Source organism: Mesorhizobium sangaii, assembly GCF_014207355.1.
Classification (GTDB): Bacteria; Pseudomonadota; Alphaproteobacteria; order Rhizobiales; family Rhizobiaceae; genus Mesorhizobium; species Mesorhizobium sangaii.
In genome coordinates this window covers 1-56,873 of record NZ_JACHEF010000006.1, presented here as the reverse complement: position 1 = coordinate 56,873, position 56,873 = coordinate 1, and the positions used below count along the sequence as shown (strand labels likewise).

The following is a 56,873-nucleotide window of genomic DNA, read 5'->3' as shown; positions in this document are numbered from 1 at the left end:
GCTTTGCCGCGGCGGTCGCCAGCGGCCATCGGCGCAGCCTGCTTGCGGCGAGCCCCATCGACATCGTCTCGTCCGACCGCCACACGGTGAAGCCGTGGCTAGATGCTCGGATCGGCGTATCGCCGCCGGCGCCGGACCTCGCACAGGATGGCTATGCACTGATCGGTGGCCGGGTCGAGGTGATCGCCGACCGGCCGGTGCCGGCGCTGGTCTACCGCCACCGAGAGCATCTGATCACATTGGTCGCCGAACCGCAGCAGGGCGGCGGAACCACAGCACCTGACGATCTCTCGTCAGGCGGCTTCTCGCTGGTGCACTGGAGCGACGGCGCCTTCTCCTATTGGGCGATCTCCGACATGGAGCGGCCCGAACTCGACGACTTCGTCGCCCACTTCCGCAAGGCGGCGGTGTGAGGACAGCCCCTGTCCACTGAAACCACGCCTGACACGCTCTCCGCCCTATGGTGCCAGCGCATTGCGCGGCGGACTAGATTGCTGCTCGGCCAATTCTCGCAGGCCCTCAAAAAAACAATAACTTTACAAATATTTGTGTCTATGTGAAGTTATGAACGTTGAAGGGTCGATCATGACAGCCAATCGTTTCGCCACGCGCCTGAATTCCTTTGCCTCGCGGCCACAGGCCGAATGGCCTCACCTCACCGGCAAACCGTCGCTCATGCAGATGGCCGCGCGTGCCGCCAAGGTTGCCGGGTTGACCGACCTCGATTTGAATTTCCCCGACCATGTCAGCGAGAGGCCGGCTGGAATCGCGCGGAACCTTGGCAACCTTGGCCTTTCCATCAATGGCTTCGCCATGCGCTATTACTCCAACCCGGCCTTCAAGCTCGGCGCGTTCACCAATCCGGATCCGGCGGTACGCCGTGAAGCCATCGACCTGACCAAGGTCGGCATCGACGCCGCGCGCGAGGCCGGCGCCAATCTAATGACGCTGTGGCTCGGACAGGACGGATTCGATTACGCCTTCCAGGCCGACTATGCGACGCTCTGGCAGCACGAAATCGACGGTATTCGTGAAGTTACGGCGCATGACCCCGGCTGCCAGATCAGCCTCGAGTACAAGCCCAACGAGCCGCGCTCATACAGCCTTATGCCGGACGCTGCGACAACCTTGTTGGCGATCCGCGATGTCGGCCTGCCCAATCTCGGCGTCACGCTCGATTTCGCCCATGTGCTCTATGCAGACGAGCAGCCGGCCTTCGCCGCCGCCCTGGTGGCACGCCACAGCAAGCTGCTCGGCGTACATCTCAATGACGGCTACGCAAAACGCGACGACGGCCTGATGGTCGGCGCCGTGCATACGCTGCAGACCATCGAACTGCTCCAGCAGATCCGCAGGGACGGCTACGCCGGCGCCATCTATTTCGATACCTTCCCCGACATGACAGGTCTCGATCCGGTGCATGAGTGCGAGGTCAATATTGCCACCGTCAAGCGCATGCTGCGGGTCGTCGACCGGATCGACCAGGATAACCGGCTGTCGGCCGCCATCGGGCGCCAGGACGCCGTGACGTCGCAGGCCATCATCCAGGAAATCATGCTCGGGCCTGACTTATGACGAGGGGGCTTGGATGACCTTGAGCGGGCTGGACCTGAAGGCGGTGGGACCGCGCATCCGCATGATGATGCCGCATCTCACACCGCTGGAGGCGAAGGTGGTGGAAACGGTCTTTGGCCGGCGCGGCTTCGACGAGAGCATTCCGCTGAAGCAGATCGCCGAAGAATCCGGCGTGTCGGAAGCGATGGTCGTCAAGATCGCCAAGAAGCTCGGCTTCTCCGGCTATCGCGACTTCCGTACCGCCGTCTATGAATACAGCCGGCTGCCTACCGCCGAGATGCACCAGGAACTGTCGTCGGACGACAGTTCGGCCGAGATCGTGCAGAAGGTGTTCCGCACCTCCATCCAGGCGCTGGAGGAGACGCTGGCCATCCTCGATATCGAGGATTTCGACCGCGCCGCCGACCTACTGTACCGCGCCGGGACTCGTGACTTCTACGGCGTCGGCGGTTCGGCGCAGATCGCGCGCGACGTCTCGCACAAATTCCTGCGCATCGGCATCCGCACGAATGTCTTTGACGATTCGCACATGATGCTGATGTCCGCCTCGCTGCTCGGCCCAGACGACATCGCCGTCGGCTTCTCGCACTCCGGCAATACTTCGGCTGTCATCGACGCCATCCAGCTTGCCCGCAAGAGCGGTGCACGCACGCTTGCCATCACCAACTACAACAATTCGCCTTTGGCCCAGGTCGCCGACGTTGTGCTGTGCTCCACCGCGCAGGGCTCGCCGCTTATGGGGGAGAACGCGGCGGCGCGCATCGCTCAGCTCAATATCCTCGACGCGTTGTTCGTGGCGGTGGCGCAGCGCGACTACCAGGCGGCGGAACACAATCTCGGCCGCACCATGTCGGCGGTGGCATCGAAGCGAAAAGACCGCGGCTCATGACTCTGCCGACAACGCCGCTGGTCACCGTGTTCGGCAGCCTGCACTATGACATCATGGTCGATGCCCCCGACCGCCCGCGCAAGGGCGAGACGGTGACCGGCCATGCCTGGCACCCGAAATGCGGCGGCAAGGGCGGCAACCAGGCGGTCTCGGTGGCAAGGGCCGGTATGCGCGCGGCGATGATCGGCGCCGTCGGCGATGATGATTTCGGCACCGCGCTACTGGCCAATCTCGATCGTGCCTGCGTCGACCGTCGCTTCGTTCGGGTGGCGCCGGGCGCCGGCTCCGGCATGAGCGTGGCCATCTTCGACGAAAGCGGCGACTACGGCGCGGTGATCGTTTCGGGCAGCAATCTCACGGTCGGCGACAGGGACATCGCGGCCGCCTCCGAGGTGGTGGCACAAACGTCCGTGCTGCTTTTGCAGAACGAGGTGCCGGAAGCCGCCAACATTGCCACCGCACGCGCGGTGAAGAGACATGGCGGCCGCGTCCTGCTCAATGCCGCCCCCGCGCGCGAACTCTCCAGCGAACTGAGCGCCCTCGTCGACGTCCTGGTGGTCAACGCCATCGAGGCGGAATTCCTGACCGGCCTGGCGGCGGTCGAAACACTGGAAGGGGCCGCGCAAGCCGCGCGACTTCTGGTCGATCTCTGCCCAACCGCAATCGTCACGGCGGGCGGCGAAGGCGTCGCTAGTTGCGACCGGAGCGGTGCGACCTTCTCGTTGCCGGCCATCCCGGTCAAGGTCGTCAGCACGCATGGCGCGGGCGATGAGTTCGTTGGTGCGCTGGCCGCGGCACTTGCCCGTGGCGAGGCGATGCGGGCCGCCGTCACCGCGGCCAACGCCGCTTCGGCCCTGCTGGTCTCGACACCGGAGGCCGACCGCGGCATCTGATATCTCGGCTCCAGAGAAGCACTTTTTCGTCTTGCCGAACAACAGCGCCCGCCACGTATCCTTGCGGCACCGCCCGAATTCCGCTAAGGCGCGCCTTTGTCGCCGGGGAGCAAGGACTTGGACGATCAACGTGCCGATGTCGCCATCATCATGGGCAGCCAGTCCGACTGGACGACCATGCGCCATGCGGCTGAAACGCTGGAGGCGCTCGGCATCCCGCACAAGCGGCTGATCGTCTCCGCCCATCGCACACCCGACCGTCTCTATGAATTCGCCAAGGGCGCCAAGGCTGCCGGTTACAAGGTGATCATTGCCGGTGCCGGCGGCGCGGCGCACCTGCCCGGCATGACCGCTGCGATGACACCGCTGCCGGTGTTCGGCGTGCCGGTGGAATCGAAAGCCCTCTCGGGGCAGGATTCGCTGCTCTCCATCGTCCAGATGCCGGCCGGCATTCCCGTCGGAACGCTGGCCATCGGCAAGGCCGGCGCGGCTAACGCGGCACTTCTGGCGGCCGCCGTGCTAGCGCTCTACGACGACTCGCTTGCCACGCGGCTGGATGCCTGGCGCGCCGCGCAGACCGCCAAGGTCGCGGCCGAACCGACGGATGCGCCGTGAGCCTGCCCACCGGATCGACCATCGGCATCATTGGCGGCGGCCAGCTCGGCCGCATGCTGGCAATGGCCGCCGCTCGCCTTGGCTACCGCACGGTTGTCCTGGAGCCGCAAGCGGATTGCCCGGCAGCCCAACTTGCCAACCGGCAGATAACGGCGGCCTATGACGACCCGGCCGCTCTTGCCGAACTGGCTGCGGCAAGCTCTGTCATCACCTACGAGTTCGAGAACGTGCCGGTCGCGGCCGCCAGCGCACTGGCCGCCAAGGTTCCGGTCTATCCGCCGGCGCGCGCCCTTGAAGTGGCGCAGGACCGGGTGAGCGAGAAGACATTCCTCAATCGCATTGGCATTGCCACTGCGGATTTCCGCCCGGTCGACAATGACAGCGAACTGACGGCGGCGCTGAAAGGGTTCGGCGGCAGCGGCATCCTGAAGACGCGGCGCATGGGCTATGACGGCAAGGGCCAGCGCGTCTTCCGCAATATGGAAGCCGGCGGTTTCGCCGGCACCTGTGAGGCGATGGGCAATGTACCACTGATCCTGGAGAGCTTCGTGCCGTTCGAGCGCGAGATTTCGGTGATCGCGGCGCGTGGGCTGGACGGCGCCGTCGCCGCCTATGATCCGGCCGAAAATGTCCACCGCAACGGCATTCTCCACACATCGACCTTGCCGGCCGCCATCAAGCCCGAGACGGCCGCCGCGGCACAGGCTGCAGCTTCGAAGATATTGTCGGCGCTCGACTATGTCGGCGTCATCGGCGTCGAGTTCTTTGAGCTGGCCGACGGTTCGCTGCTGGCCAACGAGATCGCGCCGCGCGTGCACAATTCCGGCCATTGGACGGAAGCGGCCTGCATCGTCTCGCAGTTCGAGCAGCACATCCGCGCCGTCGCCGGCCTGCCGCTCGGAGACCCGAAACGCCATTTTGACTGCGTGATGGAAAACCTGATCGGTGACGATGTGCTGCGCGTCGCCGACTTGCTCGGCGAGCCCGACCTGATGCTGCATCTCTATGGCAAGGCCGAGGCCCGGCCCGGCCGCAAGATGGGCCATTTCACGCGGGTCAGCCTTCGCGCCTGACTTCACAACGCGCTTTTATTGCACGTCGTCCTCGTCAGAACTGGCGCAACTCGCGTCACCTTCCTCGCAATTGGCCGCGGCAGCGAGCTGCTTGGTGCGGTCGTTGGTCAGCCTGGTCAGGCATTGCGAAACTTCCATCGAATGGATCGAGCCGCCCTCGCTGGCCGCGGTGGAGTGAGCGCATTCGGCATCGCGGAAGGCGATCCAGGCGCGTTGCGCCGCCTGCAGCAATTTCCTGCTGTCGGCATCGTCCGAGTTGATGAGGTCCTGGTAGGTCTTGTTGAGCCTGGCGTCGGCGGCCTGGTAGTCCTCTCCGGCACAGATGTTCATCATCTGCTGGCTGTCGTCGCTGCGGTCGCAATCCTGCGCCCGGGCAGCCGAAGCTCCCGCCAGCAAGACAAGGCAGGCGGACAGGAAAGTTCGGCGCATATTCATCCCCAAATCACTAAACGGCGGCCGCATCATCCCAGCCGGCCGGAGGGCGCGCAATGCCGCCAGGCCGACATGGCGGATATTTGATGATATGGCGAGGTAGAGCACGCTTGCGGTTGACACGGACAAGGCTCCTCGTTTATGAGCCACCCACAGTTCAAAGGCGCGTCTTCTGGCGCGCCTTAAAATTTCGACCCGGACCGGGTCCACACCGACAGGCAAGACCATGAAGATCAAGAATTCGCTCAAGGCGCTGAAGGCGCGTCATCGCGACAACCAGCTGGTTCGCCGCAAGGGCCGCGTCTACATCATCAACAAGACCGCCCCGCGCTACAAGGCACGCCAGGGCTGAGCTTTCGGCCGGAGGCTTCGTGCCTCCGCCAATTGATGCGTGTCGTCGGTCCTCCGACCTTCTCACGGTAAAATCACTTTGATGTTCCGCCGCCCGGGATTAGAGTCGGGCGATGCGGATTCTTTTTGCATTTCTGGCGATCTTCCTTGTTTCCGGTGCCGTCGCCTTGCCGGCCCGGGCGGATGATCAGGCGACTGCGCCGGCGGCCCCGGATGCCCCACCGCCGGTGATGACGAAACAGGCCCATCTCGACCAGCTGTTCAGCGACCTGAAGCGCGAGCGCAACGAAAAGGCTGCCGAGCGCATTGCCGGCAACATCTGGAGCGAGTGGTTCCAATCCGGCAGCGCCTCGATCGACCTGATGATGATGTGGTCGCAAAAGGCCATCGAAGGCCAGAAATTCGATGTCGCGCTCGATTTCCTCGACCAGGTGGTGACCCTGCAGCCGACCTATGCCGAAGGCTGGAACCGGCGCGCCACCGTGCATTTCATGATGAAGAACTACGGTAAGTCGATGTCCGACATCGACCATACGCTGCAGCTCGAGCCGCGCCATTTCGGTGCGCTGTCCGGCCTGGCGCAGATCATGGCGCTGACTGGCCACAAGCAATCGGCGCTCGAGGCCTGGCAGAAGGTGCTGGCCATCTATCCGATGATGCGCAGCGCCCAGGACCAGGTCGCCACACTGTCGGAAGAGCTTGCCGGCGAAGGCATTTGATCAAGGAGTAAGGGAATAGGGGAGTAAGGCAGTAGGGTAGTAGGTGAGCAGTGTGGATTGCCTCGCGGAGCAGATACCCCTACTGCCCTACCCAAAACTAATTCCGCTCCAGCCCGTATTTCCCCGCATGAACCTCATATACGCTGCCCTCGCCTTCCTGATGGCGCTTGTCTTCGGCCTTGTCGGCGTCACCCGCGTCGGCTCATGGCTGATCGAGCGGCGCAATCCGCCGATCGGCGACTTCGCCGACATCAATGGCGCTCGCATCCATTATGTGCATGTTCCGGCGCCTGCGAACGCCACGCTGCCGCCGATCGTCTTCATCCATGGCGCCAGCGCCAATCTCAGGGATCAGATGCTGCCGCTGCGGCCGCTGCTCGAAGGCCGCGCCGAAATGCTGTTCTTCGACCGGCCGGGGTTCGGCTGGTCGGGGCGTGGCCCGGGCAACAACGAAAGCCCGTCGGCCCAGGCCAACACCATCGCCGCGCTGATGGACCGTCTCGGCATGAAGCGAGCTGTCGTCGTCGGCCATTCCTTCGGCGCCGCCGCGACCACCGCGTTTGGCCGCGAGCATGCCGACAAGACGCTTGGGCTGGTCTTTCTCGCGCCGGCGACCCATCCCTGGCCGGGCGGCGCAACCTCCTGGTACTATGATCTGACAACCATTCCGGTGATCGGCTGGCTGTTCTCCGAGACGCTGAGCTATCCCGCGGGAACGCTGCAGATGGCTGATGCCACGACCTGCGTCTTCTCGCCCAACAAGGTGCCGTACAATTATCTCGCCACGGCCTCGATCCCGCTGGTGCTGCGGCCACCGGCCTTTCGCGCCAACGCCACCGACGTCGCCGGGCTCTATCGCTATGCCCTTGGCGCCGCCCCCCACTACGCCGAGATCAAGGCGCCGACCGTGGTCATTTCGGGCGACCGCGACAAGGTCGTCTATGCGGAGATTCACTCGGTCGGCCTCGTCCGCGACATTGCCGGCGCCGAACTGGTCTGGGTGCACAATCTCGGCCATAAGCCGGACTGGATTGCCCCCGACCTGGTCGTCGGCGCCATCGAGAAGGCCGCCGGCAAGGATATCGACCTGCAGGCGATGGCCAGGGACGTGGAAGCGCGCATCGCCGGCGACGCCTACGGCGCCGGCAAATGCGCCGACATCAAGGTGCCGCAGGCCGAACTCGCGCCGACCTGATCACGCTTGCTGGTTCAGACGAACCGATCTACCGGCTGCTTTGCACGTCCGACCCGACATAGGCGATGCGCAGCATGTTGGTCGAACCCGGGGTCCTCAGCGGTACGCCGGCAGTGATGATGACACGATCGCCCGGCTTGCCGAAACCTTCATCGAAGGCGATGCGGCAGGCGCGGTTGACCATGTCGTCGAGGTCGCTGGCATCGGGCGAGACGACGCAATGCGTGCCCCACAGCAGCGACAGCCGCCGCGCCGTGTTGACGATCGGCGAAAGCGCGATGATCGGCACTTGCGGACGCTCGCGGGCGGCGCGCAGGCCGGTGGTGCCGGACGCCGTATAGGTGATGATCGCCGATAGTTTCAGCGTCTCGGCGATTTCGCGGGCGGCCAGCGAAATGGCGTCGGCGCCGGTCGCTTCCGGCTCGGAGCGCTGCGCATTGATGATGCCGGCATAGGTCGGATCGGTTTCGACCTTGGTGGCGATGCGGTCCATCATCGCCACCGCTTCGACCGGATAGGCACCGGCGGCGGATTCCGCCGACAGCATGATGGCGTCGGCGCCTTCGAAGACGGCGATCGAAACATCGGACACCTCGGCGCGGGTCGGCACGGGTGCGGTGATCATCGATTCCAACATCTGCGTTGCTACCACCACCGGCTTGCCGGCGCGGCGCGCGGCGCGCGTGATCTGCTTCTGGATGCCGGGCACCGCCTCGAGCGGCATTTCGACACCGAGATCGCCACGGGCGACCATCAGCGCGTCGGACAATTCGATGATCTCGGCCAGCCGCGCAACGGCCTGCGGCTTTTCGATCTTGGCCATGATCAATGCCCGGCCGCGCGCGATCTTGCGCGCTTCGGCCAGATCCTCCGGCCGCTGCACGAACGACAGCGCGACCCAGTCGACGCCCGTCGACAGCACGGCGTCGAGATCCTTGCGGTCCTTCTCGGTCAGCGCGCCGACCGGCAGGTCGGTATCAGGCAGGCTGACGCCCTTCTTGTCGGAAATCGTGGTGCCGGCAATGACCGTGCAGACGATCGACTTGCCGTCGCTTCTCACCGCCTTCAATTCGAGCTTGCCATCGTCGATCAGCAAGCGATGACCGGCTTCGACAGAGCTCAGGATTTCCGGATGCGGCAGGTAGACCCTGGTTGACGTGCCCGGCTCGGGATTGTTGTCGAGCGTGAAGGTCTGGCCGACAGTCAGCACTTCCTTGCCTTTGGCGAACTTGCCAACGCGCAGCTTCGGGCCTTGCAGGTCGGCCAGAATACCGATCGGCCGGCCGACCGCTTCCTCGACGGTACGGATGCGCCCGACCAGCGTGCGCATCAGCTCGTGATCGGTATGGCTCATATTGATGCGGAACACATCGGCGCCCGCTTCGAACAATTTCTTCAGCATCTCCTCCGACGAGGAGGCCGGACCGATGGTGGCTAGGATCTTGACCTTGCGGCTACGTCTCATTGACTGTTCGTTCCCGGGGCGGCTGGAGCGCCTCCCGTTGCGGGCTCATCGGTCAGCTGGACCATCCAGCTTGCCTGTTCGCCCGTGTCATATTCCTGGAATCCGGCGCGCTGAAAGCCCCGGGCGACGCAATCGGTTACGCCGGCGATCTTGAACTCTTTTTCAGCCACGCACATGTTGATCGGGCCGTCCCAGCGCCCACCGCGTTCGGCGTCTTCTGCATAAAGATAGTAAAACCTTGATGACAGCGGCCCTTCGATCAGCGTCTTGCAGCTCGATCCTTCGATGTGCCACCAGCCCTCGGTGATCCAGCCGGCCTTGGCGCGATAGCCGATGCCGACGCCGACCAGGTTCTGCGTGGCGTTGCAGACACGGAAATCGGCACGCGCCGGCGAGGCCATGACCGTCGCCGACAGGCCCACGGCAAGGATCAGCAGCGGCATGGCAAAGGCAGAGCGCCTGCGCTGCCTGCCGGCGGAACCCATCCGAAAACCCCTCAAGAACCACATCTGCATCTCTCTGCGCCCCTTTTCGGAAAAGTCCGGGCGCATGTCAACGCGCCGTTTTGTCCAATTCCAATCGATTTAGAAAGGCTCCGGCGCACAATTCGCCGACTTCTGCCAGATTTCCCGGGAAACCTTGGCCAAACAACGGCATTGCGCAAGCGTCGTCTTCGTGGAATGACGATAGCACCCTCCCCGGAAGCCAGCGAACAGACCATTTCCCGCCAATGACCCGATCCACAGTTTTCGCGCCTTTCGACATCGTCGAAGGCGACCGCAAGCGAGGCATTGTGCTCCTGGGCGACCATGCCCGCCGCGATCTGCCGGAGGACTATGGCAGCCTCGGCTTGCCGGCGGCGGAGTTCGAGCGTCACATCGCCTATGATATCGGCGTCGAGGCGGTGACGCGCGAACTGGCTGCCTTGCTCGGCGTGCCTGCGGTGCTCGCCAATTTCTCGCGGCTGCTGATCGACCCCAATCGCGGCGAGGATGATCCGACGCTCATTCGCCAGCTCTATGACGGCACCGTTGTGCCCGGAAACTACCCGATTGCCGCGGAGGAGCGCGAAAGGCGGCTCGACCGCTTCTACCGGCCCTATCACGACGCCGTCGGCGCCATGATTGCCTCGGTGGCGCAGGCCTCTGCCCAGACGCCCTTCATCTTCTCGGTGCATTCATTCACCCCGGCCATGCAAGGGATCCAACGTCCCTGGCATGTCGGCATCCTGTGGGACCGGGATGACCGGGTGGCGCGGCCGCTGATCGACATGCTGGCCGCCGACAAGAGCCTCGTGGTTGGCGACAACGAACCCTATGACGGTGCGTTGCGCGGCGACACCATGTACAAGCACGCCATCGTCAACGGCTTCGCCCATGCGCTGATCGAGATCCGCCAGGATCTGATATCGGACCAGGAGGGCGCGATCGCCTGGGCGCAGCGCCTGGCGCCGATCGTTGACGCGATCGACCGCCGTCCCGATATACATGTGGTCAAGCAATTCGGCTCCCGAACCGGGCCGTTGTAGAGCCGCAAGGAGGTTTCGATGACCGAACTCAGTGACGAGCAGAAGCGCGATTTCGAGGCTGCCGCCTTTCGCCGGCTGGTCGAACACCTGCGCGAGCGCAACGACGTGCAGAACATCGACTTGATGAACCTCGCCGGCTTCTGCCGCAACTGCCTGTCGAACTGGTATCGCGAAGCAGCCGAGGCCGAAGGCGTCGGCCTGTCCAAGGACCAGTCGCGCGAGATCGTCTACGGCATGCCCTATGCCGAATGGCAGGCGCTCAACCAGACCGAGGCCTCCGATGCCAAGAAGGCTGAATTCGAGGCGCGGCGGCCCAAGGACCATTAGGTTACTTCCGACACCCCATTTCCAGGGCTAAGTTTGGCCCAAGCGCTTTCTCCGAGAGATTGCTTGACTGGAAATTGAATCGATCTAATTTGCCGCGCGAAGCCATTTTCTGACCGGATTCGCATTATGAACGCGTCAAGTGCCATGCTGACTGCAATGCGCGGACGATGGGCCGTTGCGGCTATTTTCCTCGCCAACGGCTTCCTGACCGGCAGCTGGGCGCCGCAGATTCCGGTGTTCCTGACCCGGCTGGAGATCACCAAGTTCACGCTCGGCCTGCTGATCCTGCTGTTCGGCGCCGGCGCCGTCACCGCCATGACCTGGTGCGGCCACCTGATCTCGAAACAAGGTTCGCGCACCGTGCTGCGCTGGTTCGGTCTTTGCGGCAGCCTCGGCCTGCTGGTCGTGGCGCTGGCTCCCAACGTACCACTGGCGGCCATCGCCATGTTCATCTTCGGTGGCTCGATCGGCGGCATGGACGTCGCCATGAATGCCAATGCGGTGGTGGTCGAACGGCGACTATCCCGCGCCATCATGTCGTCCTCGCACGGCTTCTGGAGCCTTGGCGGTTTCGCCGGCGGCGGCCTCGGCGGCTTTGCCATCCAGCACTACGGCCACCTCGCCCACGCGGCGGTGGTGACGGCGCTAGCCTTCGCGGTGATCGCGGTGGCGGTTCGCCATCTGGTCGCCGAGGACAGGCCGCAGGCGACCGAGCATCATAAATTCGCGCTACCGGCAAATCCGCTGGTCTACCTCGTCGGCCTGATGGCGCTGCTGACGATGATTTCCGAAGGCGCGGTGCTCGACTGGGCGGCACTGTATCTCAGGCAGGAACTCGGTGCAGACCTTGCCGTTGCCGGCCTTGCCTATGCCGCCTTCTCCGGTGTCATGGCAATCATGCGCTTCTTCGGCGACGGCGTTCGCAACCGTCTCGGCGCGGTGATGACGTTGCGCGCGTCGGCGCTCGTCGCTGCCGCCGGCATGCTGATCGCCGGACTGTCACCCTCGCCCTGGCTTGCCATCGCGGCCTTTGCCTTATGCGGCTTCGGCATCGCCAACATGGTGCCGATCATCTTTTCGGCCGGCGGCAACCAGGAAGGCATGTCGTCGGGCACCGGCATGAGCGTGGTCACGACCATGGGCTATTCCGGCATATTGGTGGCGCCGTCGGCGATCGGTTTCGTTGCCGAGCATTTGAGCTTCGGCCCGATCTTCGTCGCCATGTCCGTGCTGCTGGTCGTCGTGCTGCTGATGGCCGGGCTTGCTCACCGTGCCGAATTCGCGCCCGACCCCACGCCGGCCGAATAGCGCTTGAGTTCCTCGTAGAGGAAATCCGCCACGCGGCGGATGCGCACGCTGGTGCGCACGTCGCGATGCATGGCCAGCCACACCGGTAGCACCGGCAGCGGCAGGCCAGGCAGCACCTTTTCCACCAATGGATCGCGGTCGGCCAGCGGCTCCTGGGCGAGACCCATGCCGTTTCCTGTCCGCACAGCTTCCCACAAGACGATCTGGTTGTCGGCCCTGAAGCGGAAGCTGTTGCGGGTGACAGGGATGCCATACTGGGTGAAGCCCCTGATCATCTCGTCGCTACGGTCGAAGCCGATCAACGCGTGCTCGACAAGGTCGGCAGGCTGCAGCGGGCGGCCGCGCCTGTCGAGATAGGATCTGGCCGCGCAGGCGCAGAGCCTGATATCGCAGACCTTGCGCGCCAGCAGCTCATTCTGACCCGGCTTGACCATGCGGATGGCGATGTCGGCATCGCGGCGCAACAGGTTCTCGACCTGGTTCGAGGCAACGATCTCGACCTCGATGCCGGGTTCCTCGATGCCGAGCCGCCCCGTTATCTCCGGCAGCACATAAGCCGCCACCACCTCGCTGGCGGCGATACGCACCGTGCCTTCGATCGCCTCGACCGAACCCAGCGCCAGCAGGGAAAAGGCGCTTGCCTGCTCGCTGACCGCCTTGCCGCGCTCGAACAGCGTGCTGCCGGCTTCGGTCAGTTCATAGCCGCGCCGCCCGCGCCGGAACAGCGTGATATCAAGCGCCTGTTCGAGTTCGCCGATGTGACGGCCGAGCGTCGGCTGGCTGGCCGAGAGCTTCCGAGCGGCGGCCGACAGGCTGCCGGTCTCCGCCACGGTGACAAAGCTCTTGATCAGGTTCCAGTCGATTTCAGTCATTCATTTATGAATATCAGAAACCGATTCATGGTCAATTTCCATTCGTATGCGAGAGGACCATATTCGAGCTGCAAACATCAACACGGAGACGAGAAATGACCAAGATCGCTATTCTCGGTGCCAATGGCCGGCTCGGCCGCGTGGTCGCCAGGGCCTTCATCGATGCGGGCTATGACGTCCGCGCAATCACCCGCAGCGGCAAGGTGCCCGCCGAACTCAAGGGCGCCACGGCCGCTGCCGGCGACGCGCTCGACCGCGGAGCCCTGATCCGCGCCACGCAAGGCGTCGACATCATCTTCAACGGCCTCAACCCGATCTACACCGACTGGGGCAAGTGCCTTCCGATGGCCGAAAACGTCATGGCCGCCTGCCGTGCGAACGGCACGCTGCACCTCTTCCCCGGCACCGTCTACAACTACGGCTCGCCGATGCCGGCGGTGATCACCGAGGACACGCCGTTCCACCCGACGACGGAAAAGGGCCGCATCCGCTGCGCCATGGAAGACATCTTCCGCCGCGAGGCGGACGCGGGCCGCGTCCGCACCATTATCTTGCGGGCCGGCGACTTCTTCGGCGGCACCGGCAGCGGGTCATGGTTCGATCTGGTCGTCGCCGCCAAGATGAACAAGGGCATCTATACCGCGCCCGGCCCTGTCGATCTGGTGCATGAATGGGCCTATCTGCCGGACTTCGCCAAGGCTTTCGTCGGCCTGGCCGGAAATCTCGGCAAGCTGGGCGCCTATGAAGCGCTCAATTTTCCCGGCCATGCCGTCACCGACCTGGAGATCAAGGCCGCAGCCGAAAAGGCGCTCGGTCGCTCGCTCAAGATGACCTCGATGCCGTGGTGGGTGCTGCGCGCCGGCAGCCCGTTCGTGGCCATGTGGCGCGAGATCGTGTCGATGTCCTATCTGCGCTTCGAACCGCATCAGCTGGCCTCGGCAAGGCTGGAAGGCATCATCGGTGCGATCCCGCACACGCCCCTGGATCGAGCGGTCGCCGAGGCTCTCGAAGACATCGGCATCACCACCGTGAACGGCGTTGCGAAGGCTGCCTGATATTGCATTTCGGCGGGCGCAGCCGCCATGCGTGCCCTTGGGCACCATGCTTCGCATTGCTCTGGGGAAAACAATGCAAAAGGCCGCCCGGTTGCTCCGGGCGGCCTTTGCGTCAGAGGTTCGCATGCCGCCTCATTCGGCTGCCTTCGGAAAGGCGATAGCCGGCTCGCCGCCCACATCCGTGTCCGGCGTGTCGGTCGACGAGACCTTTCCCTTGCCGCGCCGGAATAGCCGACGGAAAAACGCGTAGAAGCGGCTGTTCTTGCTGCGCGTGAAGATCATCAGCATCGACGGCGTCACCACCAGCGTCAGCAAGGTCGCAAAGGACAGGCCGAAGACGATCGCCGACGACAGCGAGATCCACCATTGCGTCGACGGCGCGTTGATCGTCGTCTCGTGATGGAAGATTTCGAGGCCAAGGCCGAAGGCGATCGGCAGCACACCGAGGATGGCCGACACCGCCGTCAGCACCACCGGACGGGCGCGCTCGCGGCAGGTCTGCAACACCGCTTCCATCTTGTCCCAGCCTTCTTCTCGCAACCGGTCATAGGTGTCGATCAGCACGATGTTGTTGTTCACCACCACGCCGGCCAGCGCGATGACGCCGATGCCCGACATGACGATGCCGAAGGCCTCTCCCGTCAACAGCAACCCCAGGAACACGCCGATCGTCGCCATGACCACGCAGGACAGCACCATCAGCACGCTGGTGAATTTGTTGAACTGCATCAAAAGCACGAGGAAGATCAGGAAGATCGCCGCGCCGAATGCCTTGCCGAGGAAGGCGCTGGCCTCCGCACTGTCTTCGTTGGAACCGGCCAGCTTCCAGCGTATGCCGCTGCCGAGATCCATATCGGCGACAGCCTTGGTGACCTCCTGTTGCACGGCCGCGACCTGGGTGCCGGCGGCGACGTTTGCCTGCACGACCACCGTACGGGCGCCGTCGATGCGGTTGAGGATACCGACGGTCGGTTCGGGCTTGCGCACGACAAAATTCGAAATCGGTACCGAGCCTTGCGAGGTCTGCACCCTCAGCTCGTCTAGCGTCGACAGCGTGCGACGATCCTCGGGCAAGCGCAGCCTGATGTCGACGGCATCGTCAGCACCGGCCGGCCGGTATTCCGAGAGCTTCAGCCCGTTGGTCACCAGTTGCACCACCGTTCCGACCGAAGTCGGGCTGATGCCGTACTGCGCCGCCTTGGCGCGGTCGACCTCGAGCGCCCAGTCGACGCCAGGCGGCGGCAGACCGTCGGAAATGTCGATGACGCCGGGCACCTTGGCAATGCGGGCCGCGACGGCGCGCGCCTTGTCGTCGAGCCCCTTGGGATCGATCGCCGAAAGCCTGATCTGGATCGGCTTGCCGGTTGGCGGACCGGCTTCGGGCACGCGAACCTCGACATCGACGCCGGGAATACCGGCCATGACGCCACGCAAATCGTTCAGGATCTGGTTCGCCGACTTGCGCTCGCGCCAGTCGATGAATTCATACTGGATGACGCCGACCACGTCTTCCGGAACGTCCTGCCCACCGCCCTGGGTCTTGCCGACGCGGGTGTAGACCGATTTGATGCCGGGCCAGCCGAGCAGCCTGTTTTCGGCAGTCTTGGTCGCGGTATCCATTTCGGCCAGCGAAAGGTTGCCGCGAGCGTGCACGTAGAGCAGGCCGTAGTCTGGCTCGACACTGGGGAAGAACTCGACACCGGCGCCATATTTCGAATAGGCAAAGCCGACGCCGAACAGCAGCGCCACGGTCAGCACCAGCACGGTGATGGGGAAGCGCACCGCCTGCTTGACGATGGCCATGTACCAGCCGTCGCGATTGTCATCCGCATGGTGCTCGGGCGCCTTGGCGAAGATCGCCCCCAGCGTCGGCGCGAATACCAGCGCGTAGAGCATCGAGGCCGACAGCGTGACGATCAGCGTGATCGGCATGTATTTCATGAAGTCGCCGATGATGCCCGGCCAGAACAGCAGCGGCGAGAAGGCGGCGATACGCGTCATCGTCGCGGCGATGACCGGACCGGCCATGCGCTTGGCGGCAAGCGCGAAAGCTTCCGCCTTCGGCATGCCCTCGCCCATCCGCCGCTCGGCGAATTCGGTGACGATGATGGCATCGTCGACAAGCATGCCGACCGCCAGGATGAGGCTGAACAGCACGATCATGTTGATCGTGTAGCCCATCATCGCAAGCAACAAGATGCCGATCAGGAACGATGATGGAATGGCCAGGCCGATCAACAGCGAGGCACGGCCGGACAGCGCGTAGAGGATGACGATGAACACCAGGATGACGGCGATCATCACATGGTTCTGCAGATCGCCGAGCAGCTGGTTGACGAAGACCGACTTGTCCTGCGTGTAGGTGACATTCATGCCTTGCGGCATGGTCTTGACGAAAGCGTCGGAGACCTCCCTCACCTTGGTGAGCGTGTCGATCAGATTGGCGCCGATGCGCTTTTTCACTTCGATGGCGATGGCCGGCTTGCCGTTGAGCCGGGTCACCGTCTCGGCATCCTTGAAGGTGGAGCGGATCGTCGCGATGTCCTTGGCCTGAACCACGGCATTGGGGCCGGCGACCACCGGCAGCGCCGCCACATCCTCGGGCGTCTCGATCAGCGACGGCACCTTGACGGCGTATTTGCCCTCCGAGCCCTCGATATTGCCGGCGGCGACCAGGCTGTTGGAGTTGCCGACCGCACCGATCAGCTGATCGAGCTGCAGTCCGTAGGAAGACAGCTTCATCGGATCGATGACGACCTCGACGAGGTCGTCGCGCGCGCCCTGCAGCGAGCCTTCGAGAACGCCGGGCACTTCTTCGATGCGGTCGCGCAGTTCGCGCGCGGCAGCGGTCAGCACACGCTCGGGCAATTCGCCTGACAGGGTGACGACGAGGACGGGGAATTCGGAGATATTGACCTCGGTAACAACAGGTTCTTCGGCCGCCTGCGGCAGGTCGGCCTTGCCATCCTGCACCTTGCTGCGCGTGTCCTGCAGTGCCGTCGCCAGATTGGTCTGCGGCTGGAACTCGACCAGCACGTAGCCGCCGCCCTGGAAGGCGGCCGAGCGCATTTCCTTGAGGCCCTTCAGGCTCTTCAGCTTGCTTTCCATCGGCCGCAGCAGAAGGCGCTCCGAATCCTCGGGCGAAATGCCTTGATAGATCAGGCTGACATACATCATCGGAATCGGAACGTCGGGTTCCGCTTCCTTTGGCGTTGACTGATAAGCGACCCAGCCGGCGAGCAGAAGGAAGACCAGCACCGAGATGGTCAGGCGGGCATTGTTGATTGCGAGTCTGACGATATCCATGGCTAACGCCTGTTTTCGAATTTCAGGAGCTGCGTTGCAGCCGATTGTCCCGCCCAGGGGTGGTCCGTCGCGACCCCTGCTACTGCGTCCCGGCGGTCGCTTCGCCCAGCAGCTTCCGCAGGGTCGCCTGGTCGGCCTCGACCGGATTGACGACATCGCCTTCCTTCACCAGTTCCTGGCCGGCGACGATGATGCGCGCGTCGGCAGGGATGCCGCCGAGCACAAGGCCGGTCGGCGTGTCGTCGACGAGGTCGATCGGGAAGAACGCCACCTTGTTGTCCTTGCCGACGGCCCGGATGCCGAGGTCGCCCTTGTCGCCGAGCGTCACCACCGAGCGCGGCAGCACGACCGCGTCGGTCGGTTGCGCGTTGAGCGCGATTTCCGCCGTCATACCGGCGGGCACGGAGCCGTCGCCATTGGGGATCGCCACCTCGACGCGAAAAGTGCGGGTCGCCGACGACGCGTCGCGGCTGATGTAGCGCACGGTGCCTTCGACCGTCTGGCCGCTGACCAGTCGGACATTGGCCTTGTCGCCGAGCTTGAGGTAGCCGAGGTCGCGCTCGCTGATTTCGCCGCGGGCGATCACCGGGTCAAGCTTGAGGATGGTTGCCACCTCGCCGCCCTCCATGATGGAACTGCCAAGTTCCACCGGCACCCGGTCAATAACTCCGTCGAAAGGTGCCCTCACCTCATTGCGCTCTAGTAAGGCCTGTGCCGTTTCCAGCAGCGACTGCGCCGAGGTCAGGTTCGAGCGGGCCGTATCGAGCTGCAGCTTCGGCAAATTGCCTGACTTCATGAGTTGCAGAGCTGCATCCAACTCGGCCTGGCGCTGCACAACCAATTGCTTAGCGTTGTCGACCATGGAGATCTTTTCCTCGGCGGCAAGCATCAGCACCAGATCGCCGGTCTTGACGTGCTGGCCCTGCTTGACCGGCAACTTGTCGATGACACCGGCAACGCGCGTCCCCAGCACCGCCCGCTTGTCAGCTTCGGTCAATCCAGAAATGCGGATGGCGCGCGCATAGGTCTTGCGCGGCGGCGTCACCACAGCGACGGTGCGCAACGGTACCTTCGGCTCGGCTTCGGCAGCCTTGGGCTTGTTCGCGTCAGGCGCCTTGCCCTTCTCGACTTCGGCAGCCTTGGCCTTGTTGGCGGCGACGCTGCCGACCGACGAAAACTCGCCTGTCGTCATCCAGGCCGCGAAACCAAAGAGCACAACAACGGCTGCAAGCTTGTGAAACCTGATTCTCATCGTCGTTTTTTCCACTGCGGATTCGGCCAGCGTCCTCGTAACGCGGGCGCGTCGCCGATATGGGTGCGCGCCAGGCCGTGTTCAATTTGCCGTGATCGGCGAAGCGCGTTTCTACATCAAAGTTGCACTGCAATATAGCCTTAAAGTTGCAAGACCATTACGGCACCGGGCAAGGTGAACCCACAGCCATCCAGTTTTCGATCGCTTGAAAGGTTGCTTCGGCCGAGCCCGGAGCCGGCTCACGGGTCGACCCCGGCGCCCAGCCCCAACCGACCAGCCTGTCGTCGCGAACATGCAGCGCGATATCGTCCGAACTGCGACCGCCATTGCGCTCCGGATCCTTGATCTCGGTGCAGATTTCGGCCGAGGATTTCCCGAACCAGGCCATCTCGGCCGGCGCCAGACGCCAGTTCTCGGCTCCGGGCGGTCCGTGCAATTCATTGGAATTGCTTGCGAAATGGCAGGTCGTGCAGCGCAGGCCCGGATTGCCGAAGCCCGATCCGTCGGTGCCGCGCTGGATATTGAAGGCGTGCACGCGCGTGCCGCCATAGTGCGCACCCGACCAGCGCGGCCGGTCGTCCGCGACATGACAATCGGCGCAGCGCGGATGTGAGAACACCGCATAAATCTTGTCCCATTCGGACAGGCCCTTGGTCGTGTCGACCGCCTGGCTCGGTGGTGTTTGGCTCTCCTGTGCGGTTGCGAACGGCGCCGCGAGAACGAGCATGGCAGCAGGCGTCAGCATGATGAGGAGCCGCTTCATGCGAAGGCCACCGTTTTCGACAAAGGCAGCGTGCGGATGCGCTTGCCTGAGAGCGCGAAGATGGCATTGGCCAGCGCCGGTGCCGCCGGCGGAGTGCCGACCTCGCCGACGCCGCCCATCTTGTGGAAATTTTCCAGGATGGCGACGTCGAAGACCGGGCACTGGAAGATCCGCATGGCGTCGAAATCGTGGAAGTTCGACTGTTCGACCATACCGTCGGCGAAGGTGATCTCCTGTCCCATGGCCGCCGAAAGACCGTAGATGGCGGCGGAAATCAGCTGTGCCTCGATGATGCCCGGATCGAGCGCGGTACCGACATCGGCGGCGATCCATACCTTCTCGATGCGGATGCCGGCCGGCGTATCCGCCACCTGGATGATCTCGCCGACCCAACTGCCGAAGGACAGCGTGAAGGCCATGCCCTTGGCCTTGCCGGCAGGCAGCGCCTCGCCCCATTTCGCCATCGCCGCGACTTTTTCCACCACCTTCACCGCCGCGGGATAGGCGGCCATCAGCTTCTTGCGCATCTCGACCGGATCGATTTTGGCGGCTGTGGCGATCTCGTCCATGAAGCCCTCATGGAAGAAGCCGTTGACCGAACTGCCGACCGATCGCCAGGAGCCGACGGGAATGGAGACAGGGGCGGCGACACCACTCACCCGATAGTTCGGGATGGTGTAGGGCTGGTCATAGGCGCCGTCGACGATGCTCTTGTCGGGTCCAAGCGGCGATATCGAGGGGAACAGCCGGCGCAAGGTGCTGGCTATCATGGATGGCGAGGCGATTTTCATGTAGACGGCGACCGGCAGGCCGTCGTCGCCAAGCCGCGCCTGGAACTTGCCGACCGCGGCCGGCCGGTAGGCGTCATGGCGCATGTCCTCTTCGCGCGTCCAGGTCACCTTGATCGGGCGCCCGCCGGTCTCCTTCGCCATCAGCGCGGCGCACAGCGCGTAATCCATCTCGACGCGGCGGCCGAAACCACCGCCCATGAAGGTGGTGTGGACGGTGACCTTCTCCTGTTCGATTCCGACCACATTGGCGCAAAGCTGCCGCACCAGCGTCGGTGCCTGGTTGCCGCACCAGATGTCGAGGGCACCGTCCTTGAACCGCGCCGTGGCGTTCATCGGCTCCATGGTCGCATGCGCCAGATAAGGCACCGCATAGTCTGCCTCGACCATCCTTTCGCGTGGCGCGTCGGCGAAGGCGGTATCAACATCGCCATTGTCGCGCATTGCCGAACCCTTGGCGCCGAGCGCCTGTTTGAGCACGTCGGAAATGGCGTCGCTGCTGAGCGGATATTCGGGATCCGCCCATTGGGCGTCGATGGCATCGGCCGCCTTGAAGGCCGCCCAGGTATTTTGCGCGATGATGCCGAAGCCGTGACCGTAATTCGTCTCGAGCGCTACGATCTTGATCACGCCGGGCATTTTCTCGGCTTTGGCGAGATTCGCCTTGACCGGCTTGGCCCAGAAGCGCGGGCTCATCTTGACCGTGCCGTAGAGCATGTCCGGCAGCCTGACATCGATGCCGAAGATCGGCGCCCCTGTGACCTTGGCCAGCATGTCGATGCGCTTCTGCGGCTTTCCCAGCAGTTTCCAGTCGGCCCGGTCTTTGAGCCTGACTTCGGCCGGCGGCGCCATGGCAGCGGCAGCAACGGCAACCGCGCCATAGGTCAGCGACTTGCCAGACGCCTTATGCAGGATCGACCCATTGGCCGTTTCCAGATCGGCGGCGGCAACGCCAAGTTTCTGCGCCGCCGCAGCAATCAGCAATTGCCGGGCTGCGGCGCCGGCCTGGCGCATCTTGTCGAAACCGTCGCGCACCGAAGCCGAACCGCCGGTGGCCTGGATAGCAAGGAGCTTGCCGACCACGCCGAGACCTGAGCGCACCGCCTGCGCGGTCATGCTCTCGTCGAAGAAGGCGAACGGGCCACCCTCTTCGAGGATCGCGGCGTTGTAATAGGCATAGGAGGCCGGGCCGTGTTCGACATTGACCTGATCGAGACCGACATCGAGTTCTTCGGCGACCATGACAGCCAGCGTCGTCGAGATGCCTTGCCCCATCTCGGCGCGCGGCGCGACGACGGTGATGGTGTTGTCGGCGCCGATCTTCACATAGGGGTTGAACGTCACCTCACTCTTGCCGAGATCGGCCTCAAGCGGGTTCGCAAATGGCTTGCGATAATAGTAGTAGCCGACGGCCACGCCGCCAGCGACGGCAGCGGCGCCGATCAGGAACGTACGGCGGGCGATCTTTCCAACACTGGCCACGGTCAGAGCCCCGCCGTCTTGAGCGCAGCGGCCTTCTTGATGGCCGAGCGTATCTTGGGATAGGTGCCGCAGCGGCAGAGATTGCCGCCCATCGCGTTATCAATGTCGTCGTCGCTCGGATCGGCCACCTCGTCGAGCAACGCCACAGCGCTCATGATCTGGCCGGCCTGGCAGTAGCCGCATTGCGCGACCTGTTCCTCCAGCCATGCCTGCTGCACGGGATGGAGCTTGTCCGCCGTGCCGATGCCCTCGATGGTGGTGACGGCACCGCTGACCTGGCTGACCGGGAGTGAGCAGGAGCGCACCGGCTGACCGTCGACATGCACGGTGCAGGCGCCGCAGGCGGCGATGCCGCAGCCGAATTTCGGTCCGGTCTTGCCAATGAGATCGCGCAGCGCCCACAGCAGCGGCATGTCGGGATCGGCGTTGATGTCGAATGACTGCCCGTCGACGGTGAGGCGCATGGGATACCCTTTGTTGTCGTCCACAGCCCAAGCGAAGCGTCCTCTTGGGTCGCCTCGTCGCGATACAGATTGACAAATTTCGTCATTTTGTCAATTGAGATTTTTGCAGGATAATGTAGCTCCATGGATCAAATCGAAGACATCGCCATCGCCGACCCCAAACGCGTCCGTATCCTGGATGGCGCTATGAGGGTGTTTTTGGCCTATGGCTTCTCCCGCACCACCATGGACGACATCGCCCGCGCCGCCGACATGTCGCGGCCGGCGCTCTATCTCCTGTTCAAGAACAAGACCGACATTTTCCGCGCGATCGCCATGATGGTGCTGTCGCGCTCGGTCGACGCGGCGAAAATGTCTCTGGCCGGCGACGGTGCTTTCAGCGAGCGCATGACGCGAGCCATCGACGAGGCGTTCATCTCGATGATGAGCGCGGTCGTTGCCTCGCCGCATGGCGCCGAATTGCTGGACATGAAATCGAGCCTTGGCGATTTGGTCGGCTGCTGGCGCGGCGGTCTTGTCGAACATATCGCCGCCGCGATCGACGGCGAGGCTGCCAGGAACGGCGTCGATCTCGCCGCCAAGGGCCTGTCGGCGCAATCGCTTGCCGACATGCTGCTCGACGGGCTGGAAGGCATGAAGGCGCGCATCAGCGATGCCGGCGGGCAGCGGCAGGCCGCCGCCGCCCTGATCAGGGTAATCGACCTGACCCTAAAAGCTGGATGAAGCCAAAAAGCCAAGCTGTATCGGGATTCGGGTCAGGCGCGACGACGCTCTACCTCCGGGTTCTTGCGTACCGCGAGGAATTCCTTGACCCGCCGGCCAGGTGCGGGACCACGCACCGGCTTGAAGCCGTCATCGAGTTCGCCTGACAGGTCGAGCGTCGGGCGCTTGCCGACAGCATCGTAATTCTCCTCCAGCCAGTCGCTGGCGGCGGAGCGGCCGAGATCGCGCATATAGCTCAGGAACGCCCATTCGGCATTGACCTTCGATGACGCCGACAGGTCCTTGAACGCCTCGTCGGCATCGATGCGGTGCATGCGGATGTCGCGGTATTCGCCATGCGGCAGGCGGCCGGCGGCGATCAATTCCTTGATGAAGGCGATCGAGCGGAATTCGCGCAACAGCCCGGCGTTGAAGGTGATCTCGTCGATGCGGTTCTGGATCTCGTTGGCGCTCCTCGGCGTTCCTTCCCGCACCACCGGATTGATCTGCACCAGAAGCACGTCTTCGGTCGCCGCAGTCTTGAAGAACGGATAAAGCGCAGGATTGCCGCCATAGCCACCATCCCAATAGGGCACGCCCTTGATCTCGACGGCGCGGAACAGTTGCGGCAGGCAGGCCGAGGCCATCACCGTGTCGAGGTCGATCTCGCCGTCGGAAAAGACGCGCAACTGCCCGGTTTCGACATTGGTCGCCGAAATGAACAGTTCCATCGACCTGCAAGCGCGCACATTGGCGAAGTTAATCTCCTTCTGCACGACGTCACGCAGCGGGTTGAGGCCGAGCGGGTTGGCGACATAGGGCGAAAACACCCGCGACATGGTGTCGAAGAAAACATAGCCTGGCGTGTTCTCGATCGACCAATTGCCCCAGGCGACATCCCACGGCATGCGCTGCACCGGGCTGAACCGGCCCTTTGCCGCCACCGCGCGCCAGAAATCATCGAGCTTTTGCCGCGCTCCCTCGACGCCGCCACGCACGAAACCATCGGCCAGCGCCACTGCGTTCATGGCTCCGGCGCTGGTCCCCGACACTGCCGCGATCTCCAGCCTGCCATCCTCCAGCAGCCGGTCGAGCACGCCCCAGGAAAAGGCCCCGTGCGAGCCGCCGCCCTGAAGCGCGATGTTGATCTTCTTAGTTTCCTCCGCCTTGCCGTTTTTCGTCATGGCGTTCCTGTCGTTTTGGATGCTGCAAGCCTCATCACGCCCGGGGATCGGAACGGTTCGGTTACAGCGGACCTATGTTGCGGTGCAGCATATAAGTCCTGACGAAGGCAAGAACACGAACACGGTCGCGTGATCACATGAAATTTCGGTCATGAAGAACCGCCTCACCGCTTCGGAGCGGAGAGGCGGCATCCATCGAAACGGGCAGACAGCCTCAGGCAACGAGGTCCGGCACCGGCCCGACATAGCGCGACTGCGGCCGGATCAGCCGTCCGGTCGTCTGCTGTTCACGGGCGTGCGCAATCCAGCCGGCGACACGCCCGGCGGCGAAGACGTTGCTGAATGCCTCCTTGGGGAAACCCGCCGCCTCCAACAGCAGCGCGGTGTAGAACTCGACATTGGTCTGCAGCGAGCGCGACGGCTTGGCGATCCGCAGCACGTCAAGCGCGGCTTGCTCCACAGTCTCTGCAAAGGCCAGCCTGCGACCGGTTTCGCCCTCGCCGCCGAGTTGCCGCACGACCGCCTTCAGCACGTCGGCACGCGGATCGCGCACGCGGTAGATGCGATGGCCGAAGCCCATTATGCGCTCGCCATGCGCGACCTCGTCGCGCAGCCAGCCGACGGCATCGCCATGCGCCTCGATCGCATCCAGCATCTCGATCACCGGACCGGGCGCGCCGCCATGCAACGGCCCCTTGAGCGCGCCGAGCCCGGCCAGCACGGACGACGTCAGGCCGGCTTGTGTCGACGCGACCACGCGGGTGGCGAAGGTCGAGGCATTGAGGCCATGATCGCAGACGGTCACCAAGTAGGTGTCGAGCGCCTTCGCCTGCGCCGGCGAGGCGGCACGACCGCTGAGCATCCTCAACATGTCGGCAGCATGATCGGCCAGGCTGTCCGGCGCGACGGGCGCCTCGCCGCGCCGCAGGCGAAGCAGGGCCGGCGTCAGCACCGCGGGCGCCGCAACCAGCCGCAGCGCGTCCGGAAAAGTCTCGCTGTCCGGCAGAAGCGCCATGCCGGCGCGCATGGCGCTGTAGACATCTAGCGGAGTCAGCAAGGGCAGTGAGGGCAAAAGCCGCTCGAACACTTCTGCGCGGGCCTGGCCCAGCGCTCGCGCCAGTTCGGCATCGCCGGGAAGGTCTTCGAAGAAGCCATCGAGCAGCAGGCCGACCACCTGCGCGTAGCTCCAGCGTCCGGCCAGTTCCCGCAGCGAATGGCCGCGGATGGTCAGATTGCCGCCGAGACCATCCACGTCAGAGAGGACGGTTTCAGCCGCCACAACGTCGTCGAGCCCATTCGCCATAGCCTGCCTCCTTGATCCATTTCCGTATCAGAGATAAGGCTAGGCATTCTGCTGATCAATCTTGATCAATATAATCAATATCAGAGTTCGATATGTCCGAGTGGTTGTCGCGGGAAGAGGCGCTGGAAAGGCTCAAGGTGCGGCCCCAGACGCTCTACGCCTATGTCAGCCGCGGTCGCATCGGCATGCAACCGGACCGCGCCGATCCGCGCCGCAGCCAGTATCGTGCCGACGACATAGCGGCGATGGCAACGCGAAGAGCGCGCGGACGCAGCCCGTCGGCCATCGCCGAAAGCGCCATTGCCTGGGGCGAACCCTCGATCGTCACCTCGATCTCGACCGTCTTGCACGGTCATCTTGTCTATCGTGGCCAGGACGCCGTTGCGCTTTCAGCGAGTGCCACGCTGGAAGAAACAGCCGCTGTGCTCTGGGCGCTGCCTGAACCGGTGGCCTTTCGAGCGCCGACGCCGGATGCGGCCCACCAACCCGGCCGGGCCTCGGCCTTTGCGCAACTTGCCGTGCTTGCCGGCCAGGGGCGGCCTTCACTCGGGCGCAGCGCCACCTCGCTGCATGCCGATGCCGCGCACGCGGTCGGCGTGTTGGCCAGCGCCTTGGGCGCATCGGCGGGACCGGATCCAGTTCATTGGCGATTGGCGCGGGACTGGTCGGTGGATGCAGCGGGAGCCGATGCGATCCGCCGCGCGCTCGTCCTGCTCGCCGACCACGAACTCAACGCGTCGACCTTCGCCGCCCGTGTCACGGCCTCGACCGGAGCGCCGATGGCTGCTTGCCTGCTCGCCGGGTTGGCGACGCTGTCGGGGCCACGTCATGGCGGCGCCGGCGAAGCGGTGATGCAACTGGCTGAAGATGCGGGGCGGCACGGCGCCGAGGCGGCGACCCGACGCTGGCTCAGCCATGACCGGCCGCTGCCGAGCTTCGGCCATCCGCTCTATCCTGACGGCGATCCCCGCGCGGCGGCATTGCTGAGCGTGATCGACATCGATGATCTCTCTCAATCGCTGCGCGATGCGGCCCTTGCCGCGACCGGCGCACGCCCGAACATCGACTTCGCTTTGGCCGTACTGACACGCGGCCTTGGCTTGCCGCGCGATGCACCGTTCCGCTTGTTCGCGCTGGCACGCAGCGTCGGCTGGGCGGCGCACACGATCGAACAGGTAACAAGTGGAAGTGTCATCAGGCCACGCGGCCGCTATGAGGGATTGCTGCCGCGATAGCCCTATGCGCCAGCTAGCGGATCTTGCGATCGGAACCGCTCACGACATCGTGTCGAGCTTGCGCTGCATGGCCGCGATCTGGTCCTTCAGATCCTGAAGGTCGTCAGGCTTTTCCGATGTTTCCTTCCTGGCCGGCTCGGCCGGGGCTGCGGCCGGCGCGGTACCCGCCGGCGGGAAGGGCGTGAAGAGCCGCATCGCATTCTGGAACATTTCCATGTTGCGGCGCGTCTGCTCCTCCAGCGCCTTGATCGGCGTGGTGATCTTCATCATGTCCAGAGGCGACTTGCCGAGCGCACCCTTCATCTGCTCGCGAAAGCGTTCCTGCTCCTTGGAGAAGGCGAGCATCGACTGTTCGAGGAAGCTCGGCACGATCATCTGCATCTGGTCGCCGTAATAGGCGATCAGCTGGCGCAGGAACGGGATCGGCAGCATGTTCTGCCCATCCTTGTTCTCGAGTTCGAAGATGATCTGGGTCAGCACCGGATGGGTGATGTCGTCACCGGTCTTGGCGTCCTGGACGGTGAACTCCTCGCCCTTCTTGACCATCTCGGCGAGGTCCTCGAGCGTCACATAGGTGCTGGTGCCGGTGTTGTAGAGGCGGCGATTGGCGTATTTCTTGATGATGATCGGATCGTCTTTAGCGGCCATCTGCATCCTCCCGGGGACACCGGCGCCCCCCAGTAAGCCGCCGGTAACGATTGTGCCTTTTTTGAGGATATGCGCAAAAGCCTCACAATTCCAAGCAGTTTGTGCACTGCGGCATCATTAAATGCTGCATAGCGGGCAAAATATGCTGCGCAGCAATGGATGGAGTGCAGCCATGGCACGGCGCGATGTGCTTGCCGCGCATAGGCGCCATGCCCATTTCCGGTTTGACTTGGGTTCTGGAAAGGGCAAGAAAAGTCCTCAACGACAGAACAACACCTTGAAGTCTGGAGAAGAAAATGTCCGCTTCCATCGTCATTGCCAGTGCGGCGCGTACGCCGGTCGGGTCCTTCAACGGCGCTTTCGCCACCACCCCGGCGCATGAACTCGGGGCTATCGTCATCAAGGAACTGCTGTCGCGTGCCGGCGTCGAACCAGGCGAGGTCGACGAGGTCATCCTCGGCCAGGTGCTGACCGCCGCCCAGGGTCAGAACCCGGCCCGCCAGGCGTCGATCAATGCCGGCCTGCCCAAGGAAACTACGGCCTGGGGCCTCAATCAGGTTTGTGGCTCGGGCCTGCGCGCCATTGCGCTCGGCATGCAGCAGATCGCCACCGGCGATGCCAAGGTGGTCATAGCCGGCGGACAGGAATCGATGTCGCTTTCGGCGCATGCCCAGCACCTGCGCGCCGGCGTCAAGATGGGCGACTTCAAGCTGATCGACACCATGATTAAGGACGGACTGTGGGATGCCTTCAACGGTTACCACATGGGCAACACCGCCGAAAACGTCGCTCGTCAATTCCAGATCACCCGCGACGATCAGGACCAGTTCGCACTCGCCTCGCAAAACAAGGCCGAGGCGGCGCAGAAGGCCGGCAAGTTCAAGGACGAGATCGTCGCCGTCACCATCAAGGGCAGGAAGGGCGACACCATCGTCGACCAGGACGAGTACATCCGCCACGGCGCCACGCTCGACGCCATGACCAAGCTGAAGCCGGCTTTCGACAAGGATGGCACGGTGACCGCCGCCAACGCCTCCGGCATCAATGACGGCGCCGCCGGTGCGGTGCTGATGAGCGAAGCGGAAGCGGCGAGACGCGGCATAACCCCGCTGGCGCGCATCGTGTCCTGGGCAACCGCCGGCGTCGACCCGCAGATCATGGGCACCGGTCCGATACCGGCCTCGCGCAAGGCATTGGAAAAGGCCGGCTGGTCGGTCGGCGATCTCGACCTGATCGAGGCCAACGAGGCCTTTGCCGCCCAGGCTTGTGCCGTCAACAAGGACATGGGCTGGGACCCCTCGATCGTCAACGTCAATGGAGGCGCCATTGCCATCGGCCATCCGATCGGTGCTTCGGGTGCCCGCATCTTCAACACGCTGGTCTTCGAGATGCGCCGGCGCGGCGCCAAGAAAGGCCTCGCCACCCTATGCATCGGCGGCGGCATGGGCGTCGCCATGTGCGTGGAAGCGCTCTAAGGATATCACCTGAACGGGCGGCGCGAGCCGCCCGGTCGGTATGCAGTGCCTGCCAAGCCCGACAACAGGGCGATATCAAATAAGGGGAAACGCATGACCAAGGTAGCAATCGTCACAGGCGGATCGCGCGGCATCGGCGCAGCGATCTCGATCGCATTGAAGAACGCCGGCTATTCGGTTGCCGCCAACTATGCCGGCAATGACGACGCGGCGGCGAAATTCAAGGCGGAGACAGGCATCCCGGTCTACAAATGGTCGGTCGCCGACTACGATTCCTGCGCCGCCGGCATCAAGCAGGTCGAGGCCGATCTCGGTCCGGTCTCGGTGCTGGTCAACAATGCCGGCATCACCCGCGACGCCATGTTCCACAAGATCACGCGCGAACAGTGGAAAGAGGTCATCGACACCAATTTGTCGGGCGTCTTCAACATGACGCATCCGCTGTGGAGCGGCATGCGCGACCGCAAGTTCGGCCGCGTCATCACCATCTCCTCGATCAACGGCCAGAAGGGCCAGGCCGGACAGGTGAATTACTCCGCCGCCAAGGCCGGCGACATCGGCTTTTCGAAGGCGCTCGCCCAGGAAGGGGCCCGCGCCGGCATCACCGTCAATGTCATCTGCCCCGGCTATATCGCCACCGAAATGGTCAAGGCGATCGACGAGAAGGTGCTCAGCGAGCGCATCATCCCGCAGATCCCCGTTGGCCGCCTCGGCGAACCGGAAGAGATCGCGCGCTGCGTCGTCTTCCTCGCATCCGAAGATGCCGGCTTCATCACCGGCTCGACCATCTCAGCCAATGGCGGCCAATACTTCGCCTGAGGCATTTCACTTCGGCAGAAGTGCCGGTGTGAGCGGCGAGATCGACAGGCCGGCAGACCGGTCCGTCTTTCGCCGGCGGCTTTATGCCTTCGACCTGCCCACGCCGGCTGCTGCCCCATTCCGGCACGCAGAGGTTAACAACCACCGGCTGCCCTGTGCAAAAGCGGCTTTGCAACCTGTGGATTCTCGGTGGATAAGCTGTTCGCAACACAAGATATTGGGGTGAACAAAACGGGAAGATTTCGAGATCGCTGATTCGTCGCCGATTCGTTCCGGCTTTGAGCGGAGTGTTAACGATGACAGCTGGAATCGCTCGTTAAATCCTTAACGCCGCTTAGGAAAGATCAACAATTTCATAATCTTGGTAGAGGCCGGCCAAGGCATTCCGGTCGTTCGCCGGCAAAGGTTAACGGCAGAGCTCGCCTTGCATGAAACGGGCCAGTTCGTTGATTCAGCATGTGGTGAGACTCATGGTCACAAAATCCATATGTAGCCGTGAACAAAAGCTGAATCTGGTCGAGTCACTGATTCGTCTCCGATTCGTTCCAGACTCGTTCCAACTGTTAATCCGCAACCATTCTGGAGCTTGACACAGACGACTTCGAGCCTCCGGTGGAACATTCCGCTTTCGCTTCGCGCTTGAAATCCTTATGTGTCGCCTGTCATACGCGCCACTTGAGGCACGCTCCCGACAACGAGAGACCAGAAAGCCTTATTTCCAGGTCGATGAACATCCAATCGAAACATACCGAGCCGCTGATCCTATCGGGCCGTGACGTGACCGCCGTGCTTGGGCCGACCAACACCGGCAAGACCCATCTCGCCATCGAGCGCATGGTGGCGCACGAGAGCGGCATCATCGGCCTGCCGCTCAGGCTGCTTGCGCGTGAGGTCTATGGCCGCGTCTGCGAAAAGGTCGGCGCCCACAAGGTCGCGCTGATCACCGGCGAGGAGAAGATCCAGCCGCCCGGCGCCAAATATTCGGTCTGCACCGTCGAGGCCATGCCGCGCGAAACCGACGCCGCCTTCGTCGCCATCGACGAGGTGCAGTTGGCCGGCGATCTCGAGCGCGGCCACATCTTCACCGACCGCATCCTGCACCTGCGCGGCCGCCAAGAAACGCTGCTGCTGGGTGCGGCCACGATGCACGGCATCCTCCAGCGCCTCTTGAAGGGTGTCTCGGTGGTGACGCGGCCGAGGCTGTCGCATCTTGCCTATGCCGGTTCGAAGAAGCTGACGCGGCTGCCGCGGCGCACTGCGATCGTCGCCTTCTCCGCCGACGAGGTCTATGCCATCGCCGAATTGATCCGCCGCCAGCAGGGTGGCGCCGCTGTCGTGCTCGGCGCCCTGTCGCCTCGCACCCGCAACGCCCAGGTGGCGCTGTTCCAGTCGGGCGACGTCGACTATCTCATCGCCACCGATGCCATCGGCATGGGTCTCAACCTTGATCTCGATCATGTCGCCTTCGCCCAGAACCGCAAGTTCGACGGCTATCAGTATCGCAACCTGACGGCGGCCGAGCTTGGCCAGATCGCCGGCCGCGCCGGCCGGCATCTGCGCGACGGCACCTTTGGCGTTACCGGCCAGGTCGATCCGCTGGACGAGGATCTGGTCAAGAAAATCGAAGGCCATGACTTCGACCCTGTGAAGGTGCTGCAATGGCGCACCGCCCATTTCGACTTCGCCAGCCTCGACGCGCTGAAACGCTCGATCGAAACCAACGCCCCGGTCGAGGGGCTGACGCGGGCATTGCCTGCCGTCGATGCGCAGGCGCTCGAGCATCTGTCGCGCGACGAGGACATCCGCGCACTCGCCACCAACGCCAAACGCGTGGCGCTGCTGTGGGAGGCCTGCGCGCTGCCCGACTATCGCAAGATCGCGCCGGCCCAGCATGCCGACCTCATTGCTTCGATCTATACGGACCTCGCCCGGCATGGCCATGTCGATGAAAATTACATGGCCGAGCAGGTGCGCCGCGCCGACACCACCGAAGGCGACATCGACACGCTGTCGCATCGCATTGCCCAGATCCGCACCTGGACATTCGTGTCGAACCGGCCCGGCTGGCTGGCCGATCAGGCACACTGGCAGGAAAAGACGCGCGAAATCGAAGACAGATTGTCGGATGCGCTGCATGAGCGGTTGACGAAACGCTTCGTAGACCGCAGGACTTCCGTCCTCATGCGGCGCCTTAGAGAAAATACCATGCCCGAAGCCGAAATTAGTCCTACCGGAACCGTCCTTGTCGAAGGCCACCATGTCGGCGAGTTGCAAGGGTTCCGCTTCACCGCCGACCAGACCGCCGGCGGCGAAGACGCCAAGGCGGTGCGCACTGCCGCCCAGAAGGCGCTTGCCGCCGAATTCGAGGCGCGCGCCGAACGCTTCGGTGCTAGCGCCAACGGCGACATCGCACTTGGCTCGGATGGCACGCTGCGCTGGATCGGCGCGCCGATTGGCACGCTGGTTGCCGGCGAAGACACGCTGAAGCCGCGCCTCGTGCTGCTGGCCGACGAACAGTTGACCGGCCCGGCGCGCGACAGGGTCGCGGCACGCGCCGAACGTTTCGTCAATTTCCAGATCGAGTTGCTGCTGAAGCCGCTGGTCGACCTGAAGAACGCCGACCAGATTGCCGGCATCGGCCGCGGCATTGCCTTCCAGCTGGTCGAGAATTTCGGCCTCATCAACCGCCGCGACATTGCCGAGGAAATGAAGTCGCTCGACCAGGAGGGCCGTGCAGCCCTTCGCCGGCTCGGCGTGCGCTTCGGCGCCTACCATGTCTTCGTGCCGGCGCTGATCAAGCCGGCGCCAGCCGGACTGGTGACCTTGCTGTGGGCATTGAAGAACGACGGCAAGGACAAGCCGGGCTTTGGCGACGTGGTCCATGCACTCGCCTCCGGCCGCACCTCGGTGGTCATCGATCCGGCTTTCGACAAGACCTTCTACAAGCTTGCCGGCTACCGCAATCTCGGCCGCCGCGCCGTGCGCATCGACATTCTGGAGCGGCTGGCGGATCTGATCCGCCCGGCGACCAACTGGAAGCCTGGTCTCGGCCAAAGGCCGGACGGCGCCTATGACGGCCAGTCCTTCATGGTGACGCCGCCGATGATGTCGATCCTCGGCGCCACCGCCGACGACATGGAAGAGATCCTGAAAGGTCTCGGCTATCGTGCCGAGCCGAAGCCGGCCGTCGAGGTCAAGGCGCGGCTCGAGGCGCAGGACAATGCTGCGCGCGAAGCGGCGGCGGTGAAGGCCGCAGCCGAAGAGGCCGCACTGGCCGAGCAGGCCAAGGCAGCGGAAGCCGTGGCGGTCGATGCGGCCGCGGAGGCACCGGTCGAAGGTTCGGAGCCTGCTGCCGCTGTTGAGGCCACCGCCGAAATTCCTGCCGAACCCGTCGCAGAAGCGGCCGAGCCGGTCGCGGCAGAACAACCCGAAGCGCCAGCCGAAGCTACGCAAGAAGCCGTATCGGAGGCCGTCGCCGAAGTGGCCGCCGAACCCGTTCTGACTGCCGAGCCAGAGGCGGAAGCCGAACCTGTCGCCGCAGCATCGGCAGAGCCAGTTTCCGAAGCTGCGCCCGCTGCGGAAGCGGCGGACGAGCCTGTCTTGGTGGCCGATGCAGCCGCCGGCGAGCCCGCTCCTGAAGCCGAGGCGCCAAAGCCGATCCTGTTGTGGCGTCAGGGCCGTTTCGAACAGCGCCCCCGCCATCCCGGCCGCAACAATCGCTCGCGCAACGGACAGGCGCGCGGCCGGAGCGACGCGCCGGCCGATGCTGCCGGAGCACCGGCCGCAGCCACGCCTGGAGAACGTCCGGCCCACGAGGGGCGGCGCGACGGCTCCGGCAAGCCGCGCTTCGACCGCTCGAAGTTCAAGCCCAAGCCGCAGGGCGAGGGCGAGCCGAGGCGTGAAGGCCGCCCACAGGGCGAGCGTCCCGACCGCCGCGAAGGCCGGCCCGACTGGAAGGGCGGCAGGCCGGACGGCAAGGGTGGCGGCCCAGATCGGGCCAAGGGGGGCGGAAAGCCGGCCTTCCAGCCAAAACCGCGCGAGGAGCGCCCGGTGCGCTTCGACCCGGATTCGCCCTTCGCCAAGCTCGCCGCTTTGCGCGACCAGCTGAAGAAGTAGACCCGGGCCGCTTCGATGGTTGCCCTGACGGCTGCCCGAGACCGCCAGCGCATCGACAAATGGCTGTTCTTCTCGCGCGCCGTGAAATCGCGCTCGCTGGCGGCGAAACTGGTGGTCGCCGGCCGGGTTCGCATCAATCGCGACAAAGCAGCGCAGGCCTCCGATCTGGTCAAGCCCGGAGACGTCCTGACCATCACACTTGATCGTCGCATCTTCGTTTGGAAGGTGCTGAACGCCGGCGTGCGGCGTGGCCCTGCCGAGGAGGCCCGCACGCTGTACGAGGATATCTCCCCGCCGCCCGCGCCGAAGGGCGAAGCGCCTCCCGATGCAATTCCGGCGCTGCGCGAGGCCGGCAGCGGCCGCCCGACGAAGAAGGAACGCCGCCAGACCGACCGCTTGCTTGGCGATGACTGATGTGTCGGCCAAAAAAGTGCGTGACGATTTTGGCGCAACGAGACGCACAAAACGAACCCTGAACCCGGCAAACAAGACACTTCGCGGGACATGACCGGTCCCTGCCGGGCCTGCCGCCTAGAATTCCATTTCGGAAACGCCGATGCCGCCAGGCAAGGCTGCCCTTGCAAGCGGCGGATAAAGGCGTTACCTCACGGAAAAAGCCCAACAAAATGGGACGTTCCGGAGCCGACCGATGACCTATGTCGTGACCGACAATTGCATCAAATGCAAATACATGGACTGCATCGAGGTCTGTCCGGTCGATTGTTTCTACGAAGGCGAGAACATGCTCGTCATCCATCCCGACGAGTGCATCGACTGCGGCGTCTGCGAGCCGGAATGCCCGGCCGACGCAATCAAGCCCGACACCGAGTCGGGACTCGACAAATGGCTGCAGATCAACACAGAATACGCCGAGAAATGGCCCAATATCACCGCCAAGAAGGAACCTCCGGCCGACGCCAAATCCTTCGACGGCGAGGCCGGTAAGTTCGAGAAATACTTCTCGGCCGAGCCCGGCGAAGGCGATTGACAACAGGTCCACAAAGGCCCGTATTACGTTGGGTAAGAGGCAGGTCACATTAAGCGCCTTGACAGGCGGCGCTTAACTGTGGCCTTCGCCGATGCAGCAAAACCTTGATTCTTCCGACTTTTTGTGTTACATCAGTCAAACATGCCGGTGACACAACGTCGATTTATGGCGCAGACGCCCCAAATCACTGAAAGGTGAAAATCTCATTCCGGACCAGAGCGATCTGGGCCAGGCGGTCGCACTATTGCGGTTTGCCGGTCCCGGCTTTTCCGGATGGGTTCATCTGTTGTGCGGCTAACGATCGGTTTCCCCGATCGCGCGAGTTCGGGCCGGCAGGACGCCGGTACCACAACAAGGAGTTCAGGCGCAATGGCAACGATAACCCCGCAGAAGAAGTCCTCCGCTGCGCGTCACGGTTTCAAGACCGGCGAATATATTGTCTATCCGGCGCATGGCGTCGGCCAGATCGTGTCGATCGACGAGCAGGAAGTCGCTGGGCACAAGCTGGAACTGTTCGTCATCGACTTCCAGAAGGACAAGATGCGCCTGAAGGTGCCGGTCGCCAAGGCGACCTCCATCGGCATGCGCAAGCTGTCGGAAGAAGATTATGTCGAGCGCGCGCTGAAAGTCGTGCAGGGGCGCGCCCGCGTCAAGCGCACCATGTGGTCGCGCCGCGCCCAGGAATATGATGCGAAGATCAATTCCGGCGACCTGATCTCGATCTCGGAAGTTGTGCGCGACCTCTACCGCGCCGACAACCAGCCCGAGCAGTCGTATTCCGAACGCCAGCTCTACGAGGCTGCACTCGACCGCATGGCCCGCGAGATCGCGGCCGTCAACCGCATGTCGGAAACCGAAGCCGTGCGCCTGATCGAGGTCAACCTCAACAAGGGCCCTAAGCGGGGCGCCAAGGCTGACAATGAGGAAGCCGAGCAGGAAGAAGCTGCCTGAGGCATTTCACCTTTGAATCCATGAAAAGCCCGGCCTCGCGCCGGGTTTTTTGTTTCTAGGAAGATAGGCAGAAGCGTGTAGCCGCCTACGCCTCGCCGCCACCCTCCTTCTCCGCCTCTTGCTTCAGCGTCGCAATGAAACGCTTGGTGCGCTGATGTTCCGGATTGCCGAACAGCACGGCCGCCGGGCCTTTTTCGACTATGACGCCGGCATCAAGAAACACCACCTCCTGCGCGATCTTGGAGGCGAGGCGCAGATCATGCGTCGCCATCACCATGGTCGTCCCTTCGCTGGCGAGCTTGCCGAGCACGTCGACCACCTCTTGCGCCAGTTCCGGATCGAGCGCCGAGGTCGGCTCGTCGCATAGCAGCACTTTCGGCGACGGGGCGAGCGCGCGAGCAATCGCCACGCGCTGCTGCTGGCCGCCCGACAGGGTTGCCGGCCAGGCGTCGGCCTTGTGTTCCATGCCGACCTTTTCCAGCAAAGCGCGCGCCCGCTCGCGCGCCCGCTCCGTTGGCCATTTCAGCACCGTCACCAGCCCCTCCATGACATTCTCGATCGCGGTGCGATGCGGAAACAGCTGGAAGTTCTGGAACACCATGCCGGTTTGCAGGCGCAGGCGTTGGATATCCCTGGCCGGGACCTTGCCGCCAGGGTGAAATTCGAGCGTCTCGTCACCGATCCGCACTGTGCCCGATGTCGGGATCTCCAGCAGGTTGATGCAGCGCAGCAGCGTGCTCTTGCCGCCCCCCGAAGGTCCGACCAGCGCGGTCACGCTGCCTTCGGCGATGGTGACCGTCACGCCCTTCAGCACGAGATTGTCGCCGAAGCGCTTTTCGATGTTTGTGAGGCCGATCATGAGCGCGCCTCCAGGAAGCCGCCATAGCGGTTGAGCCGTTCTTCCAGCCGCGTCTGCAAGGCCGAAAGCACCGAGCTCATCGCCAGATAGAGGATCGCCGCCTCGACATAGAGGATCAGCGGCTCATAGGTTGTGGCGACGATGCGCTGCGCCGCCTGGAACATTTCCGGCACGGTGATGGCGGCGGCCAGCGACGTATCCTTGACCAGCGAGATGAAGGTGTTGGAGAGCGGCGGCACCGCGACCCGTCCGGCCTGTGGCAGGATGGTACGCCGCATCGCCTGGCTCCAGGTCATGCCGATCGAATAGGCGGCTTCCCACTGGCCTTTCGGCACCGAGCCTATTGCCGCGCGGATGATTTCCGACGTGTAGGCGCCGATGTTGAGCGTGAAGCCGATCAACGCGGCGGTGAAGGCGTCGAGCAGGATACCGGCCGACGGCAGGCCGTAGAAGATCAGGAACAGCTGCACCAGCAGCGGTGTCCCCCGGAAGATCCAGACATAGAAGCGCACAAGCGCGACCAGTGGTTTTGGACCGAACAGCCGGGCAATTGCTGCACCGAGGCCGACCGTCAAGCCGAGAACGAAGGACAGCAGTGTCAGCGGCACGGTGAAGATCAGGGCCGCCCACAACAGCGAAGGCAGCGACTCCAGCATCAGTTGCAGCCAGTGCGGCACGTAAGACCCTCCAGATGGTCGAGGCGGCTTGATCAGGCGCGAATGCGCTCGACATATCACGACAAAAGCGGCGGACCGTCAAAGACGGCTCGCCGCTTGATATCTCATGGGCCGGTGACCGGCCTCATCGCGTAGATTACTTCGAAACGTCCTGGCCGAAATAAGTGTCGGCGATCTTCTTGTAGGTGCCATCGGCCTTGATGTCGGCCAGCGCCTTGTTGATCGCCGCCACCAGCTCCGGATCGCCCTTGCGCACGATGACGCCGGAATAGTCGGCGTTTTCCTCTTGCGCGGCGATCTTCACATTCGCGTCGGGCTTGTGCTTCTTGAAGTCGAGGAACGACAGGCTGTCATTGATGGTGGCATCGGCGCGGCCGGTCAGAAGCAGCTGGATCGATTGGTCGAAGCCGTCGGTGCCGACAAGTTCGGCGCCATTCGTTTCCGCGAGCTTGCCGAAATTCGACGTCAGCGACTGCGCCGACTTCTTGCCCTTGAGATCGGCGAAGGTCTTGATATCGGTGTTGTCGCCGCGCACGATCAGCACCGCCTTGGAGGCGATGTAGGGATCGGAGAAGTCGTATTTGGCCTTGCGCGCGTCAGTGATGCCGACTTCGTTGATCACAGTATCATAGCGATTGGCGTCGAGACCGGCGATCAGCCCGTCCCACTTGCCTTCGAGGAACTCGGCCTTGACGCCGAGCTTGTCGGCGATCGCCTTGGCGATTTCGACGTCGAAGCCTACCAGCGCGCCCGAAGTGTCATGATAGGTGAACGGCGCATAGGTGCCTTCCGTACCGACCTTGATGACGCCCGCCTGCTTGATCTGGTCGAGATTAGCGCCGGCATGGCCTGACGTGACAGCCAGAGCCTGCAGCGTTCCGGCGACGATAAGCGACTTGAGCCATTTCATTTTTCTGTGATCCCGTCTTTGGCCGGCTGTCCGGCATGTTGTGAGGGTTGGAAACTGACAGATACAAGTCGAAAAATAAGGAACAGGATTTCAAAAACAACCAACTTCTGAAATCAGATTCTCGGATCAGTGCTTTTTGGTCGCAATCGACAAGGTTGCCGATCATCGCCGAGATCCCTCAGGCAACAAATCCAGCCGCCAACGGCCACGGAACCATTTTCCTGCATGGCACGTTCTGGATTTCTAGGGCACGACGCTGCGATTTCAACCCGGGCGCCCTGCCAAGTTTGCAAAGTCATCCGCATCGCCTGAGCCAGGGAGCGCCTCATGATGGAAGACACTGCAGGACGGATCATGGTCCGCGCGGCAATGAGGGCTCCCTACCTCGAACGTGAAGAAGAGCACCGGCTCGCATTGCTCTGGAAACAAGACAAGGACCAGAACGCGCTGCATAGCATCACGGTTGCGCATATGCGGCTGGTCATCTCCATGGCTTCCAAATTCCGCCACTACGGTCTGCCGCTCGGCGATCTGATCCAGGAAGGGCATGTCGGCCTGCTTGAGGCGGCAGCCCGCTTCGAGCCCGAACGCGAGGTGCGGTTTTCGACCTACGCGACGTGGTGGATCCGCGCCTCGATGCAGGACTATATCCTGCGCAACTGGTCGATCGTGCGCGGCGGCACCAGCTCCGCGCAGAAGGCTCTTTTCTTCAACCTGCGCCGCTTGCGCGCGCGGCTGGCCAACGGCACCGAACCGCTGTCCAACGCTACGCTCTATCGCGAGGTATCGGAGGCGCTCGGCGTCTCCGAGGCCGACGTGGCGATGATGGATTCGCGGCTGTCGGCACCCGACTCCTCGCTCAACATGCCGGTTGCCGATGACGCGGGTTCGAACGAGCGCATGGATTTCCTCGTCTCGGACGACCCCCTGCCCGACGAGGTCGTCGGCGACACGATCGATGTCGAGCGCCGCTCTGTGTGGTTGAAAGCCGCACTCGCCGCCCTCAACGCCCGCGAGCTCAGGATCATCGAGGAACGCCGGCTGAGCGACGAAGGCGCAACACTGGAAGCGCTTGGCGAGACGCTTGGCATCTCGAAGGAACGCGTCCGCCAGATCGAGGCGCGCGCCATGGAGAAGCTCAAGGTGGCGCTGGTGAAGCAGAATCCCGAATTTCTGGCGACTGCCGCCTGACCGGTGGCAGGCGCCTTACTTGTCGGTGACGATCTTGACCTTGTCACCGGCCGAGACCGCGGCACCCGGCGACAGCGCATTCAGCACCCGGAACAGGTCGAGCTTGCGGTCGACACCAACCATCTGGGCGGAAAGCGAACCCATCGTCTGGCCGGGTTGAACGGTGACGACGCGGATGTGCAGCGGCTTCAGCGCCGCCTTTTCCGCGGCACTCAGGATACGGAACGACCCGCTCACCGAACGCGCCACCGCAGCCAGCGAGGTGCTGGCCGATGGCGCCGCGGTCAGCAGCCGGTAGACCTGGCCGCCGGCGCGGATCACGGCAATGTCGAACTGCCAGCCTTCGGCGCCGGCATGCGCCGTCGCCGCCTCGTTGCCGTTGATCGTTTCCTGCCTGACGGTGCTGTCGTCCAGACCAGCCACCCAGCCGCTGCGGATATAGTCGGTCAGCGCCCGGTTCTTGTCGATCGAAACACCGTCGAAACGGATCGCCATGTCACCAGGCCCGGTTGCCGTCACCGCCGCCGCCGAATTGTCGATGATGAAGCCCTGCGGCACCGAGAAGGACACGCCGAGGCCCGGATGCAGGAAGGTTTCGCCGCGCACATAGCCTTCTTCCGGCGTGTCGCCATAGAGCAGGCCATCTATGCCGGCGAGGAAGGAATCGCGGTCGCGGGTGCCGAAGCCGGGCGCGCCGAACTGGCGGGCATGGCGCTGCGCCAGATCGATGCGCTGCGGCGTGTTGGGGTGGGTGGCCAGGAAGTCGAGGCTGGCGTCGGTGGCGCCACTGATCGAGCGGAAATCGGTATAGGCCGACATCGACTGCAGGAAGCGGCCGGCGGCGAAAGGATCGTAGCCGGCTTCGCCGATCGACTTGATGCCGATGGCGTCGGCCTCCAGTTCCTGGTTGCGCGAGAATTGTGCCAGTCTGAGCTTGCCGCGGATCAGCGCCGCCTTGGCGGTCGGGCTGTCGCCGAGCACGTCGGAAACCACCTTGGTCGCCAGGCCTTCCTCGGCTTCCAGCTGCTGGCGCTGCAAGCCATGGTTGGCGGTGACATGGCCCATCTCATGCGCGATGACCGCGGCAAGCTCGGCCGAATCATTGGCCAGCGCCAGCAGACCGCGCGTGATGTAGAGATAACCGCCCGGCAGCGCGAAGGCGTTGACGTTGGGCGAATTCAAAATGGTGATGCGATAGGTCTGCGTCGGATTGGCCGACACGACGGTCAGGTTGCCGACCACCTTGGCGACCATGCGCTCGAGCTTGGGATCGGAATATTCGCCACCATAGGTGGCCAGGATGCGCGGATGCTGCGCCTTGGCCAGTTCGGCGAGCTTGCTGTTGGCGGCGACATTGTCGACAGTGATCGGCCTGTCGGAAGGCTGGAAGCCGGATTCCTGAACCTCGGGAGGCGTGAACATCTGGCAGCTCGCCAGCGCCACGGCAACGCCGGCCAGCGCGAGAAAGCGCGCCAGCGGATTCATTCGTAGTTTGTCAACGCCGATCGCCAGAACGGCTTCCTTTCGGGTCCCGGCACATGACCACGAAAATCGGGGGCGATCTTCGGAAAATGTCATGCGCTATCTCAAACTGCTGCAGCATCCGTCGCGCGTCCCCTCGGGGCGAGCGGCGGATGCTGCAGGCAAATCACGGCCCGTGCCGGACCAGTAGGGCGGACCTAGCCACACTCCTCCAGTCATGGCAAGCAAGCGCCGCATCGCCTGGAGCCGGTTTGACCGTAAATTATGTCCGCTTCCGGGCAACATCTCGTGATACGGCATCGCCGTCACCCGCGCCGATATAGCGCCGGAACACTTCCGGACCAGCCCCGGTGAAGAAATCGTCCGCCTTGCCGGTTGCCGCGACAACGCCATTGTCCAGAAACACCACGTGCTCGCTGATTCGACGCGCATTCTCGGGTTGATGGGTGACGAACAGCACCGTCATGCCTCGTTCGGCGTGTACTGCGGCGACCAGATCCAGCATGTCGTCGCGCAGCGCCGGGCCGAGCGAGGCGAAGGGCTCGTCGAGCAGGAGCACCGGCCGGTCGCGCACCAGGACCCGGGCCAGGGCGACGCGCTGGCGCTCACCGCCGGAGAGTTCGCGCGGCAGGCGCTTTTCCTTGCCGGCAAGGCCGGTGCGTTCGAGCGCCTCGGCGATCGCGGCGCGATCCGTTCCGGTCAGCCGCAAGGATGGCGAGCGGCCGAGCCCGACATTCTGTTCGACTGAGAGATGGGCAAAGAGATTGTTTTCCTGGAACACCATTGACACCGGCCGCGCTGACGGTGGCTCGGCGCTGACATCGGTCCCGCCGATCAGCACGCGGCCCGACTGCGGCGTCTCGAAGCCCGCCACAAGGTTGAGCAGCGTCGACTTGCCGGAACCGCTCGGCCCCATGATGGCGGTGATTTTCGCCGCGGCGAAATCGACATCGAAATCGAGCGGCGCCTCGCCATAGCTGAACGACACCTGGTCCAGCCGCACCGGGGCGCCCATTTCAGACCTGCTGGCCACCCCGTCAGGCATCCCGGTTCTTCTCCGTCCCCAGCCAGTGCGCCGCCATGATCAACGCGAGGCAGACGAGGCCTAGCAGCAGCGCCAGGCCGGCGGCGTCCTGCGTCCGGTAGCTGCCCATGCGTGCCAACAATAGGTAGGGCAAGGTCTGCACCGAATCACTGCCGAACAGCGCGATGACGCCGAGATCGCCGAGCGACAGCGCCATGGCGAAAGCAAAGGCGGTGGCGAGCGGCCGCCGCAGCGACGGCCAGTCGACCAGCATCAACCGGTTCCAGCCCGTGATGCCGAGCTGCGCACAGAGTCGTTCGTGACGCTCGCTCGCCGCATCATAGGCAGGACGGACAGCGCGCAGCGCGAACGGCATCGCCATCACCGCGTTGACGGTGACGACCATGACCGGGGCGATGGCAAAGACATCGCCGACATGGCGCAACAACAGGAACCAGCCGGCGCCGACGACGATCGGCGGCACGACGAGGACAAAACCGGCGCCGGTATCGGCGGCGTGTTCGAGCATCGTCTTCGCGCCGGAGCGGCGGTTCAGCGCCAGCGCCCGGCGTGCCATGGTCAGCGCCAGCGACAGCGCCACGGAAAGCAGTGCCGACAGGAAGGCGAGCACCGCGCTGGTCAGCGTCGCCTGCCGCACGACGACCTCGCCGGCAAGCCGGCCGAGATCGGCGCCAAGCCCGGCCATCACCGTGGCCGCCATCGGTCCGACGACGAACAGCAGCGCCAGCACGATGAGCACGACGTTCAGCAAGGTCTCGGTGCCATTGACGGAGAGGTAGCGGCGCGGCGCCACCGGCAGGTTGGTGTCGCCGGCCACATTGGCGCCAAGCCGTGTCAGCGCCAGCACGACGACAAACGTCAAGGCAATCTGCAACAATGTCAGCGTGACGGCTCGCGCGGGATCGAAATCGAAGCGCAGCGCCTGGTAGATGCCGACCTCCAGCGTCGTCGCGGCCGGCCCGCCGCCGAGCGTCAGCACGATCGTGAACGAGGTGATGCAGAGCATGAAGACAAGCCCGGCGACGCCAGGCAGGGCCGCGCGCAGCGTCGGCCATTCGATCAGCCGGAACGCCGGCCGCGCGCCCATGCCGAGCTGGCTGGCCAGCCGCCACTGATCGGCGGGAATGGTCTGCAATGCCTCGAGGAACAGCCGCACGCTGAGCGGCAGGTTGAAGAAGACATGCGCGACGAGAATGCCCGACAGACCATAGATGCCCGGCCAGCTCCCGCCGCCGATCACCGCGAACACGCCGGCGAAATAGCCGGCGCGGCCATAGAGAGCGAGGATGCCGAGTGCCGCGACGATGGCCGGCAGCGCCAATGGCACGGCGAACAGTTGCAGGATGAAGGCGCGGCCGGGGAAGCGCGGATGCCGCGACAGCGCGCGCGCCACCAACAGCGCCGGCCCGACCGAAAGCAGCGTCGAGAGCGCTGCTTGCCAGAGTGTGAAGCGAACGACGCGCAACAGATAGGGATCGAAGGCTGCCCAGGCGCCGGAGAAGTCGTGAGCGCCTTCGAAAAGCAGTCCGGCAAACGCGCCGCAGATCAGCAGCGCGATGGCGCCGAGCGCGATGATGCCGGCTGTGATGCGGGGGTCAGACGCGCGCCTTCCACCCTCCCCCTTGTGGGGAGGGTCGGCCAGTGGATGTCGCGAAGCGGCGTCCGCTGGCCGGGGTGGGGGTGAAGCCGTCTTCAAGGTCGCAGCCCCCACCCCGCTCCGCTTCGCGGATCGACCCTCCCCACAAGGGGGAGGGTGAAACGCGCGCTCACTTGCTCATCGCCGCCAGCCATTCATCCACCCAGGCCTTGCGGTTGGCGGCGACCTCTTCGGGGCTGAACAGCAAGGTCTTGGTCGGCTTCACCAGTTTGTCGAAGGCCGGGTTGAGCGGCTTGTCGGTCTTGCCGGCCGGGAACATCCAGTTGGTCTCCGGGATGGCATCCTGGAATTTCGGCCCGGTCATGAAGGCCAGGAACTTTTCCGCCAGCGGGTTTTTCGCCCCGGTCGTGGTGATGCCGGCGACCTCGATCTGCAGATACTCGCCCTCTTCGAACGACGCTGCCTGGTAGCGCTCGGTGTTCTCGGCGACCATGTGATAGGCTGGCGACGTCGTGTAGGACAGCACCATCGGCGCCTCGCCCTTGGTGAACAGGCCATAGGCCTCGCTCCAGCCGGGCGTCACGGTCAGCACTTTCGACTTGAGCTTGGCCCAGGCTTCCGGCGCCTTGTCGCCATAGACCGACTTCACCCACAACAGCAGGCCAAGGCCCGGTGTCGAGGTGCGCGGATCCTGGATGACGATCTTGTCGTCGGCGCTGCCTTCGACCAGGTCCTTCAGGCTCTTCGGCGGGGTCTTCAGCTTTTCAGTGTCGTAGACAACGGCGAAATAGCCATAGTCGAAAGGCACGAAAGTATCGTCGCTCCAGCCGCCCGGCACATTGACGTCGGACACCGCGCCATGCGGCGCAAACAAGCCCGTGGCCTTGGCATCGGCGGTGAGATTGGTGTCGAGGCCAAGCACGATGTCGGCCTTGGTCGATGCCCCTTCCAGCCTGACGCGGTTGAGCAGCGCGACCCCATCGGCGACGGAGACGAAGTCGACGTCGCAGCCGCATTCGGCCTCGAATTCCTTCTTCACCACGGGACCTGGACCCCAGTCGGCGGTGAAACTCTCATAGGTGTAGATTGTGAGCTTGTCCTTGGCCAAGGCAGGCCCAGACAGGACCACGACCATCGCTGTGGCAAGGGAGTAGAAAAGCGTGCGCATCGGCGCCTCCTTCGTTCGAATTGAAAGGAATTGAGGCGCCGGACTGTCCGAAACGTCTAATCCCTCCGCCGGTACAAACCGGATCAGGTTCAGCGGGTTGGCGAGTTTGCCTCTCAGCCGGTCCGCGAAGATCGCGTCCGGCACCCCGTTAGAGCGTTTCGAGACATAGGCCGGGCCGATCCCTCACGCAAGTGGCAGTTTGGCGGCCTTCCGTTTCCCGTGCCGGGCTGGTAAGGGCCACACGATATGAGCACATTCACCATCCTGCTTGGCGGCGATCTCATCCGCACGCCACGGCTCGACCGCCAGGTCGAAGGATCCCGCGTCATCGCCGCCGACGCCGGCATTGGCCATGCGCGGCTGCTGGGCCTTGTCCCGGAACTGTGGGTGGGTGATTTCGATTCCGTACCGGCCAACCTGCCGGATGACCTCGCCGCCGTGCCCCGCCGGACCTTTCCGACCGAGAAGGACCAGACCGATGGCGAGCTGGCGGTCGCCGCCGCACTGGAGCGCGGCGCGACCCGCCTGGTGCTCGCCGGCGCTTTCGGCGGCAAGCGCGCCGACCACGCCTTCCTGCATCTGGCGCTTGCGCTGCGGCTGGCCGAGGCTGGAACAGAGATACTTTTGACCAGTGGCGCGCAGGAAGGCGTCCCGCTGCTGCACGCCAAAGCCGGTTTCGACTATGCCGACGGCACGTTGTTTTCGGTGCTTGGCTTTTCCGATCTTTCCGGCCTGACCGTCACCGGCGCCAAATGGCCGCTCGACCGCGTCAGGGTCGCGTTCGGCTCGTCATTGACCATCTCCAACGAGGTCAAGGGCCGCCTCGAAATCACACTTGGCAAGGGCCGCGCGCTGTTGCTCGCCCACCCTTATCCACTACCTGAAAGCTGAAATGGCCCCGCCTCTTCTCAATCTCGACGGGATAAAACTGACCTTCGGTGGCACGCCGCTGCTCGACGGCGCCGCCTTGACCGCTTCTGCCGGCGACAAGATCGCGCTGGTCGGCCGCAACGGGTCGGGCAAGTCGACGCTGCTGAAGATCGCCGCCGGCCTGATCGAGCCGCAGGATGGCGAGGTGTTCCGCCAGCCTTCGGCGACAATCCGCTATTTGCCGCAGATGCCCGACATGGAGGGTTTTGCGACCGTGCGCGCCTATGTCGAGGCCGGGCTCGGGCCCGCCGACGATCCGTACCGCGCCAGCTATTTGATGGAGCATCTCGGCCTGTCCGGCGAGGAGCGGCCGAACGATCTTTCCGGCGGCGAGGCCAGGCGCGCTGCACTCGCCCGCGTCATGGCGCCGGAGCCCGATATTCTGCTGCTTGATGAGCCGACCAACCATCTCGATCTCTCGGTGATCGAGTGGCTAGAAGAGGAGCTCGTCCGCACCTCCTCGGCGCTCGTGGTCATCTCCCACGACCGCCGTTTCCTCGAGCGCGTATCGCGCGCCACCGTCTGGCTCGACCGCGGCCAGACCCGCAGGCTGGACAAGGGCTTTGGCCATTTCGAGGAATGGCGCGACCTCGTGCTGGAAGAGGAAGAGCGCGAACAGCACAAGCTCGGCCGCCAGATCGTGCGCGAGGAGCACTGGCTGCGCTATGGCGTGACGGCACGGCGCAAGCGCAACATGCGCCGCCTCGGCGAACTGCAGACCATGCGCCAGCGCTTCCGCGGCCATCGCGGCGCCGAGGGTTCGGCAACCATGGTGGCCAGCGACGCCGCCGAATCCGGCAAGCTGGTGATCGAGGCGAAAAACATCGAGAAGAGTTTCGGCGACCTCACCGTGGTCAAGGGCTTCTCGGCCCGCATCCAACGCGGCGATCGCGTCGGCTTGGTCGGGCCGAACGGTGCCGGCAAGACGACGCTGCTGAAGATGCTGACCGGTGAGTTGAAGCCCGATGCCGGTTCGGTGCGGCTCGGCACCAATCTGGAGATCGCCACGCTCGACCAGAAGCGCGAGGCGGTCGACCCGCAAGAGACGCTGGCGCAATATCTCACCGACGGACGCGGCGAGAACCTCGTCATCAATGGCGAGCAGCGCCACGTCGTCTCCTACATGAAGGATTTCCTGTTCAAGGCCGAGCAGGCACGCACGCCGGTGCGCGAGCTTTCCGGCGGCGAACGGGCGCGGCTCTTGCTGGCGCGCGTGCTGGCGCGGCCGGCAAACCTGCTGGTGCTCGATGAGCCGACCAACGATCTCGACATGGAAACGCTGGAGCTGCTGCAGGAATTGGTTGCCGGCTTTGCCGGCACCGTCATCCTGGTCAGCCACGACCGCGATTTCCTCGACCGCACCGTGACCAGCATCATCGCACCGGACGGCGGCGGCCGCTGGATCGAATATGCCGGCGGCTATTCGGACATGCTGGCACAACGCGGCGGCACCAGGCTCGACGACCGCAAGGCGCGGGCGAAAGCCGAAGCCGGCGAAGCCACGGCGGCAACCAAAAATGAAGCCGCCGCGCCAAAGGGGCCGGCGAAGAAGCTGTCGTTCAAGCAGAAATTCGCGCTGGAATCCCTGCCCAAAAAAATCGAGGCTGTGATGGCGTCGATCTCGAGGCTTGAGAACAACATCGCCGATCCAGCCTATTACGAGCGCGATCCGGCCTCGTTCCAGAAGACCATCGCCGCCCTCGACAAGGAGCGCGCGACGCTGGCCGCATTGGAGGAAGAGTGGCTGGAGCTGGAGATGCTGCGCGAGGAGATGGAAGGGTAGTGGCGGCAACAAGTCAATAAGGAAGCCATTGTAAGCTGCAATGACTATGTCAGGCGCAACGGGCTGCCCCTAGCCAGGTATCGGCTGTTTTGATGCCGCACTGCGATTGCCGTCCAGCCCCGAGGGGCTCATGCGAGACGCCGGCCCGCCTAACGAACGCGGCCCTCTCAGCCCGCCGTCTTCGCCTGCCAGGCCTTGATCGCCTCGTCGAACACCTTCTCGCCGGGAATGCCCTTTTCCATGGTCAGCAGCGCCCGCCGTCCGGTCTTGTAGACGACCGGCACATCGATCCAGTCCTGCCCGCGCAGCAAGGTCATGTTGGCGTCCTCATCGGCCTTGGTGTCGTTGAGCGCGACGAGGAAGAAACCGTCGGCGATCTTGGCCGGAATGCCGATCAGCGGGCTGCCGGCATCCTGTTCCGAACTCTTCATCGCGACGCGCAGGATGTTGTCGACACCGCCGCCTTCGAAGCCGTCGGGCGTCAGGAAGATCATCTCGATGATATGGCTGGCCGGCAATGTCTGGTCGGTGTTGCGACGGATGGTCATGCGCAACTGGATGTCCTTGCCGGGAATGGTTGCCTCGGCGCGGATTGCCGGTTCAGGCGGCAGATCGCCACCGGGCGATTCCTGCACCAGTGACCAGACGATGCTGCCGGGCTCCGCCGAACCCTGGGCGGTGCTGGTGCGCTCCTCATAGAAGATTGCCTTCTGGCCGACCGGCAGCGCGGTTTCCGCAGGCGCGGCCGCCGGCGCGGCTGCCGGCGCCGCAGGCGCGGCGCCTGCCGGGGCTGGCGGCGTTGCGGCTGCCGGTGCTGGCGGCGGAGTAGCGGCGGCAGCCGGCGCCGCAGGTGCAGCCCCGGCGGCGGATGGCGTCGCCGGTGCCGCACCGGGTGGCGGCGTTGTGGCGGGCGCGGCCGCTGGCGGTGTGCCGGCAGCCGGCGCGGAAACCGCCGGCGCGTTCGTCGCCGAGGGCGGCGTGGTCAGCGCGGCGACCGATTCGCCTTCGCCGATGCCGCTCTGTCCGCCGGCCGGACCAGGGTCGACTTCGCTGCCCTGCGGCGTCAGCCGCTGGGTGAATTTCGGGGCTTCGCTTTCGGTGCCGGCGGCTGCGGGTGCTGGCGGCGTTGCCGCGGCATCTGTTGCCGGCTTGGCTGGCGCCGGCTTCACCGGTTCCGTCTTCACGACCTTGGTGCTGCCGTCGAACCCCAGCATCTTGCCGAAGGCGTCCTTGTTCAGCCAGATGCCATAGCCACCACCGGCAACGACCAGCAAGGCGATGACGGCAGCGATCAAGCCGCCATAGCTGCGCCTGCGTTCGGCGGGCCGCAGGCGCTGGAACGTGTCCGACACCGGCTCTTCGTTGCTTGAAAAGACATCGACCCCGTCGTCCTCGGCCTCCTCGCTGTCCATCCCCGGAAGCGGCGTCTCTGCGCGAGCAGAAGGCGCTGGCGCCGGCTTTTGCCAGCTTGGCTCGACCTTGGCGGCAGGTGGTGGCGCCGGTCGATAAGGTTCCGCCTTGGCCGCGGGCGGCGCCGGCCAGGTTGGCTCTTCCTTCGCCGGCTGCCGTGCATGGCTGGGCTGGTTCTTGTTGCGGTCGATCGAGGAAAAGATGTGTTCCAGCTCCGCAAGCGGATCGGTGTCCGGCGCGCTCTTGGCGTAGTCCCGCTCGACACTCGCGACAGCGTCTTCCAGGGAGCGCTTCTGCTTGGCTATGACCTCGGCGGACAGCGGCGGCGAAAACTCCGCAAGCCTCTTTTCGAGCGCGGTGCGCGCGCCGTCATAGATCCGCTTGCGCGTATCGAGTCCCGGCTCGCCGTGCTTGTCGAGCTGCCTTTTCAGAACAGAAACGAAATCTGCCATGCTTCGGTCGACCTGTATTTTGCTCCCGGGCCGGCCCCCGCAAATCAGCCGCGATGCCCGGAAAGGCTGAGAAACTAGTCTTGAAACGGATCGGTCACAAGTATCGTGTCGTCCCGTTCCGGGCTGGTGGACAGGAGCGCGACCGGGGCGCCGATCAGCTCCTCGATGTAGCGGACATATTTGACGGCCTGGGCCGGCAGATCGTTCCAGCTGCGCGCGCCGGCGGTGGTGCCCTTCCAGCCCTCCAGCGTCTCGTAGACCGGTTCGACGCGTGCCTGCGCGCCCTGGCTGGCCGGCAGATAGTTGATCATCTCGCCGTCGAGACGATAGCCGGTGCAGACCTTGATCTCGTCCAGCCCGTCGAGCACGTCGAGCTTGGTCAACGCGATGCCTTTGATGCCGTTGACGGCGACGGCCTGCCGCACCAGCACCGCGTCGAACCAGCCGCAGCGGCGCTTGCGCCCGGTGACGACGCCGAATTCATGGCCGCGCGTGCCGAGGAACTCGCCGATCTCGTTCTTCTGCTCGGTCGGGAACGGGCCTTCGCCGACGCGCGTCGTATAGGCCTTGGTGATGCCGAGCACATAGCCGATGGCGCCCGGGCCGACGCCCGAGCCGGCGGCCGCCTGCCCGGCGACCGTGTTCGACGAAGTGACGAACGGATAGGTGCCGTGGTCGATATCGAGCAACGTGCCCTGCGCCCCCTCGAACAGGATGCGCTCGCCGGCGCGGCGCTTGTCGTCGAGGATTTTCCACACCCGGTCCATATAGGGCAGGATCTCGGCCGCGACCGAGGTCAGCTCGTGCATGATCGCATCATGCGTGACTTCGGCATGGCCAAGTCCGCGACGCAGCGCGTTGTGGTGCGTCAGCAACCTGTCGACCTTCAAGGGCAGCGTTTCCAAATCCGCCAAATCCATCACCCTGACCGCACGCCGGCCGACCTTGTCTTCATAGGCCGGGCCGATGCCACGACGGGTCGTGCCAATCTTCGTTCCGGAATTGGAGGCGGCGTCCTCGCGGAATCCATCCAGCTCCCGATGCAGCGACAGGATAAGCGCTGTGTTTTCGGCTATTTTCAGGCGATCCGGCGCCACTTCGACGCCTTGCGCCTTGAGCTTCGCCACTTCGGCGACGAAAGCATGCGGGTCGAAAACGACGCCATTGCCGATGATGGACAGCTTGCCCTGGCGCACGACCCCGGACGGAAGCAACGACAATTTGTAGACCTTGCCGTCGACGACCAGCGTGTGGCCGGCATTGTGGCCACCCTGGAAACGCACCACCACATCGGCGCGCTCCGACAGCCAGTCGACGATCTTGCCCTTGCCTTCGTCGCCCCATTGCGAGCCGACGACCACCACATTGGCCATGTTTCTTTTCCCTTGAGACGCCGCCAAGCGGCTTGAATATGGTTCGAAACGACAGGCCTCTATAACGTCAAGACTTCGTGAGCGCGACCTTTCTTTGCCGCCAAAATTGCGCTGAGGCACAACAATTTTCGGCTTTGACATCATTTACTTGGGCAGACGGGGGCAATAGGCCGGCAAACACCGCAGCTCACCTCTGGCGGCCGGAATCCCGCCATGCATCGAAGCGCCTACATATTCCTGCTGCTCACCACCTTGCTGTGGGGCGGCAACTCGGTGGCCGGCAAGCTGGCGGTCGATCACGTCTCGCCGATGACGCTTGTCTTCCTGCGCTGGGTGCTGGCCGTGGCGATCTTGCTGCCGATCGGCCTTCAAACGATACGCAAGGACTGGCCGGCGGTGCGCAAGCACTGGCTCGTGCTGGCGGCCCTTGGCGCCAGCGGCTTCACCTTGTTCAACACCATCTTCTACACGGCGCTCAACTACACGACGGCCATCAACGTCTCGATCGAACAGGCGGCGATGCCGGTCCTGATCATCGTCGCCAATTTCGTCTTCTTCCGCTTGCGCGTGAACTGGGCGCAGATTGTCGGCGTCGTGCTGACCATCGCCGGCGTGGTCCTGACTGCCTGCCATGGCGACCCGCGCCGGCTGTTGACGCTGGAGCTTAATTTCGGCGACGCCATCATGCTGGTCGCGGTGTTTCTCTACAGCGGCTATTCGGTCGGGCTGCGGCTGAAGCCGGTGATGCGCTGGCAGAGCCTGATGCTGGCCCTGTCGGTTGCCGCACTTGTCACCTCGCTGCCCTTCTTCCTGTGGGAGATCGCCGCCGGCAAGGCGATCGTGCCCGACGCGCGCGGCTGGCTGGTCATCCTCTATACCGCGATCGGCGCCTCGGCTTATCTCGCAGATCTTCTACATCAGGGGCAACGAACTGATCGGCGCCAACCGCGCCGGCCTGTTCATCAACCTGGTACCGATCTTCGGCACGCTGCTTTCGGTGCTGATCGTCGGCGAGACATTCCAGCTCTACCAGGCGCTGGCGCTGGTGCTTGTGCTGGGCGGCATCGGGCTTGCCGAATACAGCGGGCGCAAGGCAGCGCTGCGGTCAGCCAGGACACACTGAACAAACGAAAAGGCGCGGACCAGGCCGCGCCTTTCGATCTTTCGCAGCAGGTCGCGAGGTCACATCGCGTTGACGTCGAAGTGCAGCCGCTTGGCCGAGTCGATCGACTTGTGCGCCTTGACCTGCTCCAGCACGTTTTCCGGGAACGGCGCGTCGAGATAGAGCAGCGCGATGGCATCGCCGCCCGGCCGGTTGCGGCCAAGCTGGAAGTTGGCGATGTTGACGCCGTTCTCGCCGCACACAGTGCCAAGCAGGCCGATGATCCCCGGCGCGTCGGCATTGGTTGTATAGAGCATGTGCTGGCCGACCTCGGCGTCGAGATTGATGCCCTTGATCTGAATGAAACGCGGCTTGCCGTCGGAGAAGCAGGTGCCGGCGATCGAGCGTGTCTTGTGCTCGGTCTTGACCGTCAGCTTGATGTAGCCGTCGAACACGCCGGACTTGTCGCGCTTGACCTCGGCAACGATGATGCCGCGCTCCTTCACCATGATCGGCGCCGACACCATGTTGACGTCGGAGACCTGCGGCCGGATCAGCCCGGCAAGGGTGGCGCTGATCAGCGCGCGCGTGTTCATCGTCGCGGTCGAGCCGTCGAACAGGATCTCGACCTCCGTGATCGGGTCCTCGGTGACCTGGCCGACAAAGGCGCCGAGCACTTCGGCGAGCTTGACGAAGGGCTTCAGCCGCGGCGCTTCCTCGGCGGTGATCGACGGCATGTTGATGGCGTTGGAGACGGCGCCCTTGATCAGGTAATCGGCCATCTGCTCGGCCACCTGCAGCGCGACATTCTCCTGCGCTTCCGCCGTCGAGGCGCCGAGATGCGGCGTTGCCACCACATTCTCCATGCCGAACAACGCGTTCTGCTCGGCCGGCTCGACCTCGAAAACGTCGATGCCGACACCAGCCACCTTGCCGCTCTTCAGCGCCGCGATCAGGTCGGCTTCGACGACCAACCCGCCACGCGCACAGTTGATGATGCGCACGCCGTTCTTCATCTTGGCGATCGCAGCGGCGTCGATGATGTTGCGCGTCTTGTCGGTCAGCGGCGTGTGCAGCGTGATGAAGTCGGCGCGGGCGAAAAGCTCATCCAGCTCGACCTTGTCGACACCAAGCTCCTCGGCCCGCTTGTCCGACAGGAACGGGTCGAAGGCGATGACATGCATCTTGAGGCCGACGCCGCGCGTGGCGACGATCGAGCCGATGTTGCCGCAGCCGATGATGCCCAGCGTCTTGCCGGTGATCTCGACGCCCATGAAGCGGTTCTTTTCCCATTTGCCGGCATGGGTCGAGGCGTTGGCTTCCGGGATCTGGCGCGCCAGCGCGAAGATCATCGCAACCGCATGTTCGGCGGTGGTGATCGAATTGCCGAAGGGCGTGTTCATCACGATGATGCCCTTGCGGCTCGCCGCCGGGATGTCGACATTGTCGACGCCGATGCCGGCGCGGCCGATGACCTTGAGATTGGTGGCGGCATTGATCAGCTTTTCGGTGACCTTGGTCGCCGAGCGGATGGCGAGGCCGTCATACTGACCGATCACTTCGGCGAGCTTTTCCTTGTCCTTGCCGAGGTCGGGCAGATAGTCGACGTCGACGCCGCGATCCCTGAAGATCTGCACGGCGGTGGGAGAAAGTTTGTCTGAGACGAGAACGCGAGGCATGGATTTGATCCTTTGCGATTGGCGTCCCCTCCACCTTGAGGGGAGGGTCGGCGCGAAAGCGCCGGGATGGGGTCCTTGTGGCCGGATGGCCTGATCTTCTGGATGTTGGATCGTTGAGCCGGGTGGAGGCGACCCCACCCAGCCCTTCGGAGTCAGGCCGCGGCCTTGACCGAGGCCTTTTGCGCGGCAAAAGCCCAGTCGAGCCAGGACAGCAGCGCTTCGAGATCGGCGGTCTCGACCGTCGCGCCGCACCAGATGCGCAGGCCGGGCGGTGCGTCGCGATAGGCGCCGATGTCATAGGCGACACCTTCCTTGTCGAGCACTGAGACCAGCCCCTTGGCAAAAGCCGCCTGCCCGTCGGCGTCGAGCGCGGACACGTCCGGATCGGTGAAGGACAGGCAGACCGAGGTGTTCGACCGCGTCGCCGGTTCGACGGCGAGATGACCGAGCCATGAGGACTTGCCGACAAAGCGATCGACAACGGCGGCATTGGCATCGGCTCTGGCGATCAGTGCCTCGATGCCGCCGATCGACTTCGCCCAGTGCAACGCGTCGAGATAATCCTCGACGCACAGCATCGACGGCGTGTTGATGGTCTCGCCCTTGAAGATGCCTTCGATCAGCTTGCCGCCCGAGGTCAGGCGGAAGATCTTCGGCAGCGGCCAGGCCGGCTTGTAGGTCTCCAGTCGCTCGACGGCGCGAGGCGACAGGATCAGCATGCCATGCGCGCCCTCGCCGCCCAGCACTTTCTGCCAGGAGAAGGTGACGACATCCAGCTTGTGGTAGTCGAGCCTTTGCGCAAAGGCGGCCGAAGTCGCGTCGCAGATGGTCAGGCCCTTGCGATCCGCGGGAATGAAATCGCCGTTAGGCACCCGCACGCCCGACGTGGTGCCGTTCCATGTGAAGACCACATCGCGATCGAAGTCTATCTTCGCCAGGTCGGGCAATTGGCCGTAGCCGGCCTCGATCTTGCGCACGTCGGCAAGCCTGAGCTGCTTGACCACATCGGTGACCCAGCCGGAGCCGAAGCTTTCCCAGGCGACCATGTCGACCCCGCGCTCGCCGAGCAGCGACCACAGCGCCATCTCGACCGCACCGGTGTCCGACGCCGGCACGATGCCGATGCGGTAGTCCGCCGGAACCTGGAGAATTTCCCGCGTCAGCTCGATCGCCTGTTCGAGCTTGGCCTTGCCGATCTTGGCGCGGTGCGAACGGCCGAGCGCGGCCGCTTTCAGCGCCTCAACCGACCAGCCGGGGCGTTTTGCGCAGGGACCTGAGGAGAAATTGGGATTTGCCGGACGGAGTCCGGGCTTCGTATGTGTCGTCATCGTGGTCTATCCTTCCAGATAGTGGCCCCTCGTTGGGGAGGGGTGGCCCACTCGCGGACATACTCGAACGCCTAGAAAACCGCAAGAGACAAAAGGATTTGGCCGCAGAGCACCTGCAGGTTCGCGCACGTCTATGAGGAACGACGCATGAACGCGCCAATTGAATTGACACACCAGTGACACAAGATGGACGGCGTTGTTCCCGGCTCGTTCTTAGAGGCCCACGGATGGTCGCGTCGGTCGAGTTTGGTAGGGCACCTCGTCCGGGACAAGGGGGTCGCTGGTCCAAATCCTGCCACTACTTGCGGAGACCAGCACGCCCAGTACGGCTCGTTCCGCAACGAAAAAACTGCTAGTCTCTGCTTCTGGCGGGAGGACCCATGTGCAGCACGCTTCCTACGCACGCGGTAGAGGCCAATATGATTGCGCCTGGGCCGCGGACTTGGCAGCTCTATCTCGCACTTGGTTTCTTCCAATTCGTTATCAGTCTTCAGGGAAACATCTTTCCATTCCTGAGGGTCGAACTCGACATCAGCTACCGCACGATCGGCCTCCATCCGACCGCATTCGCCTGCGGGATCATTCTGGTGGGGTTGCTCGGTCCTCGGGTCATCAGCCAGTTCGGTCGCCGGCGGATGCTTATGGTGGGCGTTTTCGGTTTTGCCACGGCCGCGGTGCTCTTATGTCTCGCTCCAGCGGCGCCGGTCAGCATCGCGAGCTTCGCGCTTCTTGGAATGTCGGGGGCGTTCATTCCAGTGATTGTGTTCTCAACGCTCGCCGACGTTCGCCCGGAAAAACGTGCAGTCGCATTTAACGAGGCTACCGCGATTGCCTCGATATTTGGTATCATCGCCCCTATCCTGACTGGCCTCTGCATCTATGCTGGTCTCGGCTGGCGGAGCGCTGTTCTGGCCGCCGTTGCCTACGGCTTGGCGGTCCTCGCGAGTCTTACGCGCGTCGGCGTACCAGCGTTCGATACTGCTGCGAGCGCACCAAGCGGGATGCTCCCACTTGCATATTGGGCCTACTGGACCGCGGTCGCGTTTGGGATCGCGACAGAATTCTGTGTGCTCCTTTGGGCGCCGACGTTCCTCGAAAGCGTGGTAGGCTTATCCGCTGCGGCCGCGGCTACGGCGGCCGTTGCATTTGCCGTCGCCATGGCCGTCGGGCGCCTCGCAGGGAGCCGCATTCTCCGCATAGTCGCTGTGCCGACGCTGTTTGTTGCGGCAGTCACCGTGGCGCTCTTGGGCTTCTTGTTTTATTGGGGAACGAGCGATGCGGCGGTCTCAATCGCCGGCCTGTTCGTCCTCGGCTTCGGAATCTCGCTTTTCTATCCGCTCGTCTCCGGTCAGGCGATCGGTGCGACCCTCGTCGCCCAGCACGACAGGGCGAGTGCCCGGACGGCGCTTGCTGGGGGCGTGGCGATCCTTACCATGCCGGGGTTGCTGGGCGAACTTGCCGGTCGCGTCGGGCTGCACAACGCCCACTTGCTGGTGCCGACGCTCATCGTTGCTATGCTGGCCGCTTTCCTGGTCGGTCGGGAGCTGGAGCGCCGACATCCATTCGCGCACCTAGATCAGTAGTCCGGCGCGCACTTTCGAACCTCCGTCCCGATCTGCGCACAGTCGGCTTGCCGGCACAGGGCGTTCCATGCCAATGAGCATCGACTCAGGCTTACGGGTATTGCCACGAGTCAGTTCGACGGTGGGGATCAATTTCAGCAAATGCCGCACCTTTGCGGGTGTGGCCTTGGCGGAAATGGCGGCGCTGAGCGTTGGTCCGAAGCCGACGTTGAGGAACTTGGTGTTTACCCGGTGTTACCCGAACGTGGATAGCAGCGATGCGGCTCGACACGGAATCCCGCAAAATACTGATTGACCGACTAAAATGCCGGCGATTCCACGGCCTTCCGTAGGCAGAGGTCTTCGACTGGATGTCTGCGCGCAGCAGCTACCGCCGCTCGATCAGAGTCTTGTTTTGGGCCGATTGCGGACTGACAGCTTCGCGGTACGGATTTCCAAAGCAGATGAGGTGGATGGCTCCCGCTCCCGGCATCTCGGTGCCAAAGTGGGTTTGCTGTCAGGCAACCCGAGCAAAGGAGCCATCCGCCATGC

General features: G+C 64.0%; 49 protein-coding genes, 2 pseudogenes and 1 riboswitch (1 of these 52 running past the window's edge). Of the genes and pseudogenes, 27 read left to right on the top strand and 24 right to left on the bottom strand.

The genetic code is table 11. The features are described from left to right. The 6 genes from HNQ71_RS25765 to HNQ71_RS25740 form a co-directional block, all read left to right on the top strand. Positions 1–413, top strand: the end of a protein-coding gene (locus HNQ71_RS25765; protein WP_184875700.1) for an anti-sigma factor family protein. The gene continues 499 nt to the left of window position 1, outside the view; 413 of the gene's 912 nt are visible here — the last part of the coding sequence; its start codon lies off the left edge, out of view; it ends in the stop codon at positions 411–413. A gap of 172 nt (positions 414–585) precedes the next feature. Next, entirely contained in the window at positions 586–1,575 is a 990-nt protein-coding gene (locus HNQ71_RS25760; protein ID WP_184875698.1) for a sugar phosphate isomerase/epimerase family protein, read from the top strand. A 13-nt stretch (positions 1,576–1,588) separates the two neighbouring features. Next, positions 1,589–2,464: a MurR/RpiR family transcriptional regulator gene (locus HNQ71_RS25755; protein WP_184875696.1), complete on the top strand. Its 876-nt coding sequence runs from the start codon at positions 1,589–1,591 to the stop codon at positions 2,462–2,464. Next, a complete protein-coding gene (locus HNQ71_RS25750; protein WP_184875694.1) occupies positions 2,461–3,357 on the top strand; it encodes a ribokinase in 897 nt (298 codons plus the stop codon). Before HNQ71_RS25755 ends, HNQ71_RS25750 begins: the two co-directional genes overlap by 4 nt. A gap of 117 nt (positions 3,358–3,474) precedes the next feature. Then, on the top strand, positions 3,475–3,972 hold the full coding sequence (gene purE, locus HNQ71_RS25745; RefSeq protein WP_184875692.1) for a 5-(carboxyamino)imidazole ribonucleotide mutase: 498 nt from the start codon (positions 3,475–3,477) through the stop codon (positions 3,970–3,972). Further along, positions 3,969–5,045, top strand: a complete 1,077-nt coding sequence (locus tag HNQ71_RS25740; RefSeq protein WP_184875691.1) for a 5-(carboxyamino)imidazole ribonucleotide synthase — start codon at positions 3,969–3,971, stop codon at positions 5,043–5,045. The genes purE and HNQ71_RS25740 overlap by 4 nt, the downstream gene beginning before the upstream one ends. Before the next feature lie 15 nt (positions 5,046–5,060). Here the strand turns inward: HNQ71_RS25740 and HNQ71_RS25735 are convergent, their stop codons facing one another. After that, entirely contained in the window at positions 5,061–5,474 is a 414-nt protein-coding gene (locus HNQ71_RS25735) for a lysozyme inhibitor LprI family protein (RefSeq protein ID WP_184876337.1), read from the bottom strand. Between the two features lie 229 nt (positions 5,475–5,703). Between HNQ71_RS25735 and ykgO the strand changes: the two genes are divergently transcribed. From ykgO to HNQ71_RS25720, 3 genes are all read left to right on the top strand, one after another. Then, positions 5,704–5,829, top strand: coding sequence for a type B 50S ribosomal protein L36 (ykgO, locus tag HNQ71_RS25730; RefSeq protein ID WP_006327841.1), 126 nt, complete (start codon positions 5,704–5,706; stop codon positions 5,827–5,829). A gap of 112 nt (positions 5,830–5,941) precedes the next feature. Continuing rightward, positions 5,942–6,547 (top strand): tetratricopeptide repeat protein, encoded by a 606-nt coding sequence (locus tag HNQ71_RS25725; protein WP_184875689.1) that lies wholly within the window; start codon positions 5,942–5,944, stop codon positions 6,545–6,547. A gap of 127 nt (positions 6,548–6,674) precedes the next feature. After that, the gene (locus tag HNQ71_RS25720) at positions 6,675–7,742 is read left to right on the top strand and encodes an alpha/beta fold hydrolase (protein ID WP_184875687.1); all 1,068 of its coding nucleotides are present in this window, start codon (positions 6,675–6,677) and stop codon (positions 7,740–7,742) included. 28 nt (positions 7,743–7,770) lie between these two features. Here HNQ71_RS25720 and pyk read toward each other — a convergent pair whose 3' ends face one another. Together pyk and HNQ71_RS25710 are read right to left on the bottom strand one after the other, a co-directional pair. Further along, positions 7,771–9,207 (bottom strand): pyruvate kinase, encoded by a 1,437-nt coding sequence (gene pyk, locus HNQ71_RS25715; RefSeq protein ID WP_184875685.1) that lies wholly within the window; start codon positions 9,205–9,207, stop codon positions 7,771–7,773. Continuing rightward, entirely contained in the window at positions 9,204–9,650 is a 447-nt protein-coding gene (locus HNQ71_RS25710) for a DUF1036 domain-containing protein (protein ID WP_246462134.1), read from the bottom strand. Before HNQ71_RS25710 ends, pyk begins: the two co-directional genes overlap by 4 nt. Positions 9,651–9,937: 287 nt before the next feature. Between HNQ71_RS25710 and HNQ71_RS25705 the strand changes: the two genes are divergently transcribed. The 3 genes from HNQ71_RS25705 (at position 9,938) to HNQ71_RS25695 (ending at position 12,370) form a co-directional block, all read left to right on the top strand. Beyond that, entirely contained in the window at positions 9,938–10,735 is a 798-nt protein-coding gene (locus tag HNQ71_RS25705) for an N-formylglutamate amidohydrolase (protein ID WP_184875681.1), read from the top strand. Positions 10,736–10,753: 18 nt separating this feature from the next. Next, positions 10,754–11,062 (top strand): DUF1244 domain-containing protein, encoded by a 309-nt coding sequence (locus tag HNQ71_RS25700; RefSeq protein ID WP_095089427.1) that lies wholly within the window; start codon positions 10,754–10,756, stop codon positions 11,060–11,062. Between the two features lie 126 nt (positions 11,063–11,188). Continuing rightward, positions 11,189–12,370, top strand: coding sequence for an MFS transporter (locus tag HNQ71_RS25695; RefSeq protein WP_184875679.1), 1,182 nt, complete (start codon positions 11,189–11,191; stop codon positions 12,368–12,370). On the opposite strand, the gene HNQ71_RS25690 is transcribed toward HNQ71_RS25695, so the two are convergent. Beyond that, positions 12,328–13,242 (bottom strand): LysR family transcriptional regulator, encoded by a 915-nt coding sequence (locus tag HNQ71_RS25690; protein ID WP_184875677.1) that lies wholly within the window; start codon positions 13,240–13,242, stop codon positions 12,328–12,330. The two genes, HNQ71_RS25695 and HNQ71_RS25690, sit on opposite strands and share 43 nt — an antisense overlap. A gap of 95 nt (positions 13,243–13,337) precedes the next feature. On the opposite strand from HNQ71_RS25690, the gene HNQ71_RS25685 reads away from it, so the two are divergent. Then, positions 13,338–14,297 (top strand): SDR family oxidoreductase, encoded by a 960-nt coding sequence (locus HNQ71_RS25685; RefSeq protein ID WP_184875675.1) that lies wholly within the window; start codon positions 13,338–13,340, stop codon positions 14,295–14,297. A gap of 132 nt (positions 14,298–14,429) precedes the next feature. Here HNQ71_RS25685 and HNQ71_RS25680 read toward each other — a convergent pair whose 3' ends face one another. The 5 genes from HNQ71_RS25680 to HNQ71_RS25660 form a co-directional block, all read right to left on the bottom strand. After that, a complete protein-coding gene (locus HNQ71_RS25680) occupies positions 14,430–17,603 on the bottom strand; it encodes an efflux RND transporter permease subunit (RefSeq protein WP_184875673.1) in 3,174 nt (1,057 codons plus the stop codon). Positions 17,604–17,682: 79 nt separating this feature from the next. Continuing rightward, positions 17,683–18,855, bottom strand: a complete 1,173-nt coding sequence (locus tag HNQ71_RS25675) for an efflux RND transporter periplasmic adaptor subunit (RefSeq protein ID WP_184875670.1) — start codon at positions 18,853–18,855, stop codon at positions 17,683–17,685. A 157-nt stretch (positions 18,856–19,012) separates the two neighbouring features. Next, complete coding sequence (locus tag HNQ71_RS25670; protein ID WP_184875668.1) at positions 19,013–19,618, bottom strand: hypothetical protein; 606 nt, start codon at positions 19,616–19,618, stop codon at positions 19,013–19,015. Then, complete coding sequence (locus HNQ71_RS25665; RefSeq protein WP_184875666.1) at positions 19,615–21,888, bottom strand: molybdopterin cofactor-binding domain-containing protein; 2,274 nt, start codon at positions 21,886–21,888, stop codon at positions 19,615–19,617. The genes HNQ71_RS25670 and HNQ71_RS25665 overlap by 4 nt, the downstream gene beginning before the upstream one ends. A gap of 2 nt (positions 21,889–21,890) precedes the next feature. Further along, entirely contained in the window at positions 21,891–22,352 is a 462-nt protein-coding gene (locus HNQ71_RS25660; RefSeq protein ID WP_184875664.1) for a (2Fe-2S)-binding protein, read from the bottom strand. Between the two features lie 123 nt (positions 22,353–22,475). Between HNQ71_RS25660 and HNQ71_RS25655 the strand changes: the two genes are divergently transcribed. Continuing rightward, the gene (locus HNQ71_RS25655) at positions 22,476–23,075 is read left to right on the top strand and encodes a TetR/AcrR family transcriptional regulator (protein ID WP_184875662.1); all 600 of its coding nucleotides are present in this window, start codon (positions 22,476–22,478) and stop codon (positions 23,073–23,075) included. 32 nt (positions 23,076–23,107) lie between these two features. Here HNQ71_RS25655 and HNQ71_RS25650 read toward each other — a convergent pair whose 3' ends face one another. Beyond that, positions 23,108–24,238 carry a patatin-like phospholipase family protein gene (locus tag HNQ71_RS25650; RefSeq protein WP_184875660.1) on the bottom strand — a complete coding sequence of 377 codons (1,131 nt, stop codon included), beginning with the start codon at positions 24,236–24,238 and terminating at the stop codon, positions 23,108–23,110. Between the two features lie 214 nt (positions 24,239–24,452). Next, on the bottom strand, positions 24,453–25,541 hold the full coding sequence (locus tag HNQ71_RS25645) for a citrate synthase/methylcitrate synthase (RefSeq protein WP_184875658.1): 1,089 nt from the start codon (positions 25,539–25,541) through the stop codon (positions 24,453–24,455). 92 nt (positions 25,542–25,633) lie between these two features. Between HNQ71_RS25645 and HNQ71_RS25640 the strand changes: the two genes are divergently transcribed. Further along, entirely contained in the window at positions 25,634–26,776 is a 1,143-nt protein-coding gene (locus HNQ71_RS25640) for a citrate synthase (protein WP_184875656.1), read from the top strand. 39 nt (positions 26,777–26,815) lie between these two features. Here the strand turns inward: HNQ71_RS25640 and phaR are convergent, their stop codons facing one another. Together phaR and HNQ71_RS25630 are read right to left on the bottom strand one after the other, a co-directional pair. Continuing rightward, positions 26,816–27,424: a polyhydroxyalkanoate synthesis repressor PhaR gene (gene phaR / locus HNQ71_RS25635; protein WP_184875655.1), complete on the bottom strand. Its 609-nt coding sequence runs from the start codon at positions 27,422–27,424 to the stop codon at positions 26,816–26,818. 82 nt (positions 27,425–27,506) lie between these two features. After that, positions 27,507–27,734, bottom strand: a complete 228-nt coding sequence (locus HNQ71_RS25630) for a hypothetical protein (RefSeq protein WP_184875653.1) — start codon at positions 27,732–27,734, stop codon at positions 27,507–27,509. On the opposite strand from HNQ71_RS25630, the gene HNQ71_RS25625 reads away from it, so the two are divergent. The 6 genes from HNQ71_RS25625 to HNQ71_RS25600 all read left to right on the top strand — a co-directional run bounded on the left by HNQ71_RS25625 (position 27,721) and on the right by HNQ71_RS25600 (position 35,773). Further along, positions 27,721–28,899 carry an acetyl-CoA C-acetyltransferase gene (locus tag HNQ71_RS25625; RefSeq protein ID WP_095089453.1) on the top strand — a complete coding sequence of 393 codons (1,179 nt, stop codon included), beginning with the start codon at positions 27,721–27,723 and terminating at the stop codon, positions 28,897–28,899. The genes HNQ71_RS25630 and HNQ71_RS25625 overlap by 14 nt on opposite strands. A 93-nt stretch (positions 28,900–28,992) precedes the next feature. Continuing rightward, entirely contained in the window at positions 28,993–29,718 is a 726-nt protein-coding gene (gene phbB, locus HNQ71_RS25620; RefSeq protein WP_184875651.1) for an acetoacetyl-CoA reductase, read from the top strand. A gap of 726 nt (positions 29,719–30,444) precedes the next feature. Then, positions 30,445–33,834 (top strand): helicase-related protein, encoded by a 3,390-nt coding sequence (locus HNQ71_RS25615; RefSeq protein WP_184875649.1) that lies wholly within the window; start codon positions 30,445–30,447, stop codon positions 33,832–33,834. A 15-nt stretch (positions 33,835–33,849) separates the two neighbouring features. After that, complete coding sequence (locus HNQ71_RS25610) at positions 33,850–34,248, top strand: RNA-binding S4 domain-containing protein (RefSeq protein ID WP_184875647.1); 399 nt, start codon at positions 33,850–33,852, stop codon at positions 34,246–34,248. A gap of 235 nt (positions 34,249–34,483) precedes the next feature. Next, positions 34,484–34,822: a ferredoxin FdxA gene (gene fdxA / locus HNQ71_RS25605; RefSeq protein WP_095089463.1), complete on the top strand. Its 339-nt coding sequence runs from the start codon at positions 34,484–34,486 to the stop codon at positions 34,820–34,822. Positions 34,823–35,191: 369 nt separating this feature from the next. Beyond that, positions 35,192–35,773, top strand: coding sequence for a CarD family transcriptional regulator (locus HNQ71_RS25600; RefSeq protein WP_111544498.1), 582 nt, complete (start codon positions 35,192–35,194; stop codon positions 35,771–35,773). An 85-nt stretch (positions 35,774–35,858) separates the two neighbouring features. On the opposite strand, the gene HNQ71_RS25595 is transcribed toward HNQ71_RS25600, so the two are convergent. From HNQ71_RS25595 to HNQ71_RS25585, 3 genes are all read right to left on the bottom strand, one after another. Next, the gene (locus tag HNQ71_RS25595; protein WP_184875644.1) at positions 35,859–36,632 is read right to left on the bottom strand and encodes an amino acid ABC transporter ATP-binding protein; all 774 of its coding nucleotides are present in this window, start codon (positions 36,630–36,632) and stop codon (positions 35,859–35,861) included. Beyond that, positions 36,629–37,309, bottom strand: a complete 681-nt coding sequence (locus HNQ71_RS25590) for an ABC transporter permease subunit (RefSeq protein WP_184875642.1) — start codon at positions 37,307–37,309, stop codon at positions 36,629–36,631. Before HNQ71_RS25590 ends, HNQ71_RS25595 begins: the two co-directional genes overlap by 4 nt. A 136-nt stretch (positions 37,310–37,445) precedes the next feature. Continuing rightward, positions 37,446–38,219, bottom strand: coding sequence for an amino acid ABC transporter substrate-binding protein (locus HNQ71_RS25585; RefSeq protein WP_095089469.1), 774 nt, complete (start codon positions 38,217–38,219; stop codon positions 37,446–37,448). 327 nt (positions 38,220–38,546) lie between these two features. Here HNQ71_RS25585 and HNQ71_RS25580 point away from each other — a divergent pair, with 327 nt between their 5' ends. Next, entirely contained in the window at positions 38,547–39,410 is an 864-nt protein-coding gene (locus tag HNQ71_RS25580; protein ID WP_184875640.1) for an RNA polymerase factor sigma-32, read from the top strand. A 15-nt stretch (positions 39,411–39,425) separates the two neighbouring features. Here HNQ71_RS25580 and HNQ71_RS25575 read toward each other — a convergent pair whose 3' ends face one another. The 4 genes from HNQ71_RS25575 to thiB form a co-directional block, all read right to left on the bottom strand. Further along, positions 39,426–40,895, bottom strand: a complete 1,470-nt coding sequence (locus HNQ71_RS25575; RefSeq protein ID WP_184875638.1) for a M48 family metalloprotease — start codon at positions 40,893–40,895, stop codon at positions 39,426–39,428. A gap of 259 nt (positions 40,896–41,154) precedes the next feature. Beyond that, the gene (gene thiQ / locus HNQ71_RS25570; protein ID WP_184875637.1) at positions 41,155–41,937 is read right to left on the bottom strand and encodes a thiamine ABC transporter ATP-binding protein; all 783 of its coding nucleotides are present in this window, start codon (positions 41,935–41,937) and stop codon (positions 41,155–41,157) included. Then, positions 41,930–43,579, bottom strand: a complete 1,650-nt coding sequence (thiP, locus tag HNQ71_RS25565) for a thiamine/thiamine pyrophosphate ABC transporter permease (protein ID WP_184876335.1) — start codon at positions 43,577–43,579, stop codon at positions 41,930–41,932. The genes thiQ and thiP overlap by 8 nt, the downstream gene beginning before the upstream one ends. Before the next feature lie 124 nt (positions 43,580–43,703). Beyond that, positions 43,704–44,702: a thiamine ABC transporter substrate binding subunit gene (thiB, locus tag HNQ71_RS25560; protein WP_184875635.1), complete on the bottom strand. Its 999-nt coding sequence runs from the start codon at positions 44,700–44,702 to the stop codon at positions 43,704–43,706. 43 nt (positions 44,703–44,745) lie between these two features. Then, positions 44,746–44,860: riboswitch (TPP riboswitch) on the bottom strand. An 88-nt stretch (positions 44,861–44,948) separates the two neighbouring features. On the opposite strand from thiB, the gene HNQ71_RS25555 reads away from it, so the two are divergent. The 3 genes and pseudogenes from HNQ71_RS25555 to HNQ71_RS35890 form a co-directional block, all read left to right on the top strand. After that, positions 44,949–45,593 carry a thiamine diphosphokinase gene (locus tag HNQ71_RS25555; RefSeq protein ID WP_184875633.1) on the top strand — a complete coding sequence of 215 codons (645 nt, stop codon included), beginning with the start codon at positions 44,949–44,951 and terminating at the stop codon, positions 45,591–45,593. 1 nt (position 45,594) lies between these two features. Further along, positions 45,595–47,415: an ABC-F family ATP-binding cassette domain-containing protein gene (locus HNQ71_RS25550; RefSeq protein ID WP_184875631.1), complete on the top strand. Its 1,821-nt coding sequence runs from the start codon at positions 45,595–45,597 to the stop codon at positions 47,413–47,415. An 18-nt stretch (positions 47,416–47,433) separates the two neighbouring features. Continuing rightward, a pseudogene (locus HNQ71_RS35890) lies at positions 47,434–47,508 on the top strand (type II toxin-antitoxin system CcdA family antitoxin); the annotation flags it as partial. 74 nt (positions 47,509–47,582) lie between these two features. Here HNQ71_RS35890 and HNQ71_RS25540 read toward each other — a convergent pair. After that, complete coding sequence (locus HNQ71_RS25540) at positions 47,583–49,277, bottom strand: hypothetical protein (protein WP_184875629.1); 1,695 nt, start codon at positions 49,275–49,277, stop codon at positions 47,583–47,585. 74 nt (positions 49,278–49,351) lie between these two features. Continuing rightward, entirely contained in the window at positions 49,352–50,650 is a 1,299-nt protein-coding gene (locus HNQ71_RS25535; protein ID WP_184875627.1) for an adenylosuccinate synthase, read from the bottom strand. A gap of 213 nt (positions 50,651–50,863) precedes the next feature. On the opposite strand from HNQ71_RS25535, the pseudogene HNQ71_RS25530 reads away from it, so the two are divergent. Beyond that, positions 50,864–51,773 (top strand): annotated as a pseudogene (locus tag HNQ71_RS25530) (DMT family transporter). Positions 51,774–51,832: 59 nt separating this feature from the next. Here the strand turns inward: HNQ71_RS25530 and serA are convergent. Further along, positions 51,833–53,431 carry a phosphoglycerate dehydrogenase gene (serA, locus tag HNQ71_RS25525; protein WP_184875625.1) on the bottom strand — a complete coding sequence of 533 codons (1,599 nt, stop codon included), beginning with the start codon at positions 53,429–53,431 and terminating at the stop codon, positions 51,833–51,835. A 152-nt stretch (positions 53,432–53,583) separates the two neighbouring features. Further along, complete coding sequence (locus HNQ71_RS25520) at positions 53,584–54,759, bottom strand: phosphoserine transaminase (protein WP_184875623.1); 1,176 nt, start codon at positions 54,757–54,759, stop codon at positions 53,584–53,586. 380 nt (positions 54,760–55,139) lie between these two features. Between HNQ71_RS25520 and HNQ71_RS25515 the strand changes: the two genes are divergently transcribed. Then, complete coding sequence (locus HNQ71_RS25515) at positions 55,140–56,342, top strand: MFS transporter (protein WP_184875621.1); 1,203 nt, start codon at positions 55,140–55,142, stop codon at positions 56,340–56,342. Positions 56,343–56,873 lie beyond the last annotated feature (531 nt).

Bases quoted from the DNA above. Each gene is read 5' to 3' on its own strand.
- HNQ71_RS25760 (WP_184875698.1), top strand. From the start codon at position 586: ATGACAGCCAATCGTTTCGCCACGCGCCTGAATTCCTTTGCCTCGCGG.
- HNQ71_RS25755 (WP_184875696.1), top strand. From the start codon at position 1,589: ATGACCTTGAGCGGGCTGGACCTGAAGGCGGTGGGACCGCGCATCCGC.
- HNQ71_RS25750 (WP_184875694.1), top strand. From the start codon at position 2,461: ATGACTCTGCCGACAACGCCGCTGGTCACCGTGTTCGGCAGCCTGCAC.
- HNQ71_RS25735 (WP_184876337.1), bottom strand. From the start codon at position 5,474: ATGCGCCGAACTTTCCTGTCCGCCTGCCTTGTCTTGCTGGCGGGAGCT.
- ykgO (WP_006327841.1), top strand. From the start codon at position 5,704: ATGAAGATCAAGAATTCGCTCAAGGCGCTGAAGGCGCGTCATCGCGAC.
- HNQ71_RS25725 (WP_184875689.1), top strand. From the start codon at position 5,942: ATGCGGATTCTTTTTGCATTTCTGGCGATCTTCCTTGTTTCCGGTGCC.
- HNQ71_RS25720 (WP_184875687.1), top strand. From the start codon at position 6,675: ATGAACCTCATATACGCTGCCCTCGCCTTCCTGATGGCGCTTGTCTTC.
- pyk (WP_184875685.1), bottom strand. From the start codon at position 9,207: ATGAGACGTAGCCGCAAGGTCAAGATCCTAGCCACCATCGGTCCGGCC.
- HNQ71_RS25710 (WP_246462134.1), bottom strand. From the start codon at position 9,650: ATGCCGCTGCTGATCCTTGCCGTGGGCCTGTCGGCGACGGTCATGGCC.
- HNQ71_RS25705 (WP_184875681.1), top strand. From the start codon at position 9,938: ATGACCCGATCCACAGTTTTCGCGCCTTTCGACATCGTCGAAGGCGAC.
- HNQ71_RS25700 (WP_095089427.1), top strand. From the start codon at position 10,754: ATGACCGAACTCAGTGACGAGCAGAAGCGCGATTTCGAGGCTGCCGCC.
- HNQ71_RS25695 (WP_184875679.1), top strand. From the start codon at position 11,189: ATGAACGCGTCAAGTGCCATGCTGACTGCAATGCGCGGACGATGGGCC.
- HNQ71_RS25690 (WP_184875677.1), bottom strand. From the start codon at position 13,242: ATGACTGAAATCGACTGGAACCTGATCAAGAGCTTTGTCACCGTGGCG.
- HNQ71_RS25685 (WP_184875675.1), top strand. From the start codon at position 13,338: ATGACCAAGATCGCTATTCTCGGTGCCAATGGCCGGCTCGGCCGCGTG.
- HNQ71_RS25680 (WP_184875673.1), bottom strand. From the start codon at position 17,603: ATGGATATCGTCAGACTCGCAATCAACAATGCCCGCCTGACCATCTCG.
- HNQ71_RS25675 (WP_184875670.1), bottom strand. From the start codon at position 18,855: ATGAGAATCAGGTTTCACAAGCTTGCAGCCGTTGTTGTGCTCTTTGGT.
- HNQ71_RS25670 (WP_184875668.1), bottom strand. From the start codon at position 19,618: ATGAAGCGGCTCCTCATCATGCTGACGCCTGCTGCCATGCTCGTTCTC.
- HNQ71_RS25660 (WP_184875664.1), bottom strand. From the start codon at position 22,352: ATGCGCCTCACCGTCGACGGGCAGTCATTCGACATCAACGCCGATCCC.
- HNQ71_RS25655 (WP_184875662.1), top strand. From the start codon at position 22,476: ATGGATCAAATCGAAGACATCGCCATCGCCGACCCCAAACGCGTCCGT.
- HNQ71_RS25650 (WP_184875660.1), bottom strand. From the start codon at position 24,238: ATGACGAAAAACGGCAAGGCGGAGGAAACTAAGAAGATCAACATCGCG.
- HNQ71_RS25645 (WP_184875658.1), bottom strand. From the start codon at position 25,541: ATGGCGAATGGGCTCGACGACGTTGTGGCGGCTGAAACCGTCCTCTCT.
- HNQ71_RS25640 (WP_184875656.1), top strand. From the start codon at position 25,634: ATGTCCGAGTGGTTGTCGCGGGAAGAGGCGCTGGAAAGGCTCAAGGTG.
- phaR (WP_184875655.1), bottom strand. From the start codon at position 27,424: ATGGCCGCTAAAGACGATCCGATCATCATCAAGAAATACGCCAATCGC.
- HNQ71_RS25625 (WP_095089453.1), top strand. From the start codon at position 27,721: ATGTCCGCTTCCATCGTCATTGCCAGTGCGGCGCGTACGCCGGTCGGG.
- HNQ71_RS25630 (WP_184875653.1), bottom strand. From the start codon at position 27,734: ATGGAAGCGGACATTTTCTTCTCCAGACTTCAAGGTGTTGTTCTGTCG.
- phbB (WP_184875651.1), top strand. From the start codon at position 28,993: ATGACCAAGGTAGCAATCGTCACAGGCGGATCGCGCGGCATCGGCGCA.
- HNQ71_RS25615 (WP_184875649.1), top strand. From the start codon at position 30,445: ATGAACATCCAATCGAAACATACCGAGCCGCTGATCCTATCGGGCCGT.
- HNQ71_RS25610 (WP_184875647.1), top strand. From the start codon at position 33,850: ATGGTTGCCCTGACGGCTGCCCGAGACCGCCAGCGCATCGACAAATGG.
- fdxA (WP_095089463.1), top strand. From the start codon at position 34,484: ATGACCTATGTCGTGACCGACAATTGCATCAAATGCAAATACATGGAC.
- HNQ71_RS25600 (WP_111544498.1), top strand. From the start codon at position 35,192: ATGGCAACGATAACCCCGCAGAAGAAGTCCTCCGCTGCGCGTCACGGT.
- HNQ71_RS25595 (WP_184875644.1), bottom strand. From the start codon at position 36,632: ATGATCGGCCTCACAAACATCGAAAAGCGCTTCGGCGACAATCTCGTG.
- HNQ71_RS25585 (WP_095089469.1), bottom strand. From the start codon at position 38,219: ATGAAATGGCTCAAGTCGCTTATCGTCGCCGGAACGCTGCAGGCTCTG.
- HNQ71_RS25580 (WP_184875640.1), top strand. From the start codon at position 38,547: ATGATGGAAGACACTGCAGGACGGATCATGGTCCGCGCGGCAATGAGG.
- HNQ71_RS25575 (WP_184875638.1), bottom strand. From the start codon at position 40,895: ATGAATCCGCTGGCGCGCTTTCTCGCGCTGGCCGGCGTTGCCGTGGCG.
- thiQ (WP_184875637.1), bottom strand. From the start codon at position 41,937: ATGCCTGACGGGGTGGCCAGCAGGTCTGAAATGGGCGCCCCGGTGCGG.
- thiB (WP_184875635.1), bottom strand. From the start codon at position 44,702: ATGCGCACGCTTTTCTACTCCCTTGCCACAGCGATGGTCGTGGTCCTG.
- HNQ71_RS25555 (WP_184875633.1), top strand. From the start codon at position 44,949: ATGAGCACATTCACCATCCTGCTTGGCGGCGATCTCATCCGCACGCCA.
- HNQ71_RS25550 (WP_184875631.1), top strand. From the start codon at position 45,595: ATGGCCCCGCCTCTTCTCAATCTCGACGGGATAAAACTGACCTTCGGT.
- HNQ71_RS25540 (WP_184875629.1), bottom strand. From the start codon at position 49,277: ATGGCAGATTTCGTTTCTGTTCTGAAAAGGCAGCTCGACAAGCACGGC.
- HNQ71_RS25535 (WP_184875627.1), bottom strand. From the start codon at position 50,650: ATGGCCAATGTGGTGGTCGTCGGCTCGCAATGGGGCGACGAAGGCAAG.
- serA (WP_184875625.1), bottom strand. From the start codon at position 53,431: ATGCCTCGCGTTCTCGTCTCAGACAAACTTTCTCCCACCGCCGTGCAG.
- HNQ71_RS25520 (WP_184875623.1), bottom strand. From the start codon at position 54,759: ATGACGACACATACGAAGCCCGGACTCCGTCCGGCAAATCCCAATTTC.
- HNQ71_RS25515 (WP_184875621.1), top strand. From the start codon at position 55,140: ATGTGCAGCACGCTTCCTACGCACGCGGTAGAGGCCAATATGATTGCG.